50 protein-coding genes, 1 tRNA gene and 1 pseudogene (2 of these 52 only partly in view) are annotated in these 57,671 nt (G+C 60.0%); 38 read left to right on the plus strand and 14 right to left on the minus strand.

The window, feature by feature from the left end:
- Positions 1–725 carry the 3' portion of a dihydroneopterin aldolase gene (locus tag J3T93_RS01070; RefSeq protein WP_267430206.1) on the plus strand. 358 nt of this gene lie to the left of the window's left edge, so the window shows 725 of its 1,083 coding nt (coding positions 359–1,083); the start codon falls outside the window, past its left edge; the stop codon is at positions 723–725.
- A complete protein-coding gene (locus tag J3T93_RS01075; RefSeq protein WP_267430207.1) occupies positions 722–1,309 on the plus strand; it encodes a DUF3180 domain-containing protein in 588 nt (195 codons plus the stop codon). The genes J3T93_RS01070 and J3T93_RS01075 overlap by 4 nt, the downstream gene beginning before the upstream one ends.
- Before the next feature lie 73 nt (positions 1,310–1,382).
- Here the strand turns inward: J3T93_RS01075 and J3T93_RS01080 are convergent, their stop codons facing one another.
- Both J3T93_RS01080 and ettA read right to left on the minus strand, forming a co-directional pair.
- The gene (locus J3T93_RS01080) at positions 1,383–2,297 is read right to left on the minus strand and encodes an acyl-CoA thioesterase (RefSeq protein WP_267399534.1); all 915 of its coding nucleotides are present in this window, start codon (positions 2,295–2,297) and stop codon (positions 1,383–1,385) included.
- A 39-nt stretch (positions 2,298–2,336) separates the two neighbouring features.
- Entirely contained in the window at positions 2,337–4,013 is a 1,677-nt protein-coding gene (gene ettA, locus J3T93_RS01085; RefSeq protein ID WP_267430208.1) for an energy-dependent translational throttle protein EttA, read from the minus strand.
- 301 nt (positions 4,014–4,314) lie between these two features.
- On the opposite strand from ettA, the gene J3T93_RS01090 reads away from it, so the two are divergent.
- Both J3T93_RS01090 and J3T93_RS01095 read left to right on the plus strand, forming a co-directional pair.
- Positions 4,315–4,962 carry an ECF transporter S component gene (locus J3T93_RS01090; protein WP_267430209.1) on the plus strand — a complete coding sequence of 216 codons (648 nt, stop codon included), beginning with the start codon at positions 4,315–4,317 and terminating at the stop codon, positions 4,960–4,962.
- An 85-nt stretch (positions 4,963–5,047) separates the two neighbouring features.
- Positions 5,048–5,124, plus strand: a tRNA-Ile gene (locus tag J3T93_RS01095).
- Positions 5,125–5,715: 591 nt separating this feature from the next.
- Here J3T93_RS01095 and J3T93_RS01100 read toward each other — a convergent pair.
- Positions 5,716–6,540, minus strand: coding sequence for a helix-turn-helix transcriptional regulator (locus J3T93_RS01100; RefSeq protein WP_267430210.1), 825 nt, complete (start codon positions 6,538–6,540; stop codon positions 5,716–5,718).
- 143 nt (positions 6,541–6,683) lie between these two features.
- On the opposite strand from J3T93_RS01100, the gene J3T93_RS01105 reads away from it, so the two are divergent.
- Entirely contained in the window at positions 6,684–7,895 is a 1,212-nt protein-coding gene (locus J3T93_RS01105; protein ID WP_267430211.1) for a MalY/PatB family protein, read from the plus strand.
- A gap of 77 nt (positions 7,896–7,972) precedes the next feature.
- Here the strand turns inward: J3T93_RS01105 and J3T93_RS01110 are convergent, their stop codons facing one another.
- A complete protein-coding gene (locus J3T93_RS01110; RefSeq protein ID WP_220236181.1) occupies positions 7,973–8,746 on the minus strand; it encodes a (S)-acetoin forming diacetyl reductase in 774 nt (257 codons plus the stop codon).
- A gap of 207 nt (positions 8,747–8,953) precedes the next feature.
- Here J3T93_RS01110 and rpmE point away from each other — a divergent pair, with 207 nt between their 5' ends.
- From rpmE to J3T93_RS01150, 8 genes are all read left to right on the plus strand, one after another.
- A complete protein-coding gene (rpmE, locus tag J3T93_RS01115) occupies positions 8,954–9,166 on the plus strand; it encodes a 50S ribosomal protein L31 (RefSeq protein ID WP_015022244.1) in 213 nt (70 codons plus the stop codon).
- A gap of 103 nt (positions 9,167–9,269) precedes the next feature.
- On the plus strand, positions 9,270–10,358 hold the full coding sequence (gene prfA / locus J3T93_RS01120) for a peptide chain release factor 1 (RefSeq protein WP_267399543.1): 1,089 nt from the start codon (positions 9,270–9,272) through the stop codon (positions 10,356–10,358).
- Positions 10,355–11,338 carry a peptide chain release factor N(5)-glutamine methyltransferase gene (gene prmC / locus J3T93_RS01125; RefSeq protein ID WP_267430212.1) on the plus strand — a complete coding sequence of 328 codons (984 nt, stop codon included), beginning with the start codon at positions 10,355–10,357 and terminating at the stop codon, positions 11,336–11,338. The genes prfA and prmC overlap by 4 nt, the downstream gene beginning before the upstream one ends.
- Positions 11,339–11,390: 52 nt before the next feature.
- Entirely contained in the window at positions 11,391–12,050 is a 660-nt protein-coding gene (locus J3T93_RS01130; RefSeq protein ID WP_220237448.1) for an L-threonylcarbamoyladenylate synthase, read from the plus strand.
- The gene (locus J3T93_RS01135; protein WP_267430213.1) at positions 12,047–13,237 is read left to right on the plus strand and encodes an MraY family glycosyltransferase; all 1,191 of its coding nucleotides are present in this window, start codon (positions 12,047–12,049) and stop codon (positions 13,235–13,237) included. Before J3T93_RS01130 ends, J3T93_RS01135 begins: the two co-directional genes overlap by 4 nt.
- 66 nt (positions 13,238–13,303) lie before the next feature.
- On the plus strand, positions 13,304–14,851 hold the full coding sequence (gene guaB / locus J3T93_RS01140; protein WP_220236177.1) for an IMP dehydrogenase: 1,548 nt from the start codon (positions 13,304–13,306) through the stop codon (positions 14,849–14,851).
- 194 nt (positions 14,852–15,045) lie between these two features.
- Complete coding sequence (gene orn, locus J3T93_RS01145) at positions 15,046–15,747, plus strand: oligoribonuclease (protein ID WP_220236176.1); 702 nt, start codon at positions 15,046–15,048, stop codon at positions 15,745–15,747.
- Between the two features lie 40 nt (positions 15,748–15,787).
- Complete coding sequence (locus tag J3T93_RS01150; protein WP_267430214.1) at positions 15,788–17,194, plus strand: PIF1 family DEAD/DEAH box helicase; 1,407 nt, start codon at positions 15,788–15,790, stop codon at positions 17,192–17,194.
- Here the strand turns inward: J3T93_RS01150 and J3T93_RS01155 are convergent.
- Complete coding sequence (locus tag J3T93_RS01155; protein WP_267430215.1) at positions 17,152–17,685, minus strand: GNAT family N-acetyltransferase; 534 nt, start codon at positions 17,683–17,685, stop codon at positions 17,152–17,154. The two genes, J3T93_RS01150 and J3T93_RS01155, sit on opposite strands and share 43 nt — an antisense overlap.
- Positions 17,686–17,910: 225 nt before the next feature.
- Here J3T93_RS01155 and J3T93_RS01160 point away from each other — a divergent pair, with 225 nt between their 5' ends.
- On the plus strand, positions 17,911–19,725 hold the full coding sequence (locus J3T93_RS01160) for a proline--tRNA ligase (protein WP_267430216.1): 1,815 nt from the start codon (positions 17,911–17,913) through the stop codon (positions 19,723–19,725).
- Between the two features lie 115 nt (positions 19,726–19,840).
- Here J3T93_RS01160 and J3T93_RS01165 read toward each other — a convergent pair whose 3' ends face one another.
- Positions 19,841–20,695: an exodeoxyribonuclease III gene (locus tag J3T93_RS01165; protein ID WP_267430217.1), complete on the minus strand. Its 855-nt coding sequence runs from the start codon at positions 20,693–20,695 to the stop codon at positions 19,841–19,843.
- Positions 20,696–21,066: 371 nt separating this feature from the next.
- On the opposite strand from J3T93_RS01165, the gene J3T93_RS01170 reads away from it, so the two are divergent.
- Positions 21,067–21,576, plus strand: a complete 510-nt coding sequence (locus tag J3T93_RS01170) for a single-stranded DNA-binding protein (protein ID WP_267399553.1) — start codon at positions 21,067–21,069, stop codon at positions 21,574–21,576.
- A 119-nt stretch (positions 21,577–21,695) separates the two neighbouring features.
- Here the strand turns inward: J3T93_RS01170 and J3T93_RS01175 are convergent, their stop codons facing one another.
- Positions 21,696–23,789, minus strand: a complete 2,094-nt coding sequence (locus tag J3T93_RS01175; protein ID WP_267430218.1) for a M13 family metallopeptidase — start codon at positions 23,787–23,789, stop codon at positions 21,696–21,698.
- A 176-nt stretch (positions 23,790–23,965) separates the two neighbouring features.
- Between J3T93_RS01175 and J3T93_RS01180 the strand changes: the two genes are divergently transcribed.
- From J3T93_RS01180 to J3T93_RS01190, 3 genes are all read left to right on the plus strand, one after another.
- The gene (locus J3T93_RS01180) at positions 23,966–24,664 is read left to right on the plus strand and encodes an HdeD family acid-resistance protein (RefSeq protein WP_267399556.1); all 699 of its coding nucleotides are present in this window, start codon (positions 23,966–23,968) and stop codon (positions 24,662–24,664) included.
- Positions 24,665–24,767: 103 nt separating this feature from the next.
- Positions 24,768–25,544: a type I methionyl aminopeptidase gene (map, locus tag J3T93_RS01185; protein WP_267430219.1), complete on the plus strand. Its 777-nt coding sequence runs from the start codon at positions 24,768–24,770 to the stop codon at positions 25,542–25,544.
- A gap of 325 nt (positions 25,545–25,869) precedes the next feature.
- On the plus strand, positions 25,870–27,159 hold the full coding sequence (locus J3T93_RS01190; protein WP_267430220.1) for a citrate synthase: 1,290 nt from the start codon (positions 25,870–25,872) through the stop codon (positions 27,157–27,159).
- A 19-nt stretch (positions 27,160–27,178) separates the two neighbouring features.
- Here J3T93_RS01190 and dapD read toward each other — a convergent pair whose 3' ends face one another.
- Positions 27,179–28,138, minus strand: a complete 960-nt coding sequence (gene dapD, locus J3T93_RS01195; protein WP_267430221.1) for a 2,3,4,5-tetrahydropyridine-2,6-dicarboxylate N-succinyltransferase — start codon at positions 28,136–28,138, stop codon at positions 27,179–27,181.
- A gap of 146 nt (positions 28,139–28,284) precedes the next feature.
- Between dapD and J3T93_RS01200 the strand changes: the two genes are divergently transcribed.
- The 12 genes and pseudogenes from J3T93_RS01200 (at position 28,285) to J3T93_RS01255 (ending at position 42,671) form a co-directional block, all read left to right on the plus strand.
- Positions 28,285–28,416, plus strand: coding sequence for a hypothetical protein (locus tag J3T93_RS01200; protein ID WP_267399561.1), 132 nt, complete (start codon positions 28,285–28,287; stop codon positions 28,414–28,416).
- A gap of 107 nt (positions 28,417–28,523) precedes the next feature.
- Entirely contained in the window at positions 28,524–29,657 is a 1,134-nt protein-coding gene (prfB, locus tag J3T93_RS01205) for a peptide chain release factor 2 (RefSeq protein ID WP_267399562.1), read from the plus strand.
- A 97-nt stretch (positions 29,658–29,754) separates the two neighbouring features.
- A pseudogene (gene ftsE / locus J3T93_RS01210) lies at positions 29,755–30,786 on the plus strand (cell division ATP-binding protein FtsE); the annotation flags it as partial.
- Between the two features lie 824 nt (positions 30,787–31,610).
- The gene (gene ftsX / locus J3T93_RS01215; protein WP_024626676.1) at positions 31,611–32,534 is read left to right on the plus strand and encodes a permease-like cell division protein FtsX; all 924 of its coding nucleotides are present in this window, start codon (positions 31,611–31,613) and stop codon (positions 32,532–32,534) included.
- 87 nt (positions 32,535–32,621) lie between these two features.
- Positions 32,622–34,010, plus strand: a complete 1,389-nt coding sequence (locus J3T93_RS01220) for a CHAP domain-containing protein (RefSeq protein WP_267430222.1) — start codon at positions 32,622–32,624, stop codon at positions 34,008–34,010.
- 93 nt (positions 34,011–34,103) lie between these two features.
- A complete protein-coding gene (gene smpB / locus J3T93_RS01225) occupies positions 34,104–34,580 on the plus strand; it encodes an SsrA-binding protein SmpB (protein WP_267399564.1) in 477 nt (158 codons plus the stop codon).
- 288 nt (positions 34,581–34,868) lie between these two features.
- The gene (locus tag J3T93_RS01230; protein WP_267399565.1) at positions 34,869–35,807 is read left to right on the plus strand and encodes an ABC transporter substrate-binding protein; all 939 of its coding nucleotides are present in this window, start codon (positions 34,869–34,871) and stop codon (positions 35,805–35,807) included.
- A gap of 109 nt (positions 35,808–35,916) precedes the next feature.
- Positions 35,917–36,891, plus strand: a complete 975-nt coding sequence (locus J3T93_RS01235; RefSeq protein ID WP_267430223.1) for an amino acid ABC transporter permease — start codon at positions 35,917–35,919, stop codon at positions 36,889–36,891.
- 28 nt (positions 36,892–36,919) lie between these two features.
- The gene (locus J3T93_RS01240; protein ID WP_267430589.1) at positions 36,920–37,720 is read left to right on the plus strand and encodes an amino acid ABC transporter ATP-binding protein; all 801 of its coding nucleotides are present in this window, start codon (positions 36,920–36,922) and stop codon (positions 37,718–37,720) included.
- An 87-nt stretch (positions 37,721–37,807) separates the two neighbouring features.
- Positions 37,808–39,700, plus strand: a complete 1,893-nt coding sequence (gene glmS, locus J3T93_RS01245) for a glutamine--fructose-6-phosphate transaminase (isomerizing) (RefSeq protein WP_267430224.1) — start codon at positions 37,808–37,810, stop codon at positions 39,698–39,700.
- Positions 39,701–39,706: 6 nt separating this feature from the next.
- A complete protein-coding gene (locus J3T93_RS01250) occupies positions 39,707–40,459 on the plus strand; it encodes a pseudouridine synthase (RefSeq protein ID WP_267430225.1) in 753 nt (250 codons plus the stop codon).
- A 109-nt stretch (positions 40,460–40,568) separates the two neighbouring features.
- Complete coding sequence (locus tag J3T93_RS01255; RefSeq protein WP_267430226.1) at positions 40,569–42,671, plus strand: beta-galactosidase; 2,103 nt, start codon at positions 40,569–40,571, stop codon at positions 42,669–42,671.
- On the opposite strand, the gene J3T93_RS01260 is transcribed toward J3T93_RS01255, so the two are convergent.
- A complete protein-coding gene (locus tag J3T93_RS01260) occupies positions 42,628–43,425 on the minus strand; it encodes a type III pantothenate kinase (protein ID WP_267430227.1) in 798 nt (265 codons plus the stop codon). The genes J3T93_RS01255 and J3T93_RS01260 overlap by 44 nt on opposite strands.
- Before the next feature lie 145 nt (positions 43,426–43,570).
- Between J3T93_RS01260 and J3T93_RS01265 the strand changes: the two genes are divergently transcribed.
- From J3T93_RS01265 to J3T93_RS01295, 7 genes are all read left to right on the plus strand, one after another.
- On the plus strand, positions 43,571–45,217 hold the full coding sequence (locus tag J3T93_RS01265; RefSeq protein ID WP_267430228.1) for an ABC transporter substrate-binding protein: 1,647 nt from the start codon (positions 43,571–43,573) through the stop codon (positions 45,215–45,217).
- A gap of 2 nt (positions 45,218–45,219) precedes the next feature.
- Positions 45,220–46,200, plus strand: coding sequence for an ABC transporter permease (locus tag J3T93_RS01270; RefSeq protein WP_267430229.1), 981 nt, complete (start codon positions 45,220–45,222; stop codon positions 46,198–46,200).
- Positions 46,197–47,228 carry an ABC transporter permease gene (locus J3T93_RS01275; protein WP_416378807.1) on the plus strand — a complete coding sequence of 344 codons (1,032 nt, stop codon included), beginning with the start codon at positions 46,197–46,199 and terminating at the stop codon, positions 47,226–47,228. The genes J3T93_RS01270 and J3T93_RS01275 overlap by 4 nt, the downstream gene beginning before the upstream one ends.
- Positions 47,212–48,006: an ABC transporter ATP-binding protein gene (locus tag J3T93_RS01280; protein ID WP_267399574.1), complete on the plus strand. Its 795-nt coding sequence runs from the start codon at positions 47,212–47,214 to the stop codon at positions 48,004–48,006. Before J3T93_RS01275 ends, J3T93_RS01280 begins: the two co-directional genes overlap by 17 nt.
- Entirely contained in the window at positions 47,993–48,814 is an 822-nt protein-coding gene (locus J3T93_RS01285) for an ABC transporter ATP-binding protein (RefSeq protein ID WP_267430230.1), read from the plus strand. Before J3T93_RS01280 ends, J3T93_RS01285 begins: the two co-directional genes overlap by 14 nt.
- A gap of 79 nt (positions 48,815–48,893) precedes the next feature.
- Positions 48,894–50,897 (plus strand): RecQ family ATP-dependent DNA helicase, encoded by a 2,004-nt coding sequence (locus tag J3T93_RS01290; protein WP_267430231.1) that lies wholly within the window; start codon positions 48,894–48,896, stop codon positions 50,895–50,897.
- Between the two features lie 78 nt (positions 50,898–50,975).
- Complete coding sequence (locus J3T93_RS01295; RefSeq protein WP_024626660.1) at positions 50,976–51,458, plus strand: S-ribosylhomocysteine lyase; 483 nt, start codon at positions 50,976–50,978, stop codon at positions 51,456–51,458.
- Positions 51,459–51,537: 79 nt separating this feature from the next.
- Here the strand turns inward: J3T93_RS01295 and J3T93_RS01300 are convergent, their stop codons facing one another.
- From J3T93_RS01300 to J3T93_RS01320, 5 genes are all read right to left on the minus strand, one after another.
- Entirely contained in the window at positions 51,538–52,437 is a 900-nt protein-coding gene (locus J3T93_RS01300) for a dihydrodipicolinate synthase family protein (RefSeq protein WP_267399577.1), read from the minus strand.
- 2 nt (positions 52,438–52,439) lie between these two features.
- Positions 52,440–53,237, minus strand: a complete 798-nt coding sequence (locus J3T93_RS01305) for an amidohydrolase family protein (protein WP_267430232.1) — start codon at positions 53,235–53,237, stop codon at positions 52,440–52,442.
- A gap of 1 nt (position 53,238) precedes the next feature.
- On the minus strand, positions 53,239–54,507 hold the full coding sequence (locus tag J3T93_RS01310; RefSeq protein WP_267399579.1) for an MFS transporter: 1,269 nt from the start codon (positions 54,505–54,507) through the stop codon (positions 53,239–53,241).
- Positions 54,508–54,515: 8 nt separating this feature from the next.
- Positions 54,516–55,307: an SDR family oxidoreductase gene (locus J3T93_RS01315; protein WP_267430233.1), complete on the minus strand. Its 792-nt coding sequence runs from the start codon at positions 55,305–55,307 to the stop codon at positions 54,516–54,518.
- 80 nt (positions 55,308–55,387) lie between these two features.
- Positions 55,388–56,671, minus strand: coding sequence for an enolase C-terminal domain-like protein (locus tag J3T93_RS01320; RefSeq protein WP_267399581.1), 1,284 nt, complete (start codon positions 56,669–56,671; stop codon positions 55,388–55,390).
- A gap of 150 nt (positions 56,672–56,821) precedes the next feature.
- Here J3T93_RS01320 and J3T93_RS01325 point away from each other — a divergent pair, with 150 nt between their 5' ends.
- On the plus strand, positions 56,822–57,671 hold the 5' portion of the coding sequence (locus J3T93_RS01325) for a LacI family DNA-binding transcriptional regulator (protein ID WP_267399582.1). The gene runs 209 nt beyond the window's last position; only the first 850 of its 1,059 coding nucleotides appear in the window; the start codon lies at positions 56,822–56,824; its stop codon lies beyond the right edge, outside the window.

Consider the following 57,671-nt stretch of genomic DNA (forward strand, 5'->3'; position numbering starts at 1 on the left):
TGGAAGGCAACCCGGCCAGCATGGAATCTGGACGAGTTAGCGGCGGGGGGAATGCAGCTCTAGGGCATCCCTCATTCCTGCTGTCTGGTCAGGCCGATTCTGGCCATGCGGCGCAGGCCCGGCTGCGTCACCCCTTGACCTCCTCTACAGAGAACAGTCTGTCCTCGGGTCCGGAGAATGATAACGAAGCTTTCAGCCGGCCGACTGTTGAAAGAGCCAAGCCGCAGGGCCTTCCGATGCGTGATGTAATTGCGCTGGAGGGAGCATCGGGAACAGATCGGTTGGCCATGCTTCGTGCTCTTGCAGCTCTGGACGGAATCCCCGGCAGTCAGTTGGTCGGCATCTCGCCTCTATATGCCTACCGGGATGATCAGGGGGATCAGCGTCTGTCGGCTGTGGTTATCCTGCAGACGCCGCTGAATCTGGAGGAGCTGCAGTCGGCTCTAGACATGGTGGCCGCTCCTATCAGGCAGATGGGCGGCTTGGATGCCGATGTGGTGGAGGTGGAGACTCTGGATGGTTCTGTTCTGTCTTCCCAGGACCGTCCGCCTCTGCTGACCGCTGATGCTCCAGCGCGCGTTTTGATTCCCTGGGCCTATTTGGAGCCTGAATACTGCCTGCTTGGTGCTGGCGGATCCTGTCTGGCCAGCCTGGCCAACCGTGCTCCTGACCGTGATCGCATCAGCCTGGTCTCGGAGGACTGGATTCTGGACGGTCTGTCATGAGGGCCCGCCGCACACCGCTCGTGCACTACCTGGTCGCCCTGATCCTTGGGCTGATTGGAGGTGCCGGTATCTCGGAACTGGGCATGTCCACCAGGACGGACCTCATGGGGGTTCCCTGGCTGGTCAGCGTATTGCTCTTCCTGCTTGGGGTGGCCATCCTGATCATGGCCTTCCAGGTGCATCGCTACGCCAGGGGAGACCGCAAGGAGATGGATTTGCGCTTCGCGGTCAATGTGCTGATCATGAGCAAGGCCTTGGGCGTTGCCTGTGCCGCTCTGTTGGGCTGGTACGGCAGTCAGGCTCTGATCAGCATGGGCCATGCAGGCGCGCCCTATTACACACGGGTCATGCAGGAGTGCCTGGTAGCATCCCTGGTCTGTCTTATCAATGTGGTAGCCGGGGCCGTGGGGGAGTGGCTCTGTCAACTGCCGCCGAATGACGGACCTGAGAATACCGACCGGCGAAAGTCCTCACAAAGACCCATGGCCGATGCAGCCGATACTGTTGACAGGGCGGAGACAAAGGCCGATGCCAGTGAGAATCATGCTGATCAGCGTCTAAGGCCGTCGCTAAGAAATTCCTGAAGACGGTCGGTCGCTGCCGACCATGCTGCTAACCCTGTGCTTTTTGAAAAATACGCGATGACCTGGTGGCCGTTCAGTCTTTAGGCACCCTGATCATGGCCTCCTGAACCATGAAGGCAGCTAGGTCACCCTGGCGGTTGTAGACCTTGGCCATGCATAGGTTGCGTCCGTGGTCGGCTACTGGGGACTCCTGAATAAAGCAGTGCCAGTCGCAGGGATTCAGGTCCTGATACCACCACATGGCATGGTCGATGGAGGCGAAGGAAATCCCCGGGGTAGTCATGCTCAGCCCGGCACGGCGCAGGGCAGGCTCCATCATGATCTGATCGCATTCCATGGCCAGCAGCGCTCGGCGCATCAGCGGGTCCAGGTCGGCTCTTCCCTGGGTGCGGCTCCAAACGGCCTGACGACCCCTGTCGTCGTTCTTGGAATCCCCGGGTACTGCGTCATCTGCATCATCCAACAGGACCGTGCCGCCAACATGACGCATGTCGAAGGGGCTCCGATGGGCGTAGTAGTCCGCGAAGGGGGACTTGTCAGCATAGGGTTCCATCAGCTCTCGTGAACCAGGCAGGTCCTCCGGATCAGGCAGTCCCGTCGGCATGGGGTCGTCATAGCGGACGCCCTCCTGGCCGACCTGCTGATAGGAGAGCAGGGCGTTTAGGAGGGTCCGTTCCCCCTGGTGCAGATCAACTCGTCGGGAGGAGAAGGAACGGCCGTCACGGATGGTCTCCACTTCCGCCTGAACGTCTTCATTCAGGAGTCCGGTGCGCAGGTAATAGGCGTGCATCGAGTGAGGTAGTCGGCCCTGGGGCGCGGTCCGCCCACCGGCCATGATGGCCTGACCCAGCAGCTGGCCACCATAGAGGCGTCCCGTGGGAAAGTCCAACGATTTTCCAAGGAAACGGGAACGGCCATCGGCGGGCTGCTGCTTCTGCAGGTTCAGCCCAGCGATGGCCTGGGCCAGTGCTTCATCCTCGGTGCTCATGCTTCTCCTCGGCCCCCGATTCCCAGTGGCGTATTTCGTTCAGCGAGTCAGCTTGCGGTGGATTCGGTGGGGCCTGGAGGCCTCCTCGCCCAGACGCTTGACCTTGTTCTCCTGGTAGGCCTGGAAGTTGCCCGCGAACCAATACCAGGAGGCCGGATTCTCGTCCGTGCCCTCCCAGGCCAGGATATGGGTGGCGATACGGTCCAAGAACCAGCGGTCGTGGGAGATGACCACAGCGCAGCCGGGAAAGGCCAGCAGGGCGTTTTCCAGACTTTCCAGGGTCTCCACGTCCAGATCGTTGGTGGGCTCGTCCAGCAGGAGAAGGTTGCCGCCCTGCTTGAGGGTGAGTGCCAGATTCAGCCTGTTGCGCTCTCCGCCGGAAAGAACTCCGGCCGGCTTCTGCTGATCCGAGCCCTTGAAGCCGAAGGAGGCTACGTAGGCGCGGGTGGGCACCTCAACGCCTCCGACCTCGATGAAGTCCAGCCCCCCGGAGACTACCTCCCAGAGGTTCTTGCTGGGGTCGATGCCCTCGCGGTTCTGATCCACGTAGGAAATCTTGACCGTGTCGCCGACCTCCAAGGAGCCCGATGTCAGCGGCTCCAGTCCCACGATGGTCTTGAAGAGCGTGGACTTGCCCACTCCATTGGGGCCGATGACGCCCACAATGCCGTTTCGAGGCAGAGTGAAGCTCAGATCGTCGATCAGGACACGGTCGCCAAAGGCCTTGTGGATGTGCTCAGCCTCCAGCACCTTGGAGCCCAGACGAGGACCCGGCGGAATCTGGATCTCGGAGAAGTCCAGCTTCTTGTTGTTCCGGGCCTCGTTCTCCATCTGCTCGTAGCGCTCCAGGCGGGCTTTGTTCTTGGCCTGCCGGGCTTTGGGGGATGAGCGGACCCACTCCAGTTCGGTATTGAGCCGCTTGGCCAGCTTGGCATCCTTCTGTCCTTGGACTTCTAGACGCTTGGCTTTGGTCTCCAAATAGGTGGAGTAGTTGCCCTGGTAAGGGTAGAGGTGGCCACGGTCCACCTCGCAAATCCATTCGGCCACATTGTCAAGGAAGTACCGGTCGTGGGTCACGGCTAGGACGGCGCCCTTGTAGGTGTGCAGATACTGTTCCAGCCAGAGGATGGACTCGGCGTCCAAGTGGTTGGTGGGCTCGTCGAGCAGCAGTAGATCGGGGGCTTCCAGCAATAGCCGGCATAAAGCCACCCGGCGGCGTTCGCCTCCCGAGATGACCGAGACCGGGGTGTCCGGGTCGGGGCACTGCAGAGCATCCATGGCCTGGTCCAGCTGGGAGTCAAGGTCCCAGCCGTTGGCGGCATCAATTTGCTCCTGAAGCTGGCCCATCTCGGTCATGAGAGCGTCGTAATCAGCGTTGGGGTCGGCCATCTGCTCGCCGATCTGGTTGAAGCGGTCCACCTTGCTCATGATGTCGCCGAAGGCCATGCGAATGTTCTCGCCCACGGTCTTGTTCTCGTCCAGAGGCGGTTCCTGCTGCAGGATGCCTACCGTATAGCCGGGGGTGAGCTGAGCCTCGCCGTTGCTGACCGTGTCCAGGCCGGCCATGATCCGCAGCAGGGTGGACTTGCCCATGCCGTTGGGGCCCACCACGCCAATCTTGGCGCCGGGCAGGAAACTCAGGGTCACGTCGTCGAGGATGACGCGGTCGCCGAAGGACTTGCGCGCCTTGATCATCTGATAAATGAATTCGGCCAAGAAGCTACCTCACAGAACCATGAAAAGCCAATGCAAACTGTATTCATGGTAGTGGGAACTTCTGACTTATGCGCCGGGCTGATAGGCAGGGCCAGGCAGACGTATGGCCGCCTATAGGCAGGATCTATGGCCAGACCCTGGTCCCGCGCTCACAGTCGGGGTAGCCTTGAGTGGACGTTCCCGCCCGGCATGCGCAGGTCAAGGAACGCTGCGATCCGGCCTGTCTGCAGCACGACCGGGCGTTTTGCTGTGTGCATGAATCAGGAAGACCGGTCGATGTGCCGGCGGATCGGAGTTGACTATGACGACGCGAACAAGCGTTGGAGACAAAAGAGCACAGCGTGCGGGCCATGCCCTTGCTTGGAAGCCGCTGGATATCGCTGTTGGCGCTGGTCTGGGCGCGGTTGCCGGACTGATCTACTGGGCCGCCAGTCTGCTGGCCTCCTGGATATTTCCGCTGATGACCGCTCTTCTGCCGGGCATGGCAGCCCTTTTGCACGGCATTTTCTACTTTCCTTGCACGCTGTCTCTGCTGATAATCCGCAAACCCGGGGCCGCGGTCTACGTGGGGATCATCAGCGTACTGGTGGAGATCCTGCCAGGCAACGCCTACACTGGGCCCATGATTTTCGTGCAGGCCCTATTGGAGGCCCTTTGCGCCGAGCTTGCTTTCGGTATCTTTCGCTATCGGCGTTGGAGTCTGGGAACCACTCTGTTGGGCGGACTGCTGATCGCTCTGGTCTACAACGCCTTCCTCTTGGCCTTCTATTACCAGGGCGTCGCCTTCCTCAGCCCCCGAGGGCTGGTCGGCACGGCATGCGAGATCATCAGCGGTCTGTTCTTCGCTGGACTGGTCAGCTGGCTGCTCTTCAAGGCCATTGTCAGGACCGGAGCCTTGGATCGCCTGGCTTCCGGGCATGATTTGCATGTCGCCCGATCAGGTATCTGAGGGCTGGCGCAGTCGCAGTCCGACACAACCGGGAGGCGGTATGAGTCCTGGCATTTGCTAGGATGGAACAGCTGCTTGTCGGCTTGGGGCCTTAGCTCAGTCGGTTAGAGCAAACGACTCATAATCGTTCGGTCCAGGGTTCAAGCCCCTGAGGCCCCACCACCAAGCAACCCCCTGAAACCGGTCGGGTTCCAGGGGGTTGCATCAACGGCCGAATCCAGGCCATGACGTTTTTCTTCGTCCAATGACAATCTGGTGTCTTCAGATGCTTGTCTTTGCAGCTCGAGGGTTTTGTATCCCGAACTTTCTTGATAGTCTTAGGAGAAGGACAAGCCCCGAATCTTGTCGGGGCCGTCCTCTCGTCGCCTAGCTCTAGCATCCATGATTCACCGATGCAATAGTACGGCTTCACATGAAAGCCGGGGGAAAAGAGCTAGGCGCGTTTTCAAATCGGATCATGGAGCACTTGTGAATGGGCATCCATCCTTCAGTGTCAGCAGGCTGATATGCATACACAACCTGGGCTTAAGCGTGTCGCACTGATCCGGAAACGATTCCGCAGAACCGCTAAGTATGTGAATAGAGAATAGAAAAGAGTACGGGACGCGCTCGAGTTGGAGCCGTCAACATATGCCAGGAAACTATACGCATATACATCTCCTCTGGAGCTGCAATCAACTCAGCCCCTGTAGATCTCTCGTGTATACGTCCCCCGTATATCTGCTCCTAATGATACACCCTGACAGGGGTGTGTCAACGCTGGACCTGGCGCGCCGATCTGCTCTGATCGGGGCCTGCGCCAGCGTTGCGTATGGTATGCAAATAACGGTAGATGCTGGCGGAGGAGACCTCGAGAGCCTGGGCAACCGTGTCCACTGCGCCCTTGATCAAAAAGACCCCCGAGCCTTCAAGCCGTGTGATCAGCTGCAGTCGTTCCTGCCGGTTCACCCTCGCCGGAGGGACTTCCAGCTCAGCGGCGAAGTCGGCGATATTATGCGTTACCAGTTCGTTTGTATTCACCGAGAGCACCTCACGGGTCGATTGGTCGCCCACGGTCTTGTCGTTCAGTCGGACAGCGCCCGAAGTCGGCTGGGCGCGGCCAACTTGAGCATCCGATTTCTCCGACGCGGTCCCCCTGTCCTTCAGCTCCGCAGCAGGACCGGTCAGCCCCAGGGCATCCAGATAAGCGCTTGCCTGTCTTAGCTGCTGACTGGCCTGCCGGAAGGCGGAATTGTCAAAGTTGATACAGAGAAAGCCGATCACCCGTCCTCTCGCATCTCGTAGAAAGAAAGTAGAAGAAACCATGGGGTGTCCCTGGATGGTATAGCCGGTGTAATGGGTCAGGTAGTCGCGCTGTTCGTATTTGTGGTTCTGCCAGATGCGCAGGACTAGGTCGGTGGCGGGGCTGCCTATGGTGCGTCCGCTCAAGTGGCCGTTGGCGATGGCCACAACCGAATGCGAGAAATCCTTGACGCTTTGAAGAACCACTTCCGCGTTGGGCCCAAGAATCTCACCTAGGAAGTCCACTAGCGGGATGAAAGGACGCAGGGCCGGCGAAACGGGCTTTGAATCTCCCATTCTGGTCACCCCCCATCAGCTGGTTCAAGGCAGATAGTACCATCGTTGCTTTGCTATTGGCCGCGGACACTCGGATCCAGCCCACAGCTGTAGACTGACGGAAGGTCGCTGCGAGCGCGTCTGCACGGGATGAGAGGTTGACTATGGCATACGATTTCACCAGCATTATGGATAGGCACGGCAGGGACGCCATTGCGGTTGACGGGTTGGGTGCCGAGCCTGGATTTGCCCCCGAACCTCCCAAGGAAGGCTTCGATGTCATCCCCATGTGGGTGGCGGATATGAACTTCCCGACGGCACCTACTATCCCCGAGGCCATCATCGAGCGCGCCAAGCACCCGGCATTCGGCTACTTCAGCCCTACTGAGGAGTACTACAATGCCATCATCAACTGGCAGCGCACCCGCAATGGCGTGGAGGGCCTGATGGCCGAGGACATCGGCTATGAGAACGGGGTCCTGGGCGGAGTGGTCTCCACGTTGACCGCTTTTGCCGCGCCTGGCGATGCAGTATTGCTCCACAGCCCGACCTATGTCGGCTTCACGTCCTGCATCGAGAACAACGGCTACCACATCGTGCACAGCCCGCTGAAGAAGGACGAGCAGGGCGTCTGGCGGATGGACTTCGAGGACATGGACCGCAAGCTCAAGGAGAACAACATCCATGTGGCGGTCTTCTGCAGCCCGCACAACCCCTGTGGCCGCGTCTGGGAGAAGTGGGAGATCGAGAGGGCCATGGAAGTATATAAGGACAACGACTGCGTGGTCATCTCCGACGAAATCTGGTCAGACCTGACCCTGTCGGGCCACAAGCACATTCCCACCCAGTCGGTCAGCGAGGATGCCCGCAACAGGACGGCAGCCTTCTATGCGCCCAGCAAGACCTTCAACCTGGCCGGGCTGGTCGGCTCCTACCACATCATCTACAACAAGTATCTGCGCGACAGGATTGTGGCCAAGGGGTCCAAGGCCCACTACAACGACATGAACGTTCTGTCCATGCATGCCCTGATCGGGGCCTACAAGCCCCAGGGCCAGGAGTGGGTGGACGAACTCCGACAGGTCCTGACCGGGAATGTGGACTATGCCTTCGATTACATCCGGCAGCATTTCAAGGGAGTCGAGCTCTCCAAGCCCCAAGGCACCTACATGCTCTTCCTTGATTGCACGCAATGGTGCAAGAATCATGGTCTGAGCCTGGATCGGCTGCTGAAGCGTGCCTGGGATGTAGGCGTGGCCGTCCAGGACGGGCGGCAGTTCAAGGCTCCCTGCGCCATCCGCATGAACCTGGCCCTGCCTTTGAGCCGTGTCCAGGAGGCCATGGATCGTCTGGACAAGTACGTCTTCAACGCCTGAATGATCATGGACTCTCGCCGTCGGGCAGAACCGATCAGCGAGGGTCCATCATATGTGGGCGAATCCTGGCGGGAGGCTCACTGGAATTGCATACCGCCGTCCACGATCAGGGTCTGGCCGGTGATGTAGTCAGAGTCGTGCCCGGCCAGGAAGGCTACGGCATTGGCCACGTCCTCCGGCTCGGAAAGCCGTCCCAAGGCGATGCCGTCCGAGAAGGTGGACATGCCCCACTCGTCATCCTTGCCGGCGTTGACCCCCACCTGATGAGCGATGTCCATCATCATGGGCGTCTTGACAATGCCGGGGGCATAGGCGTTGGCGGTGATGCCCTCCTTGGCCAGATCACGCGCCGCCACCTGAGTCAGGCCGCGGATGGCGAACTTGGTGGAGGAATAGAGCATCAGGTTGGGGTTGCCCACCACGCCTGCCTGGCTGGTGGCGTTGATGATTTTGCCCCCGTGGCCCCGGTCGCGGAAGGCCTGAACGGCGGCCTGCATCCCCCAGATGGTTCCTGCCACGTTGACGTGGTACACCTTGTCAAACAGCTCTGGAGTGATGGACTCGATGGGGGTGGTCGGTCCGAGACCAGCGTTGTTGACGATCACGTTGAAGTCGCCCAACGTGGTTGCGGTCTTCTCAACGGCGGAACGTACCTGGACACGGTCGGTCACGTCCAGGGTGACGGCCACGGCCCGTCCGTCTGATTGGTTGATGGAGTCGGCCACTGACTGGGCTTTATCTGTATTCATATCCGCTACAGCCACGGCGAACCCGTCCTTGGCCAGACGGCGGGCAATAGCCTCGCCGATCCCCTGAGCCGCCCCTGTAACGAACGCCACTTCCTGCTGCATTGCTGCCCTCCTGTGTTGGCTTGCCGGGCCGTTCGGTCCGACTTTTCGATTCTAAAGGAAGCCCGACCGGCCACCCCGGTTGGCGGATTCGGCGTGTGGCGCAAGGGGATCGCGTTCTCCCGGGGATGCGCTAGACTATTACGCGGTTGCCGGTTCACGTCCGCCACAGGGGCGGTCGACCCGGGGCCCTTGGATCTAGGAGTAACCATGAAGCAGGGAATTCATCCCGATTATCATCCCGTTGAGGTCACGTGCTCGTGCGGCAATACCTTCATCACCCGTTCGACCGCTCCCGGCGATCATATGACGGTTGATGTCTGCTCGCACTGCCACCCCTTCTACACCGGCAAGCAGAAGATTCTGGACACCGGTGGTCGCGTGGCTCGGTTCGAAGCCCGTTACGGCAAGAGGACCAAGTAGCACTTCCAACGCCAGTCCCTTCCGGGTCGCTCTGCTATGCCCGGTGGGGACTGGCGTTTTTTATGACTTAAACCATGCGGATGAGCGAACGGGAAGAGTGCAGATGAGCGAGGAGCAGTTTCCGGCGGCGGTGGCTGCCGTCGAGGAGTATGGTCGCCTGGAAAAGCAGATGAGTCAGCCCGAAACGGCTTCAGACCCGGTGCAGATCCGCAAATTGGGTCGCAGACACGCCGAGCTCGCTCCCATTGTTGCTGCCTACCAGGCTTATCAAGGCGCCTTGGAAGACAGCCAGGCGGCCGAACAGATGGCACGGGAGGATCCTGGCTTTGCCGAAGAGGCTAAGGCTGTGGCAGACCGCATACCGGATCTGGAGCAGACCCTGCGCACCGCTCTTATTCCGCGTGACCCAGATGACGGCCGCGATACGATCATGGAGATCAAGGCTGGCAGCGGCGGCGAGGAGGCGGCCCTCTTCGCTGGCGATCTGATGCGCATGTATGTGCGTTATGCCGAAAAACGCGGTTGGACCATCGAAATCATGAGTGAGAACCGAACTCAGCTGGGCGGGGTCAAGGATGCCCAGATGGCCATTCGTGCTCGCGGTCAGGTGGCTCCTGCAGACGGCGTCTGGGCCTCGCTCAAGTATGAGGGCGGCGTTCATCGGGTCCAACGCATCCCCGTCACCGAGTCTCAGGGTCGCATTCAGACTTCAGCCGCTGGAGTCATTGTCTTTCCCGAGGCTGACGAAGACGACAATGAGATCGAGATTGACCCCAAGGACCTCAAGATTGACATCTTCATGAGCTCCGGACCAGGAGGACAGTCCGTCAACACCACATACTCCGCTGTGCGCATGACCCATATTCCCACCGGCATTGTGGTCTCCATGCAGGATGAGAAATCCCAGATACAGAATCGTCAGGCTGCCCTACGGGTGCTCAAGTCGCGTCTGCTGGCCATGAAGCATGAGGAGGAGGCCGCCCAAGCCGCCGACATGCGCCATTCCCAGGTCCGTTCTCTGGATCGGTCTGAGCGTATCAGGACCTACAATTTCCCCGAGAGCCGGATCGTGGATCACCGCACCGGCTACAAGGCCTATAACCTGGAACAGGTGTTGGACGGCGACCTGCAGGCCGTTATCGACTCTGATATTCAGGCCGACGAGGCCCGCAGAATGGCTTCGCAGGGGTGAATCAACAGGGGCATGGGACCAGTCTGGCTGGGCTGGTTGATAGCGGCCACCGCCTGCTGGCCCAGGCCGGCGTGCCTACCCCGCTCAATGATGCCAGGCTGCTGCTGGCCGATGCCCTTGGGTGCGATCTGCACCAGCTGGATCAGGCTCTGCTTTTGAAGCGGACTGCTGAGGAACTGCTGACGGATGAAGGCGGGCGCAGACAGGCTGATGGTTTTCGGAGGGCGACCCTGGACCGTTATCAGTCCTATCTGCAGCGGCGAGCCGGACGTGAACCCCTGCAGTACATTCTTGGCCACGCCTACTTCCGTTATTTGGATCTTCGCCTGGGGCCGGGGGTCTTTATCCCACGTCCTGAGACCGAAACGGTGGTCCAGGCGGGAGTGGAGGCCTTGACCGGAGTGAATCATCCACTGGCAGTGGACCTGTGTTCTGGCAGCGGGGCCATCGGCCTGTCCTTGGCTATCGAGGTTCCAGGATCGCAGGTTAAGGCCGTGGAAGTGGACAAGGAGGCATATCGGTGGGGTGCGCTGAACGCCACCGATCAGGAGGCTGCCATCCGGGAGTCTGGGTCCGATTATCAGCTGCTGCTGGCTGATGCCACGGACCCCGCCACCCTGTCTGATCTGGATGCCAAGGTGGATCTGGTCATCAGCAACCCTCCCTACGTCCCCATGGATGCGATTTCTAGCCAACCCGAGGTGCGTGACTGGGATCCTGACCCGGCCCTCTATGGTGGTTCACCTGACGGGTGTCTTTTGCCCTTCCGCATTCTGGACAAGGCCATGGTTTTGCTGGCCCCCGGTGGTCTGCTGGTCATGGAGCATGATGCCTCCCAGGGGCCGGCCATGGTTGCTGCTGCACTGGAGCGGGGATTTGTTCAGGCACGCACTCATCAGGACCTGGCTGGTCGAGACCGCTACCTGACAGCCCGACGGCCAGTCCATGCATCCTGGCGACCTGCCTTGGTCCTGGGATAGATTAGTAGCTGGTCACATGAACATGTCGAACCGAGAGGTCGTGATGCAGGGTATGAGCCGGGTGATGACCTATGACAGCCGGTCGCCGCAGTTGCTGGCCCAGGTGGTGGCTGCCGGAGGGCTGGCGGTCATTCCTACCGACACGGTCTATGGCATCGTCTGTGATCCATGCAATGATGCGGCCATCGATAGGCTCTTCCAGGCCAAGCATCGTCCCAGAACCAAGTCCATTCAGGTGTTGCTGGATGGGGTCGAGGCCATGGACCGGTTGGATCTTAGCCTGCCTGCCCCTCTTGATCGCCTGGCTGACGCCTTGTTGCCGGGTCCTTTTTCGCCTATTGCCCAAGTGGGGCAATCCTGCCCTCTGCGCACCCCTAGAATGGAGCCCGATGGCTCCACCCAGGCCGTCAGAGTACCCGATTCTCCTATCTGTCGGGCGCTCCTGCAGGTGACTGGACCTTTGGCCGCTTCTAGCGCCAACCGATCGGGGAATCCCAGCGTGGAGACCGTGCAGCAGGCCAGAGCCGAGCTTGGTGATAGCGTCGACCTTTACCTGGACGGGGGACCGACCCCTGGCTCAGTGGCCAGCACAGTGGTGGAAGCCGACAAGACTGATCCTGATGGGATGCATGTGTTGCGGCAGGGCGTAATCGGCGAGGCCCGGGTCCGTGCTCTTCTGTCGGGCCGGTCCAGCGGAGGGGAGGGCCAGTGAGGGTATATTTGTTCATTGCTGCCATCGCTGGCGGGGCCACCTGGCTGGTCATGCCCATGATTCGTCATCTCGCCATCCGGGTTGGCGCCGTAGGCGTGGTCCGCGCTCGCGACGTACATAAGGTGCCCACCCCTCGGATGGGCGGCTTGGGCATGCTGATCGGATTTGCCGTAGCCATGTGCTTTGCCTCCCGCATCCCATTCATCACGGGCCTCTTCCAGTCCGGGCATCAGGCTTGGGTTATCCTGGCTGGGGCCGTAGCCATCTGCCTGCTGGGCATAGCCGACGATCTTTGGGACCTGGACTGGATGCTTAAGCTGGCCGGCCAGCTGCTGATTTCGGTCTTCGTCTCCTGGGGCGGTATCCAGATCATCTCCCTGCCTCTGGGATCCTTGGTGGCGGCATCGCCCAGCCTGTCCATGGCCATAACGGCATTCCTGATCGTGGCCTCCATCAATGCGGTCAACTTTGTGGATGGACTGGACGGCCTGGCTGCAGGCATCGTGGCCATCGGGGGCATCGCCTTCGCCATCTACTCCTATATAATCGCCCGCATCTCGCCCGACTACGCCTCTTTGGCCACCCTGATCGACGTGGCAATGGTGGGCATTTGCGTGGGATTCCTCCTGCACAACTGGCATCCAGCCAAGCTTTTCATGGGAGACTCAGGATCCATGCTGCTGGGATACCTGATTACCTGCGCCTCCATCGTGGTCACCGGTCGGCTGGATCCGGCAACTATTCATGCCAGCATCTATCTGCCGGCATTCATGCCCATTCTTCTGCCCATCCTGGTGCTTTTCCTGCCTGTTCTGGACATGTGTCTGGCCATCATCCGAAGGCTCAGCCATGGGCAATCACCCATGCACCCCGACCGCATGCACCTGCACCATCGCATGTTGCGCATAGGTCACACGGTTCGTTCCGCGGTCCTTATTCTCTGGGGCTGGGCCGCACTGATCGCCTTCGGTTCGCTCTTTATTCTATTCTTCCGTCTGCGATATGTCCTGATTGGTCTGGTCCTGGCCGCCATACTGCTGACCTTCGCCACCCTCTACCCCTACTACCGTCGTCGACTTCCCGAAATCAGGCGCGAGAACGCACTTCTCGCTGACCAAGGCTCGCAGCATGTGGCCAGACCGCCCTGGCATCGCAAGAGCCGCCATGATAAAGATGAGGGCGATTAATTCACTGGATGAAATAGTGCGAACACGGTACCGTTAACGGTCAAGAAGCACTTGTAGCATGGTGCTATGGCTAAGGAAAACCCACAAAGCGAACCCTCCTCCTACACTCAACTGCCCGACGCCTTCCAGAAAATTGGTCTGGCCTATGATGACGTCCTCCTGCTGCCCAACGAATCCGATGTCATTCCCTCCGAGGTGGATACCACCACCCGGCTGACTCGGAACATCACCATGAAGTCCCCGGTCCTCTCGGCTGCCATGGACACGGTCACCGAGGCTACCATGGCCGTGGCTATGGCCCGCAACGGCGGCATCGGCGTCCTCCACCGCAATCTCAGCATCGAAGATCAGGCCAATCAGGTCGACATCGTCAAGCGGTCCGAGTCCGGCATGATCTCCGACCCCCTGACTGTCACGCCAGATGCCACACTGACCGACCTGGACAAGCTTTGCTCCACCTACAAGGTCTCCGGTCTGCCCGTGGTGGATCGTCGGCAGCGGCTGGTGGGCATCATCACCAACCGTGATATGCGTTTTGTCAATCCTGCTGACTTCGACCGGCTTAAGGTCAGCGACATTATGACCAAGGACCATCTGATCACCGGTCCGTCCGACATCACCAAGGAAGATGCCCACCAGCTTCTGGCCAAGTACAAGGTGGAGAAGCTTCCCCTGGTTGATGACGAGGGCAAGCTGACCGGGCTGATCACCGTCAAGGACTTCGTCAAGACCGAGCAGTACCCCGAGGCGACCAAGGACGAGCGTGGCCGGTTGCGTGTGGCTGCGGCCGTCGGTTTCTTCGGTGATGCCTGGCAGCGCATCACCGCTCTAGCCGATGCCGGGGTTGACGTTCTGGTCGTGGACACCGCGCATGGTCATGCCAAGCTCATGCTGGACATGATTCGCAGGATCAAGGCTGATCATGCCTTCGACCATGTGGATGTGATCGGCGGCAACGTGGCCACCCGCGAAGGTGCCCAGGCTCTGATCGATGCTGGTGTTGACGCGGTCAAGGTCGGCGTGGGCCCCGGCTCCATCTGCACCACTCGCGTGGTTGCTGGCGTGGGCGTGCCCCAGCTGACTGCCGTCTACGATGCCGCGCTGGCCTGCCGTCCTGCCGGCATCCCTCTGGTGGCCGATGGCGGAATTCATTACTCGGGAGACATCGCCAAGGCCGTCGTGGCGGGAGCCGATTCGGTCATGCTGGGGGGTCTGCTGGCAGGTACCGAGGAAGCCCCTGGCGAGAAGGTCCTCCTGCATGGCAAGCAGTACAAGGTCTATCGGGGTATGGGATCGCTCGGCGCTATGGCCCCGCGCGGCAAGAAGAGCTACTCCAAGGACCGCTACTTCCAGGCCGACGTGACAAGCTCCGACAAGGTTGTGCCAGAGGGTGTCGAGGGCGAGGTGCCCTATCGCGGTCCGCTCAACTATGTGCTCTACGAGCTGGTCGGCGGCCTGCACCAGACCATGTTCTACACCGGTGCCCGCACCATCCCCGAGCTGCAGCGCAAGGGCAGGTTCATTCGGATCACCGATGCTGGTCTGCGTGAATCGCATCCCCATGACATCGTCATGACCAAGGAGGCCCCCAACTACTCAGGCTTCCACAACTGAGCCTACATAGGCAGGTGATCGGCGCAGGGTCTCATCATGACCTGCGCCGATTGCTTATCTCAAGTCAGTCATGGTCCGGTCGGTTGTGCTGGCGAGCACTCCGCCGGTCACGTGCTGGCGGTATCTTGTAACGTTCCGCCCAAGGCGGCGGAAGGAACGACCCGGGCAGCAACCCGGATCTGAAAGGCATACAGATGAGCGATAAGAATGAACTGACCTTCACTGCGGAGGAATCCCGCATGATCTGGATAGACTGCGAGATGACCGGTCTGGATATCTTCCATGACGAGCTGTGCGAGGTCTCCGTGGTTCCCACCGACTTCAACATGAAGGTCCTGGACAAGGGCATCGATCTGGTCATCAAGCCCTCCCAGGCGGCCCTGGACCATATGGGGGATTTCGTCAGGAAGATGCATACCTCCTCCGGCCTGATCGAGGAGATGAAGACCGGCCTTGACCTGGAGGATGCCCAGCGTCAGGTGATCGAGTACGTCAAGCCCTTCTTGCCCAAGAACGGCAAGGCTCATCTGGCAGGCAACTCGGTGGGTTCTGATAAGAAGTTCCTTGACAGGTACATGCCCGACTTGATGAATCTTCTGCACTACCGGGTCATTGACGTGAGCACCCTCAAGGAGCTGTCGCGCCGCTGGTACCCGGACGTCTACAAGAACAAGCCGGCCAAGCATGGCGGTCACAGGGCCCTGGCCGACATCATCGAGTCCATGGACGAACTGCGCTACTACCGCTCCATGTTCTTTGTTCCTGCCCCCGGACCTGATCAGGCCCAGTCCAAGGCCGGAGCGGAACAGATCGAGCAGACCAGTCTTCTGCGCCATTACGAAGAGTCCGGCAATCCTGTCGAGGATGCCAATAAGCCTGAGAAGACCGACTACTGACAGGCGTGGCCATGTACCTCTGACGTGGCACCATGGAAGCATGCAACAATCCGAAGCCTTGACCATATTGAGTGCGGGGGCCAATGCCTTCATCACAGGTGCCCCAGGGTCAGGCAAGACTTTTGTGCTCAACGAGTTCGTCCACCAGGCCCGGCAGGCCGGAGCGGTTGTGGCGGTGACAGCCTCGACCGGAATTGCCGCTACGCACATCAACGGCCAGACTATCCACTCCTGGAGCGGTGTGGGAATCGCCACCTGTATGACGGAATCGCTCTTGAAGCGGATCAAGACCCGTCGTCGCAGGCAGATTGAAGGCACCGACATCCTGGTCATCGACGAGGTCTCCATGATGCACGCCTGGCTCTTCGACATGGTGGACCAGGCCTGTCAGGCTGTTCGCCACAGCCCCGAGCCTTTCGGAGGGATCCAAGTGGTCCTTTCCGGGGATTTCTTCCAGCTGCCGCCGGTGACCCGGTCCAACCGAGCTGCAGGGATACTGCCCAGCCCCGAATTCCAGGCTGCCCGGGAACGCTATGCTCAGGTTGGCAAGGATCCGGACGGGTTCGTTACCGAATCACTGGTCTGGCGGGAACTGGACCCCGTCATCTGTTATCTGACTGAGCAGCATCGCCAGGACGATGGTCAGCTGTTGACCGTCCTGACTGATATCAGGGAGGGCGGCGTCACCCAGGAGGACCATGAGGTCCTGGCTGCCCGAGTCGGCGCAGTGCCTGCTCCTGGACAGGTCGCAGTCCACCTCTTCCCGGTCAACAAGCAGGCCGACACGTTGAATGACCAGCGCCTGGCCTCCATCGACGAAGAGGCCCACCATTACCAGGCCACATCCCGGGGCGAGACAAGGCTGGTTGAGCGGCTGAAGAAGAACATGCTGGCCCCCGAGGATCTGGCCCTGAAGACCGGAGCGGCGGTCATGGCTCTGCGCAACGACCAGGATCATCAATATGTCAACGGCTCCATAGGCACAGTCAGCGGATTCACCAGCTCGGCCAAGGGGGGATGGCCGATTGTCTCCTTCCAGAATGGCAATCTGGTCACTATGAAGCCGGCCGCCTGGGAGACTATGGATGGGGATACGGTCTTGGCCGCCGTCAATCAGGTTCCCCTTCGCTGCGCATGGGGGATCACTATCCACAAGTCCCAGGGGATGACCTTGGACAGGGCAGTCATGGACCTGAGACGGACCTTCGCGCCAGGGATGGGCTACGTGGCCCTCTCCCGTGTGGAAAGTCTGGATGGGCTCTACCTGACGGGCATCAATGAGCACGCCTTCCTGGTCTCTCCCGATGCCGTCGTTCTGGATACTGGTTTGAGGGCCGAGTCCAGGGCGGCTTGTGCCCGTCTGAAGGATGAGGGTTCTGAGTCCTTCACCAAGCGGGCCGTCGGTCAGGAACCAGAAGACGAATTCAGCCAGGACCAGCTTTTCTGATAGGTCGTCCTTATCGGTCTTGGCCCGGTATGGTTATTTGGGTAGTTCGAGACGCCATGACAGGCGAACCATGTCTCTAAGGTTGATTCCGTTCTCGCAAAATAATTCCGTTCAATGCGGTCCATGCGAAACCCGCATGTCTGGTAGAAGCAAAGGGCCCCAAAACTGGTGGATCCGGTGCCGACTTCCAGTCTTCTCAGGCCCAGCCTGACAGTCTCCATCTTGGCTCGGTCTATTAATCTACTTCCAAGCCCCTGTCTGCGATAAGCGCGGTCCACACTGATATCGGCAATTTCCACGGTATCCGTGTTTGGTCTGACAAGCAGCATGACACCGGTCAGAGCTTGTCCCGTATGGATTTCATAGGCGCGGGAATGGGTGAAAACGTCACGAATTATCCGTTCTGAGGGATCGGCCTCCAGGAGTAGCGTCAAGTGCTCTGCGTCGAGGTTGGTAAAGGTCTGGATGGTCACACCCGGCTCTGAAGACATAGGTGCCCGCCTTATCCTAGTAAATCAGAAAACCTGTTTGTACAACTATCATATCTTGGCTGTCCTTATGGAGGAGGGATAGAGCTAGATAGATGCCAGATGTCAGGCTGCGGATTTACCGACCTTTCCTGTATGTGCTGTCTGGCTTTTGTTTCGGTTTTTGCGAATTGTCATGTGGCATCCTCAATGGCTGCTTGTCCCTTTGCGCGCATATCTTTGGGAGGTATGAGAACCAAAGCCATGCGCATGTCAACCCTCTTTCTGCGGACCCTCAGGGAGGATCCGGCCGACGCCGATGTGGACTCGGCCAAACTCCTGCAGCGGGCCGGATACGTCCGCAAGGTGGCTCCTGGCATTTTCACCTGGCTGCCCTTGGGTCTGAAGGTCCTTGACAAGGTCCAGGCTGTGGTCCAGGAGGAGATTAATGGCATTGGTGCCCAGGAGGTCCACTTCCCGGCCCTGCTGCCTCGTGAGCCCTACGAGGCCACCCACCGCTGGGAGGAGTACGGCGAGAATCTCTTCCGCCTACAGGACAGGCACGGCGCTGATTATTTGCTGGCTCCCACCCACGAGGAAATGTTCACCCTTTTGGTCAAGGACATGTACTCCTCATACAAGGACCTACCGGTTGTTCTCTACCAGATCCAGACCAAGTACCGCGACGAGTTCCGTCCCCGCGCCGGGCTGATCAGGGGTCGCGAGTTCATCATGAAGGACGCTTATTCCTTCACCGTGGACGAGGAGGGGCTGAAGAAGGCCTACCAGGATGAGCGCGGCGCCTATGAGCGAATTTTCAAGCGTCTGGGAGTCAATTACGTGATCGTCCACGCGGTTTCCGGGCCTATGGGGGGATCCGAGTCCGAGGAATTCCTGGCTCCGCTGCCCATAGGCGAGGACACCTTTGCTCTGGCGCCCTCGGGGAAGGCATGGAACGTGGAGGCGCTGACCACACCGCGTCCCGATTCCGTCGACTACGCTGAGACCCCGGTTATGCAGGAGCTGGAAACTCCCGACTCGACTACTATCGACACTCTGGTGGAGCGGTTCAACCAGCTGCATCCTCGTGAGGACGGCCGTGACTGGACCGCTGCCGATACTCTGAAGAACCTGATTGTGGCCGTCAATCACCCTGCGGATGATGACCATCCCGATGGCTGGCGGGAGCTGGTGGCCGTTGGCCTGCCGGGCGACCGTCAGGTGGATATGAAGCGGCTGGAGGCCCAGTTCGCCCCGGCCGAGATCGAGGAAGCCAGTGAGGCTGACCTGGCTGCTCACCACGAGCTGGTCAAGGGATACATTGGTCCTCGTGTTCTGGGCCCTCAGCGTTCGGACACCGAGTCCGCAGCCCATATCCGCTACTTCCTCGACGCCCATGTGGCCCCTGGCTCAGCCTGGGTGACCGGGGCTGATGCCCAAGGCGTGCATCTGGCCAATGCGGTCTATGGGCGCGACTTCCGAGCTGACGGAGTGGTGGAGGCAGCCGAGGTCCGTCACGGGGACATGAGCCCTGACGGATCAGGGCCGCTCAGCTTCGAGCGTGGCGTGGAGATAGGCCAGGTCTTCCAGCTCGGACTGAAATACTCTGACGCGCTGGGGTTGAAGGTCCTGGACCGCAACGGCAAAGCGGTGCCGGTCTGGATGGGCTGCTACGGCATCGGCATCTCCCGCGTGCTGGCCTGCATCGCCGAGATGCATCACGACGATAAAGGTCTGGCCTGGCCCAAGGCTGTAGCTCCTGCCGCGGTTCATGTGGTGGCCACCGGCAAGAAGCAGGAGGCCTTCGATGCTGCTGAGAAGCTGGTTGCCGGCCTGGAGGACCGTGGCGTTGAAGTTCTCTACGATGACCGGCCCAAGGTGTCTCCGGGGGTCAAGTTCAAGGATGCAGAGTTGATTGGGGTGCCCTTGGTCGCTATTGCCGGTCGCGACACCATCGCCAACGGCACTATTGAGATCCGCAACCGCGACGGCTCGGATGCGCAAGCTGTTCCTGCTGATGAGGCCGCTCAGACGATCGTGGATCGGATTGCAGCCCTGCAGTAGGGTATGCATGCCGCACTCATAGTGCACTATAGAGAGGTGGAGCCTTGGTCACACCATGATGTGACCAAGGCTCCACCTCTTGGTTGTATTGCTTTGGGGTCAGGAATCTATCCGGTCAGATGCGGAGCAGAATGGGCAGGTGATCCTGGCGCTCGCCGGTGTCCACGGGTTCGCTGGTACTGACCTGGTCAGCGATCCGGTTGGAGGTCAGCCAGTAGTCGATGCGCCAGCCGGAGTTGTTGATCTTGCTCTTCGGGGCCCGCTGGGCGAACCAGGTGTAGACGCTGCGGTGGTCGTTGTAGAAGCCTGCGGCATCGCCATGAATCTTACGGAAGGTGTCGGTGAAGCCTGCATCCAGCAGAAGGCCGAACTTCTCGCGCTCCTGGTCGGTGAAGCCGGCGGAATGGTGGTTGGAGGCCGGGTTGGCGATGTCGATCTCCTCGTGGGCCACATTGAAGTCGCCACAGGCCAGGACCGGCTTGCGGGCATCCAGTTCCTTCAGGTAGTGACGATAGCAATCGTCCCAGATGCCGCGCGGCTTGAGCCTGACCAGTCCCGATCCGGAATTGGGAGTGTAGACCGTGGTGACGAAGCAGTCCGGGAACTCCAGGGTGAGCATGCGGCCCTCGTCGTCCATGGTGTCTGGAGCTCCGATGCGGGGGCGGGTCACGGTAGGTTCTGGCAGGCTCTTGCGGTAGAGCATGAGCGTGCCTGCGTAGCCTGTGCGGGCCGGAGCCTCGGAGCGACGGTCCACCTCATGGTAATCGGGGAAGTGGCGCATGAGCGCCTTAAGGATGCCCGCGGATTTCTTCTGGTCACCGTTGAGTTTGGTCTCCTGAATGGCTACGACATCGGGGTCCAGATCCCGGATGGTCTCCACCACCTTCAGGGAGAGGGCGCTGCGGCTGCTCTTGCCCAACAGGGCGGCGTTGAGCGAATCGATGTTCCAACTGACCAGCGTGTGAACCATGACTGCGGGTCCTTCCAAACCGTGCCGATATATCTGCTCTCACAGTTTAGCCCAGGACCAATGTTTCGATGCCCTTGCGCAGTGAAAGAGGTATTGCCAAACCAGCCATGGGCAGGGTTGTCCACCACGCGAAACAGACCGAGCTCATTCGGCCACAATGACTTTCGGGTCAGGTGCGGGGACGTGCGCGGAGGCAGGATGGATTCACCGTTCGACGGAGGGTCCCTGGCCGGGGCCAGTCCCTTCCCCCGCTCCGATTATCCGCGCTCTGGCTAGGGATTCTCCGTCGGACGGCTTCACCGCCACGCAATGAGCAATCGACCGGTGGGTTTACAGCGCCGGATTCATGACATCGACAGAGAGGTTCCGATATGTCCATCAACGAAATAAAAACGACCGTCTTCGGCTTTATGGGAACCCAGCCAGCCCGTCTGGGACAGCCGGGAACCACACCAGTCTGTTCCTTCAGGCTTGGCTCTACGCCGGCTTATTACGATGCTGCGGCTGGCGTATGGAAACGAAAATCCACCACCTGGCTGACAGTCAAGGCTTTCAGGACCCTGGCGGTTAATGCTCTGGCCTGTCTGCACAAGGGCGATCCGGTCATGGTGACGGGATCCTTGGTTACGGAGGAGTGGACCAGCGACGGCCAGCCGCATAGCAGTCTGGTCTTGGTAGCGGATGGCATCGGTCACGACCTGGCCAGGGGACAGGATACCTTCACCAGGATCCGATCGGGTACTGCGCCCATCGATGAGGGGGCCGCCGGTGCGAATCCTTGGACCACTCCGCTGACATCTTCACCCTCTGAAACCGCCCCAGCATCATCGGTGTCATCTGCAGCCAAGCGGACACCAGTGGGGGCTTCCAATGCTGGATGAGCAAAGGTTGTTTCGGCCGAGCAGGACGAAGGCGGGAGGCCGGCTGATTCCAGTCGACATCCCGCCTTGGTCAACAGGCTGATTGAAACCGTCAACCGATGATTTCAATCAGAACAGGCTTACCAAATCTTGACCCTTGCCTCGGGTTCCAGCCACATGCCGTCGTCAGCGGTGATGCCGAAGGCCTGATAGAAGCGATCCACATTCCTGACGATGCCGTTGGTGCGGAATTCAGCAGGGGAGTGGGGATCAATCTGCAAATACTGTTCAGCCAGCTGATCCCTGTTCTTGGTCCTCCAGATGGAGGCATAGGACAGGAAGAACCGCTGCAGGCCGGTGTAGCCGTCCATGACCGGAGCCGAGGCCAGCGCCTGGTCCATGGCCACATCGTCTGTCCCTGCTGTGCCGCCCTGCCGCTTCTGCAAGGAGAGGGCGTAGGCCTTGATGGCGATGTTGACGCCTCCCAGGTCTCCGATGTTCTCGCCGATGGTCAGCGCCCCATTGACATGAGGTGCTTGCTCGGGCTTGTCGGCGTACTTCTCGGCAAGTTGTTGGGGCACGAACCCGTTGTACTGTTCGATGAGCGCCTTGGTCCGCTGCTCGAAGTTCTCACGGTCCTGCGGGGTCCACCAGTCTTGCAGACGTCCGTCGCCGTCGTACTTGGAACCCTGGTCGTCGAATCCATGGCCGATCTCGTGGCCGATGACCGACCCGATGCCTCCGTAGTTGACGGCATCATCGGCTTCGGGGTTGAAGAAGGGCGGCTGCAGGATAGCTGCGGGGAAGACGATGACGTTCAGAGTGGGCTCGTAGTAGGCGTTGACCGTCTGAGGGTTCATTAGCCACTCTTCCTTGTCCACAGGCTGCCCGGCCTTGCCGAACTGGTAGCCGGACTCGTAGAGGTTGGCCCGCCGCACGTTGTCGACCAGACCCAGCTTTTCGTCCACAGCCAGGGCCGTATAGTCGCGCCAGTGTTCGGTGTAGCCGATCTTGGGCGAGAATTTGTCCAGCTTGGCCAGAGCCTTGACCTTGGTCTGTTCGCCCAGCCAGTCACTGGATGTGATGGAGACCCGGTAGGCGTCGATCAGATCTGAGACCAATGCCTCCATGCGGGCCTTGCTGGAGGCAGGGAAGTGCCGGCGCACATATTCGCGTCCGACCTCCTCGCCGCAAATGCCGTTGACCAGGGAGACGGCTCGTTTCCAGCGGTCCCGCATCTTGGTCGTGCCTGAAAGGACCTTGCCGTAGAAGTCGAACCTAGCCTGATCGAAGTCGCTGCTGAGCAGACCTGCCCACTCGATCAGGGTGTGCACGCGGGCCCAAAGTTTCAGATCCTCCAGGTCGCTGGTCTTCCATAGCTCGTTCAAACCCTGCAGGAAGGAGGGTTCGTGCACGATGGTCCTGGACAGGGCCGTGCTCAGATCGACCGGCTGCATATTGGCGACAGGGCTGGAGGCATAGGCTCTCTGCCAGGATTCGATCCAGGTGTGCAGATCGAAATCGGCGAGCGTTGACTCCAGGTCAGCCAGGGTGGTGGGATTGTAGGTGCGATCCTCATCTCGGGTGGATACGTTGTCCCAGTGGCGTGCCGCTATGCGCGTCTCGACCTCAAGGAAGGACTCCGCCTGTTTGTGAGCATCCTCCTGGTCGTCGGCGTAGCCGGAGAGCCTGAGCAATGAGGCGACCATGTCGGTGTAGGCCTGGCGGACTGGAGCGTAGCTCTTGTCCCGGTAGTAGGCCTCGTCGGGGAGTCCCAGCCCGGCCTGCTCCATATGAGCTACGTTGACGCCGGCGTTGCCTGGATCGCCATAGATGGCGATACCGAACAGATCGGGGCCGCCAGTCGGATTGAGTCGGCCGAGCAGGCTGGTCAACGCCTTCTTGTCGGGCACAGCATCAATGGCCTGCAGGTCGGGGCGGATGGGTTCCATTCCCGCCGCCTCGATGGCGTCGGTGTCCAGGAAGCTGCGATAGAGCAGGGCCGACTTGACGGCCGTGGATTCCGGATCCTCAAGGATTTCGTGGATCTGTGCCTCGGCATCCTCGGCAAGCTTGTCGAAGGAGCCGAACCGGGAGCGGTCCTCGGGCAGACTGTAGGTGTCGATCCAGGGGCCGTTGACAAAGCGAAAAAGGTCGTCTTGTGGCCGAATGACCGAAGAGAAGGAGGCCGGATCGAGTCCGGAGGAGGTCGTGGATTCAGTAGATTGTGCCATGCCACAAGCCTAGCCATCTTTGGTGACATGCCATGCCCTGTGGTCACCGGAGATCGGCGGACCGGCGAATCATCCGCCGAAGGGAAAAGCCGCGATTGCCTCCGTTGGTGATTTACACTTGAAAGACGGTAACGGGGCGGGCCATAGGCTGCCCTGAGCGAGAGAAAGAGGACGGTATGACGGATCCCATGCAGGGCGGTCAGCCCAACCAGTACGGTGGTCAGGATTCTGGGCAGAATGGCGGCCAATACCAGAATAATTATGGTCAGTATGGGCAGTACCCCGGCTATCAGGGGCGCCCGCCACGGATGGATCCTTTCTCCATGATTGCCGAGGATCTGGGATTCAGAACCCTGAGGGCCATCCGCGTCATCATGGGTGTCATGGGCGTGATTGGAGTCATCCTGGGCCTGGCCCTTCTGCTCAGGCCGGACAAGACCCTGATCGCCGTGACTGTGGTGCTGGGCATCTACTTCATCATCTCCGGCGTGGTCCGTCTGGCTACCTCCATCGTGACCAAGGGACTTCCAGGCGGTTGGCGTGTGCTAGGCGTCCTCTTTGGCGCTCTGATCGCTGTCGGCGGCATCGTGATTGTGAGGAACACGGCCCTGTCCGCTTCAGCGCTGACCCTGCTGGTCACCATCATCGTGGGCATCAGCTGGATCATGGAGGGCGTAATGAGTCTGGCCGCCTCCTGGGGGCTCCCGCATTCAGGCTGGGCCATTTTCTCGGGCATCGTCTCCATCATTGCCGGGATCATCGTCATGGTCTACCCGTTGAGCTCCGTCATCTTCCTGGTTATTTTCAGCGGGTGCGCTCTTCTGGTGCTGGGAGTCGTCTCTATTATCAGGGCCTTCACCTTCGGCCGGAACTGAGAGCCGGACTCGTCCGACTGACCCGATAATACTGAGAGGTAGTACTTGGGCAGGATCCCAAGGGATGGCACCTGCGGGCACCAATCATGAAAGGACGCAGAGGATGATCGAGCTCAAAACCAAGCAGGAGATCGAACAGATGAAGCCGGCGGGTAGGTTAGTCGGCAGCATCCTCAAGGAGCTCAAGGCCATGAGCAAACCTGGGGTCAACCTCCTGGAGCTGGACGACTACGTCAAGGACAGGATCAACTCCCGCAAGGGAGCCACCTCCTGTTACGTGGATTATGCGCCTGATTTCGGTACTGGACCCTTCGCCCACTACATCTGCCTATCCGTCAACGATGCCGTTCTGCATGGGGTGCCTCATGACTACAACCTTAAGGACGGCGACCTGCTTTCCCTGGATCTGGCCATCAACGTGGACGGATGGGTGGGCGACTCAGCCATTAGCTTCGTGGTGGGCGAGCATGCCGATCCAGAGGATCTGCGGCTGATTCGGACCACTGAAGAGGCTTTGAAAGCGGGCATCGCCCAGGCTCAGCCTGGCAACCGCCTGGGTGACATCTCCGCTGCGGTCGGTCAGGTTGCCCACGAAAACGGATACAGCGTCAACCTGGAGTTCGGCGGCCACGGGGTAGGGCGGATCATGCATGGCGATCCCCATGTGCCCAACGATGGCACTCCTCATCACGGTTACAAGCTGCGCCCCGGTCTGGTCATCGCCATTGAGCCTTGGTTCCTGGCGACCACCGATCAGATTTATCAGGATCCCAAGGATGGATGGACCCTGCGTTCTGCAGATGGATCGCGCGGTGCCCACAGCGAGCACACCATTGCCATCACCGAGCAGGGACCTGTCATTCTGACGACCAGGGACTGATTCGAGGGCTGTCAGGACTATATAAGGGGCCGAGGAATGTCCACAATGTGGATGTTCCTCGGTCCCTTGTCTGATGCCGTCCTTTCTTCCTTGGAATTGTTACTTGCAGGCTGGTGCGGGAAGGCAGACGGCCCTGCCTTAGGCTCGCAGGTCGTGACCAGGGACGGACGGATTCCTGCTTGCGGTTACAAGCCGGTAATCGAAGTCGTGATTGTTTCTGTTAGCATATCGGCAATTCCACGCCGGTACAGGTGCCGGTAGCCAGATCTGGCATGGCCGTCGACTCTCATTGGCACCTCACTGGTTGATTGACAGGAGGTGCGTGGTGTCTACAGCACGGTTGTCCATCGGTTCCGACCAGGTTGATCTGCCATTGGTTCGCGCCACCGAGGGGCCCGACGGCATTCTGGTCTCCTCCCTGCGCAATGACGGCTGGGTCACGCTCGATCCCGGCTTCCAGACCACGGCTCAATGCGTTTCAGGAATAACCTTCATTGACGGCAAGCGGTCCATACTGCGCTACAGGGGCTATGCCATAGAGGACTTGTGCGCCCAGTCCAATTTCCTCGAAGTGGCCTGGCTGCTGTCCCATGGCGAACTGCCTGATGCCGAGCAGTACAAGCGGTTCCGCAGCCATGTTCTGGGTCACACGGTCGTAGGGGAGGACTTCCGTCATCTGCTCTCGTCCTTCCCTCGCCAGGCTCATCCCATGAGTGTGCTGGCTGCGGCGGTCAACGCTCTTGCTGGCTTTCATCCGGACACTTGTGACGTAGACGATCCCGAGCAGTTGGATGAGGCCAGCGCCATCATCATGGCTAAGGTGCGTACTATCGTCTCCCTGATCCACCGTCGTCGTCGCGACCAGCCCCTGCTCTACCCGGACAGGAACTGGGGCTATGTGGAGGACTTCCTGAGAATGAGCTTCGCCATGCCTTACCAGCCTTATCAGGCCGATTCTCTCAAGGTGCAGGCCCTCGACAAGCTTCTGATTATCCATGCCGACCATGAGCAGAACTGCTCCACCTCTGTGGTCAGGATTGCCGGATCGGCCAGGGCCAATCTGTATTCGGCAGTGGCTGCCGGCATCAATACACTTTCAGGCCCCCTGCACGGCGGCGCCAACGAGGCTGTGCTGCGCCAGCTGAAGAGCATACGGGATTCCGGTCTGGGTGTGCGAGGCTATGTGGACCAGGCCAAGAGCGAGGGGCGGAAAATTGCAGGTCTGGGCCACCGGGTCTATAAGTCCTATGACCCGCGCGCGGCAATAGCCAAGCAGTGGCTATACAAGCTCATGGACGAGCCCGACCAGGATAGGAATGCTGAGGATGCAGAACTCTTCGACGTGGCCTTGGAGCTTGAGGACCTGGCCCTGCATGACGACTACTTCGTCGAGCGGCACCTCTATCCCAATGTGGATTTTTACACCGGGCTTATCTACCGCGCCATCGGCTTCGACCCGGAGATGTTCACCACGCTCTTCGCCTTGGGTCGCATCCCCGGATGGATCGCCCAGTACCGGGAGATGCTGGACGATCCCGACACGAAAATAGGTCGACCCAGGCAGGTCTATACCGGTCAGGGACCACGTGACTACCTGCCTATAGGAGAGCGCTGAGTCCTATGTCCGCCTGGGCTCAGTTGGCGTGCAGCCGCTCGTTCAGCTCGATCCCCTTCTTGCGGGGCAGGGCTCTGACCTGGCCCGTGCGGGAGTCGCGGATGAAGAGCAGATGATCCCTTCCGCTGAGTTCCGCCCCCTTGACCTCCTGGTCGCCCAGGCCGATCTTGGTACCGGCGGTGACATAGAGTCCGGCTTCAACCACGCAGTCGTCGCCTAGGGAGATGCCGATGCCGGCGTTGGCCCCCAGCAAGGAGTGCTGACCAATGGAGACCCGGTGGCGGCCTCCGCCGGACAGGGTGCCCATGATGGAGGCACCGCCACCGATGTCTGAACCGTCGCCGACTACGACTCCCTGGGAGATCCGGCCTTCGACCATGGAGTGGCCCAGAGTTCCAGCGTTGAAGTTGACGAAGCCCTCATGCATGACCGTCGTTCCCGGAGCCAGATGGGCGCCGAGCCGAATCCGGTCGGCGTTGCCGATGCGGACCCCCTCGGGAACCACGTAATCCACCATGCGGGGGAACTTGTCCACGCTCAGCACCGTTACCTGTGTCACCGGGATGCCCGGCATGGACCGGCTGGTTGTAGCCATGACCGCTGACCTGCGCAGGGCGAAGTCCTCCACGGCGAAGGGTCCGTAGTTGGTCCAGACCACCGTGTTGAGCTGTTCGAAGATCCCGTCCAGGTTCATGCTGTTGGGAGGGGTCAGGCGCATGCTGAGCAGATGAAGCCGCAGATAGGCGTCGGCTGCATTGGTTATTGGGCCATCCAAATCGGCCACAGTGAAGACCGGAACCTTTCGGATGCCGCGGGCGTCGGGCTGGTTGTTGACTTGGTCGCCAAAGTCGTGGTTGGGACGGTTCGCCGGGGTCGGCGGTGTCGAGATCTCGGCCTTGGGGTACCAGACGTCCAGGATCCGGCCCTGCTCATCCTGGCTGGCCAGGCCCCAACCCCATGCGGTGCGTGCTGTGCTCATCGTTCCTCCTTCTGGCTGTGCAGTCATATTGACATAGGTTGTCTTACAGGATAAACCGCTCGACGCTCAAACACAGACGGTCCGTCCGACAGTCGGCTCTGGGTGGTCGCCAGCCAGGTCGCAGCCGATAGGTAAAATTATCAACTATGAGTGCCTACAGTCATGAGCGTGAGCGCCGGGAGCGTCGGCGCCGCAATACAGCCAGGGCGGTCTGCCTGGTCATTGCCGTGGCTTTGCTGGCCAGTCTTATCATCCCCGCCATTTTCAGCGGCCTTTGACCCGATCCGTCCGGTCGGCGGGAATCCGGCCGTCACAGGCACAGGCAAATGGCAATGAAGACGGCGGCTGACTCGTAAGGAGCCGGTCTGGAAAGCGGTGAGACGGTATGGCAGAGATGGATTTTGCTCAAGCATTGGAGCAGGCCAAGGCCAAGTACGAGATGATTTCCAAGGCGCTGGACCCGGAGGGTTTGCGCTCGCGGATTGCGGATCTGGAGCGTCAGGCCAGTGCGCCCGGACTCTGGGATGATCAGGAGAATGCTCAGAAGGTGACCAGCAGGCTCTCAGCCCTGCAATCCCAGCTCAAGCATCTGGAGTCCGCATCCTCCCGGCTGGAGGATGTCCAGGCTCTGGAGGAGTTGGGTCAGGAGGAGCATGACCAGGACACCCTGGTGGAGGCCCGCAAGGAGATCGACTCGTTGAGGTCCGACCTGGCTGACATGGAGATCCAGACCCTGCTGGACGGGGAGTACGACGAGCGCGCCGCCGTGGTCACCATTCGTTCTGGTGCCGGTGGGGTGGACGCGGCCGACTGGGCCCAGATGCTCCTGCGCATGTATATAAGGTGGGCTGAGCGGCACGGCTTCTCCACCAAGGTCATGGACACCTCCTATGCAGAGGAGGCCGGCATCAAGTCGGCCACCTTCCAGGTGGATGCCCCCTATGCTTACGGTCGGCTGTCTGTGGAGGGCGGCACTCACCGTCTGGTGAGGATTTCGCCCTTTGACAACCAGGGCAGGCGGCAGACTTCTTTCGCCGCTGTCGAGGTCATCCCTCTGGTGGAACCCACTGACCACATCGACATCCCCGACTCGGATATCCGAGTGGACACCTACTGCTCCTCCGGTCCCGGCGGTCAGGGTGTCAATACCACCTATTCGGCCGTGCGTATCACCCATTTGCCGACCAACATCGTGGTCACCATGCAGGATGAGCGCAGCCAGATCCAGAACCGTGCGGCTGCTATGGCCGTTTTGCAGTCCCGCCTACTGGTTCTGCGGCACGAAGAAGAGGCCAAGAAGAAGAAGGAGCTGGCCGGCGACATCAAGGCCAGCTGGGGGGATCAGATGCGCTCATATGTGCTGCATCCCTACCAGATGGTCAAGGACCTGCGCACCGGATACGAGACTTCGGATACCCAGGGTGTTTTCGACGGCAACATCGATGCCTTCATAGAGGCCGGTATCCGTTGGCGGCATCAGCAGCGGGTTCAGGCCCGTGAGGAGGAAGCCAGCAAATAAACCTGTGCTCGGCCTCATCCGGGTCGGTGTTTCATGAGTGTGTAGTGTCGGTCTTGTTGATAGCCTCTGTAGGGGAATACCGAGGAACGGAGAGTCAATGGCGTTGATTTCGCTCAAGGACGTGACCAAGATCTACCCCAAGGGGTCCCGTCCCGCCTTGGATGACATCAGCCTGGATGTCGATCGTGGGGATTTTGTCTTCCTTGTGGGCGCCAGCGGGTCGGGCAAGACCACCCTGCTCCGCCTGCTTCTGCGTGAGGAGGAGGCCACCGAGGGGGAGATTCGCGTGGCCGGCAACGACCTGCGACGTCTGCGCAATCGTGAAATTCCCGGATATCGGCGCTCCATTGGCTTTGTGTTCCAGGATTACAAGCTGCTCAATAACAAGACCGTATGGCAGAACGTGGCCTTCACGCTGGAAGTCATCGGCGCTCGTCGGTCCACCATCAAAACCCTGGTTCCTCAGGTACTCAAGACTGTGGGGCTGACGGGCAAGGAGCAAAACTACCCCCATGAGCTTTCCGGCGGCGAAGCTCAAAGGGTGGCTTTGGCCCGCGCCTACGTCAATAATCCGGAAATCCTACTGGCTGACGAGCCCACCGGCAATCTTGATCCCACAACCTCCCTGGGCATTATGGAGGTTCTGGATGCCATCAACAGGACCGGTACCACCGTGGTCATGGCCACCCACAACGAGGAGATCGTCAATTCCATGCGCAAGCGGGTGGTGGAGCTGCATACGGGCCGGATCATGCGCGACGAGGCCCACGGCTCCTACGATTCTTCGCGCTTCTTCCCCGATGCCGAGGTTGCGGCGCGCGCTCATCATGCCATCGGGGATCCCGCTGACGGCGATGCCCTGGATCGTGCTCGTGAGGTTGGAGTTGGAGGGCGCCGTCCGGTGCAGGTTGTCGTCCAGGATGGGAATAGCCCGGCTACCGAGCCCATCGCGGATGGAACCAAGGGAGCCAAGCAGGTGGTCCAGGCGGCGGCACAGGCCGTCGACCAGGGCCAGTATGGCGACGAGGGAATCGCACGGCTGGCCAAGTCCATGCATTCGGGGAGAACAGGACGTTATGGGCAGGTCTTCACCTCGGTGGAGGACACCCTGACCTGGGGAAAGGGCCTGGGCAGCCTTGAGTCTGCGCAGGAAGATTCCAGTCAGCATGAAGGCGCCTCTGCGGGGCAGTCCGAGGGGAAGACCGACTCTGACCCTGACGAACGATTCCGCAGACCTGTGCCGGTGCCCCAGGGCGGCCAGGATTCACCCGGTCAGTCGCATGAAGGTTCCAGTGACCAAGACCAGGGCAAGGCAGGAACCGATCGGGCCGAATCCGGGGATCGTCCCCAGGCAGAACCAGCAGAACCTGCAGCCTCCCGGAAATCTCGGAAGTCCGCTCGTGGTTCGGATACTGTTCGGCCCAAGTCGACCCCAGAAAGCAGGTCCCAGGATCGGCGGCCCGAGGATTCGAGCAGTCATGAGCAGGGTAGGAAACCAAATAGCGACCGCAAGGGTCTTGCGCATGATGATCACAATCATGACCGTGATCAGAGGGGATCCAAGCAAAATGACAAGGTCAAGGACCGCCAACCGTTGAAGGAAACCTCCGCTGAGGCTGCTGATCGTGAACAACAGTTCAAGAAGCCCGATCAGCCTCCGCGGCCCGATGTTTCCAGATCGGCGGAACCGACCGGCAAATCCGGTCAGGCTACGGCCCAAATGAAGCAGGACGACGCGCAATCCTCAAAGCAAGTCTCCAGCAAGAGCAAGACCAGTAAAAAGGACTCGACCAGCGAAATCGATCATGATGTCGAGCCTTACGATGCTGAGTCCATGGGGGCCCCGCCGGCCCCGCCCGCTCCCCCTGAAGCCCCCAAGGCGGCCAGGAAGTCCCAACAAAAGAGCGACGCAAAGGCTCGGGATGAGCATCATGACAAGAAGAAGGCGGCACGATGAGACTGCGGTTCATCCTTTCCAGCACCTGGGACAACCTGCGGCGCAACGGGTCCATGATCCTCTCGGTCATGCTGGTCACTTTCATCTCCTTCCTCTTCATCGGCGCATCGGGCCTTATGCAGGCGCAGATCAGCAAGGCCAAGGGGGACTGGTACGACCAAGTGGAGGTGGTGGTCTGGCTGTGCCCGGACGGCGCCAGCCAGGCGGCATCCTGCGCGACCGGCAAGGCGCCCACCAACGACGAGATCGTCAAGCTGGAGAACACCATCAATACCGAGCTGCGCGACTCTGTGGCAAAAATCACCTACCAGAGCCGGGAGGACTTCTTCAAGAACACCTTTCTCAAGCAGTACCCCAACGGCACATACGAGGGAAGGACCATGACCGCAGCGGACATGCAGGCCTCCCTGCGTCTCAAACTCAAGGATCCCACCAAGTATCAGGTGGTCTCCGAGGTGCTGTCAGGACGTGACGGCGTGGAGGAGGTGTCCGACCAGCGCCAGATATTCGACCCGGTCTTCAAGATCCTCAACAGGGCTACGGCAGTCACCCTGGTTCTGGCCGTCGTCATGGTGATCGTGGCCATCCTGCTGACTGGCACCACCATCAGGATGAGTGCCGCCTCGCGTCGCAACGAGACCGAGATCATGAGACTGGTAGGAGCCTCCAACTGGACAATACGACTGCCCTTCATCCTGGAGGGCGTGGTGGCATCCTTGCTGGGATCTCTTCTGGCTGTCGGCGCTCTGAGCGCCATCGTCAAGCTCTTCATCACGGACTGGCTGGCCCGTACGGTCCAGTGGATGCCCTACGTGGATCAGTCCACGGTCCTGCTGATGGCACCGGCGCTGATCCTGGGGGCCATGCTCTTGTCCGCATTGGCCTCTTCCATCTCCCTGCGGCGGTATCTGAGGACCTGATCCGCGGCGACGGGCCGATCGATCTTATGGGTACGAGCTCTGCCATAATGATGACTAGCATGGATAAGTGATAGTGAGGACTTGACCATGAATCGTACGAAACACTTGGAAGCCATCTGCGGCCTGGTGGGGTCGTTGGCCATGATGCTGGGCGGTGGGATCCTGGGGTTGACAGTGGCCCCCGCACCGGCCCGGGCCGATTGGAGTAGCTATCAGCAGAAGGTACAGAGCCATGAGGCTCTGAAGAGCAAGCTGGCGGGTGTCAACAGCGAGCTGGCCAACCAGATTCTCAGTCTCAGCGATCTGACTGCCAACCAGATCCCGGCGGCTCAGCAGAGTGCAGTCGAAGCTCAGCAGCAGGCCGAGCAGGCCGACAGTCTGGTTCAGGCCACCAACGACCGACTGCAGGCGGCCCGCAAGGATCGTGCCGACCTGGAGGCTAAGATCCGTCAGACCGGCATCGACTATGACGACGCCAAGGCCGGTGTAGCGCAGATGGCGAGAAAGAGTTTCCACGGCTCTGAGGTTTCCCAGGTCATGAACGTGGTGACCAAGTCCTCCAGCACCAAGGATTTTGTGGACAAGATGCAGTCCGATGCAGCCGTGACCCGATCCGAGGCCAATACGGCCAATGATGCCGCCAACACCCTCAATTCGTCCATGAATCGCAAGCAGCGTCTCGAGGCCATTGAGGAGCAGATCAGCACCTTGAAGGCCAAGGCCGACCAGCAGCAGGCAGCGGCACAGCAGGCGGCAGCTGCGGCGCAGGCCAAGCAGGACAGTCTGCAGGCCTTGCGCGACCAGGGAACCGCAGCACGCAAGCAGCTGGAGGGGCAGAAGGCTGCCCTGACCACTCAGTCAGCCCGTGAGGCCGCTGATATCGTGGCCACCGAGTCTATGATCGATTCCCTCAACACGGGCAATGCCGGCGGCGGGGCCGATCCCCATGCCGGTGGCGCCCAGCAGGTCGGCGGTGGCGGCCCTGCACCATCGCCGGCTCCGCGCCCGTCTCCGCCGAGCAACGGAGGTGGTGGAGGTGCCTCCGGTATGAATTACGGGGTACCTGGCAGCTGTCCTGAGGGCTCTGGGTTCTGCTACGGCCATCCTACCGGCAATTCGGTGGGCGGCAGTGCTTACCCCGCCCGTCAGTGCACGCTCTGGGCTTACATCCGGCGCTCGCAGCTGTCCCTGCCTGTGGGATCCTATATGGGTAACGGAGCTGAATGGGCCAATACTGCACGTGGTCTGGGCTACCTGGTCAACAACACTCCGCACGTCGGAGCCGCCATGGTCTTCGCCCGTGGTCAGCGGGTCGGTTACTGGAACGCCGACTGGACCTATGGCCATGTGGCCGTGGTCGAGCGGGTCAATGGAGACGGGTCTGTGCTCATCTCCGAAGGAGGCACTGGATTTGCCTCATTCCCTGCCTATGAGACGGTTTACGGGGCTGGCAACTACCAGTACATTCATTACTGACATCGAAGCGGACCAGGTCCGCCACCTGGGACGCCACTCCTAGCCGTCCGGCCTACCAGGCGACATGATCGGCATGGTCCGGAGGAGGACATCATGGCTAAGGAGACTGGCACGTCGATGATTGCCCAGAATCGCAGGGCCCGGCATGACTACCAGATCGAGGATCGGTATGAGGCCGGCATCGCCCTGACCGGGACTGAGGTCAAGTCCTTGCGCGAAGGGCGGGCCTCCCTGGCTGAGTCATTCGTCAGCATCGACCCTCGGCACGAGGTCTGGCTCGAGAACGCGAATATCCCCGAATATCTCAACGGCACCTGGAACAACCATGCCCCCAAGCGCAAGCGCAAGCTGCTTCTGCATGCCAAGCAGATCATTCGCCTGGAGCGGCAGATTCAGGCCAAGGGCTACACCATTGTCCCCCTGAGTCTGTATTTCAAGGATGGCAGAGTCAAGGTGGAGATCGCTGTGGCAAGGGGCAAGCGCGAGTATGACAAGCGTCAGTCCCTGCGGGAGGAGCAGGACCGCCGTGAGGCCCAAAGGGCCATGCGCTACCGGAACCGTCGGGGCTGAAACACGTGCTGATGTGCTTTCCGATTCTCAGATGATTCTTGGATAGGGACGACTGACTCCTGATATTGCCTTGCACTATGCAGGTCGACACGCCCGGAGCTAAGGCGTCCGGCGGTGTTCTATAAGCCTCTGAAGCTCGTGTTAGAGCCAAAATCCGCCCTGAAGAGCAAACCATGATTGATGATCATCAGTCAGTCGGATGCATAAAAATACAAATGTGTGCATAATAGTGCATGTCAATCAAGGGATACGGAGGGTCGCCTCGGGCGGTCCGGAAGAGGAGAAGACATGGGCAAGATCAAGGCGATGCTGACGGCGGCTCTGAGTGTCGCCCTGCTGGCCTCCATCGGGGCCTGCGGAACCACCGACGAGGCGGACAACAACAGTGCGTCGGGTAAGGCCACAACAAGTTCCCATCCTGCGGCTTTTGACGTCAGTGGCATCAAGAAGGATCCGGCCATCGCGGCCAAGGTGCCTGAGTCGGTTTCCAAGGACGGCAAGTTGACCGTGGGCATGGAGACCTCGTATGCTCCGGGTGAATTCATGAATGAGGACGGAAAGACACCGATTGGCTATGACGTGGACTTGTCGAACGCCATTGCCAAGGTGATGGGGCTCAAGGGGGAGATGGTCAGTGCCTCCTTCGATACCATCATCCCCGCCATCGGCAGCAAGTACGACGCGGGTATCTCCAGCTTCACCATCACCAAGGAGCGGATGCAGTCGGTCGACTTCGTCACCACCTTCAAGGCGGGCACGGCCTTTGCCGTCAAGAAGGGCAACCCCTCCAAGATCAATCCTGACGACATCTGCGGCGTCAAGGTCGGTGTGCAGACGGGCACTATCGAAGAGCAACAGGCTGCTGACAAGATCTCGGCAGAGTGCAAGGCCAAGGGCAAGAAGCCGGTTGATGTGCAGTCCTACAAGCAGCAGACCGATGCCGCCACGGCAGTGGTCAACGGCAAGATCGACGTCTTCTACGCCGACTCCCAGGTGACCGGGTATGCCATTAAACAGACCGACGGCCAGTTGGAGAAGCTGGGCAAGGATACCGACATCGTCCTGCAAGGTGCTGCCCTCAAGAAGGGCAGCGGCATGGCCGAGGCCACCCAGGCGGCTCTTCAGAAGTTGATCGACGATGGCACCTATGCCAAGATCCTCAAGAACTGGGGCGTTCAGAGCGGTGCTGTTGAGAAGGCGGAGATCAACCCTGCGGTCTCTGACTGAGGCAAGCCTCCAGGCGCGGGTCGGTTCAACAACCGGTCTGCGCCTAGCGGTTGGCCTGGCTGGATAGGCTAGGCCTGAATAAGTTCAGCGGTGCGGAAGGAAGCAGGAGATGCATACCAAGAAGGGGACGGACCAGATTCAGATCCCCGGCAGAATAGAGGCCAGGCCGGTGCGCAAGCCGGGGCCGATTGTGGCTGCCGTCATCGTGGCCATTTTCGTGGCCATGCTGATCCACGGCATGGTGACCAATCCCAACTTTGATTGGCCTACGGTCTGGAAGTACCTCTTCAACGAGCATGTCCTGGATGGCATCAAGTGGACTCTTCTGCTGACTGTCTACGCCATGGTTCTGGCCACAATTCTGGCCATCATCCTGGCAGTGATGCGCAAGTCGTCCAATCCGGTCCTGCGCTGGGTCAGCTGGTTCTTCATCTGGTTCTTCCGTGGCACTCCTGTATATACCCAGCTGGTCTTCTGGGGTCTGCTTTCCGTGCTGATTCCCAAGCTGGCCATCGGCATCCCCTTCGGGCCCGAGTTCTGGAGCGTCGACACCAAGACCGTGCTCAACGCCACCGTGGCCACGGTTCTGGGCCTGGGACTGAACGAGGCTGCCTACCTTTCCGAAATCGTCCGTGCCGGCATCGAGGCCGTAGATCCTGGTCAGGAGGAGGCCGCCAAGGCTCTGGGCATGCCGCCCGCCATGATCATGAGGCGGATCGTCCTGCCTCAGGCCATGCGCATCATCGTGCCGCCTACCGGCAATGAAACCATCGGCATGCTCAAGACCACATCCCTGGCTCTTGCCGTGCCCTTCACCCTGGAGCTCCAGTTCGCCACCAACGCCATCGCCAACCGCATCTACAAGACCATCCCGCTGCTGATTGTGGCCTGCATCTGGTACCTGGTCATCACCTCTATTCTGATGGTTATCCAGGCCCAGCTGGAGAAGCACTACGGCAAGGGCTTCGACTCGCGGCCGCTAGCCGGGTCGGGGGCCAAGGACGGCAAGGATGGCGAGGATCCTCAGACTCGTCAGGAGACCGACAAGGTCAACAAGGTCATGATGGCCGGGCTGAACGCCTGAGCGCAGGAGGAGAATCATGGACGAGGATATGCAGACCAAGAAAGACGGTCAAGGCGGCAAGGATCCGGCCATCGTCATCAGGAATGTGCACAAGGTATTCGGCGATCAGCATGTGCTGCGGGGAATCAACCTAGAGGTCATGCCCGGCACGGTAACGGCCGTCCTGGGGCCTTCCGGTTCGGGCAAGTCAACGCTGTTGCGGCTGATCAACCAGCTGGAGACCCGCACAGCCGGCGAGATCTATGTGGATGGCGAGCTGACTGGATACCGGAAGATCGATACGGGTAAGGGCCCTGTGCTGCAGACCTTGGATGACAAGGCCATTGCCAAGCAGCGTTCCAAAATCGGCATGGTCTTTCAGCGCTTCAATCTCTTCCCCCACATGACCGCCTTGGAGAACGTCATGGAGGCGCCGGTTCATGTGGGCCGGGTTCCCAAGACCGATGCCCGCCAGGAGGCTCAGGCCCAGCTGAAACGTGTAGGGCTCGAGGACAGGATGGACTACTACCCTGCCCAGCTCTCCGGCGGTCAGCAGCAGCGTGTGGCCATTGCGCGAGCCTTGGCTATGCACCCCGACATCATGCTCTTCGATGAGCCCACCTCAGCCCTGGATCCGGAGCTGGTGGGGGAGGTTCTGGGGGTTATGCGGCAGGTTGCCCAACAGGGCATGACCATGGTGGTGGTCACCCACGAGATGGGCTTCGCCCGCGAGGTGGCCGAGCAGATCGTCTTCATGGACCAAGGCGTTGTGGTGGAACAGGGAGGCCCTGACATCATCGACCATCCTCGCACCGAGAGGTTCGCCGAATTCCTGCACACTGTGCTCTAGCCTCAGGCTCTGTTCAGGTTGTAGAAATTCCGGCAAGAAGCCCCGTGGGCGGGCAGCGGCGAAACTCCCAAGGTTAGACTGGGGCCCATGTGTGGAATCGTCGGTTATGCGGGATCAGTACGGACGGCCTGCGGCAGGCCCTTGGAGGTCTGCCTCAAGGGTTTGGAGCGTTTGGAGTACCGAGGGTATGACTCGGCCGGAGTGGCCCTGGCTGCCCCTGTGATGACGCGGGTGGCCGTACGCAAGAAGGCAGGACGCCTGGGCAATCTGGTCGCCGATCTGAAGGCCAAGCCCATGCCCGAGGCCACCGTAGGCATCGGCCACACCCGTTGGGCCACCAACGGAGAACCCACTGATGTCAACGCTCATCCCCACATCAGCCGTGACGGCAAGGTCGCGCTTATCCACAACGGGATCATCGAGAACGCCTCCAGGCTGCGGCTGGACCTGGAGACCGAGGGATACACTTTTGTGTCCTCTACGGATACCGAAGTGGCTGCCAAGCTCCTGGGCAAGATCGCCCAGGAGATCGTCGACGCCACCGGCCAGCCCGATATCTTCGAGGCCATCAGGCGGCTGGCCCGCATGCTCAAGGGAGCTTTCACCATCCTGGCAGTGGACTCGAGGCAACCTGATCTGGTAGTGGGTATCCGACACGATTCGCCGCTGGTGGTCGGTCTGGGAGACGGAGAGAACTACCTGGGTTCCGATGTGGCCGCCTTCGTAGCCTATACCCGCCAGGCCATGGAGCTGGGGCAGGACCAGGCCGTCTGCATCAGCGCGGACCAGGTCAAGGTCACCGACTTCCAAGGGCATCCGGTGGAGCACCCGCGCCGTTACACCATCGACTGGGATGCCTCAGCCGCCGAAAAAGGCGGATGGGATTCCTTCATGGACAAGGAGATCCACGAGGACCCTGCGGCGGTCTCCAACACCCTGCTGGGCCGGTACGACGAGTCGGGCGACCTGGATTTGGACGAGGTTCATATCGACGAGGAGGTCTTCCGCCAGATTGACAAGATCATTGTCGTGGCCTGCGGGACGGCCTCCTACGCGGGGCTGGTGGCCAAGTACGCCATCGAGCATTGGGTTCGTATTCCGGTGGAGGTCGAGCTGGCCCATGAGTTCCGCTACCGTGATCCCATCCTGACCCCACGCACCCTGGTCGTGGCCATTTCCCAATCAGGGGAGACCATGGACACGTTGATGGCGCTTCGGCATGCACGGGAGCAGGGTTCAAGGGTACTGGCCATCTGTAACACCCAGGGGTCCACCATCCCCAGGGAGTCTGATGCCGTGCTCTACACCCACGCCGGCCCCGAGGTGGCTGTGGCCTCCACCAAGGCCTTCCTGGCTCAGATCGTGGCGGCCTACCTGCTGGGGCTGTACCTGGCCCAGGTCAAGGGGACCATGTATCGAGACGAAATCCACCAGACCATCGACAGCCTCAAAGCCATGCCAGCCAAAATCCAGAAGGTGCTGGACGGGCAGGCCGAGGTCATCAGCCAGACGGCTCAGCGCATGTCCAAGGCCCGCTCCTTCCTCTTCCTGGGTCGGCATGTGGGCTATCCGGTGGCCCTGGAAGGGGCGCTCAAGCTCAAGGAGATCGCCTACATCTTTACCGAGGGGTTCGCCGCTGGTGAGCTCAAGCACGGGCCCATCGCCCTGGTGGAGCCGGGGGAGCCTGTGGTGGTCATCGTCCCCAGTGCACGGGGTCGCAATGTGCTGCACGACAAGGTCATCTCGGCCATTGAGGAGGTCAAGGCCCGTGGTGCCTTCACCATCGTCGTGGCCGAGGAGGGCGACCCGGATGCCGACCGCTATGCTGACGTGGTCTTTTGGCGGCCGCCCTGCCCGACCCTGCTCAGCCCCCTGGTTGATGTGGTTCCCCTGCAGCTGTTCGCCCTGGACATGGCACGGCTCAAGGGTCTGGACGTGGACAAGCCCCGCAATCTGGCCAAGTCGGTCACGGTGGAATAGGGTCCCATGGCTGTCGGGTCCGAGCAGCAGGGACACCGGATGGTTCTGGAGGAGCCGCAGATTCCCTTCGAACCCAGAATCATATACGAGGATCAACGCATCATTGTGGTCGACAAGCCCCATTTTCTGGCCACTATGCCGAGAGGGATGTGGTATGCCAGTACCGTGCTGATCCGGATGCGTCGGCTCTACGGGGAGCCCGACATCATCCCTGCCCACCGGCTGGACAGGGCCACAGCAGGTGTGCTGGTTCTGGTACGAGATCCGTCTGCCAGGCGGTCCTATCAGATGCTCTTCCAGGAGCATCGCGTGCGCAAGATCTACCAGTGTCTGGCGCCGGTACGACCCATAGCTCGCCCGCGGACCGGCACCGTGCGACACCTGGATCCGCCCCGGGTCTTCCCGCTAGAGTGCCGCTCCAGGGTGATCAAACGCCGAGGGGTTCTCCAGGCCTGGGAAGAGCGCGGGCCGGTCAATGCCGTTACTCAAGTCGAGCTGACAGCGGGCCATGGATGTCTGGCCACCTACACCCTCTACCCAAAGACCGGCAAGACCCACCAGCTACGTGTGCACATGAACGCTCTGGGTCTGCCCATAGTGGGCGACGACCTGTACCCACGAATCCAGACCCGGGCCTATGACGACTTCTCCCGACCACTGCAATTGGTGGCCCGTGGCGTGGAATTCACCGACCCCTTCACCGGGGGTAAGCGTGCCTTTGTCTCCTCAGTCCCCTTGGATCCTCAAGGCGAGGACTAAACAGTCAGCCTGGTGGGACATAATGGTCAGGGGGTCCCGGAGCCGCGGGACGACGTGGACGCGGCAGGTATCCCGTCCGAGGTTTGAGACGGACCAGGAGGTTCTACCCATGAGCAAACCGACACGGCGGCCTTATCGATGGCCCAAGCATTTCAAGGGTCAGCAGTCCCTCTGGTACGGCTGCGACTACAACCCCGACCAGTGGCCTGAGGATACATGGGATGAGGACATCAGGCTGATGACCAAGGCAGGGGTCAACGTGGTGGCCTTGGCGGTCTTCTCCTGGTCGCGCATAGAGCCCAGCCAGGGGGTTTTCGATTTCGATTGGTTGGATCGGATCATTGACAAGCTTGGTCGGGCCGGCATCGGGGTCAATCTGGCCTCGGCCACGGCTTCGCCGCCGCTTTGGCTGACTCAGGCCCATCCTGAGGTTCTGCTCAGGGACGGGCGTGGCGACACGGTTTGGCCCGGGGCCCGGCAGCATTGGCGGCCTACCTCGCCGGTCTTCCGTTCCTACGCCTTGAAACTCTGCCGGGCCATGGCCGAGCACTACCGGGACAACCCCTATCTGGTGGCCTGGCATGTGGGCAATGAGTATGGCTGCCACAATCGCTTCGACTATTCCGATGATGCTATGCGGGCCTTCCAGCGCTGGTGCCGCCGCCGTTACAAGGACATTGAGGCCGTCAATCGCGCCTGGGGCACGGATTTCTGGTCACAGAGGCTGAGCGATTTCTCGCAGATTCTGCCGCCGCGTTTCATTGGCCAGGGGAATTTCCAGAATCCGGGCCGCATGCTGGACTTTGAGCGGTTCAGCTCTGACGCCCTCAAGGATTTCTACATGGCCGAGCGTGACACCTTGGCTGAGATCACCCCGGATATACCTTTGACCACCAACTTCATGGTCAGTGCCGGCGGATTCGCCCTGGACTACGACGACTGGGGCAACCAGGTGGACTTTGTGGCCAACGACCACTATGTGACGCCGGGCAGGGATCATCTGGAAGAGTTGGCCTATTCCTCCAGCCTGGTGGATGCCATCGCCCGTAGGCGCCCCTGGTGGCTTATGGAGCAGGCCACTTCGGCGGTCAACTGGCGGCCGGTCAACCCCCGCAAGGAGCCCGGACAGCTGGAGCTCGACTCCCTGGCCCACCTGGCACTCGGGGCTGATGCCATCTGCTACTTCCAGTGGAGGCAGTCTCGGGCTGGGGCGGAAAAGTTCCACTCGGCCATGCTGCCTCATGCAGGTGAAGACACGGCAGTCTTCCGCGACGTCTGCCAGCTGGGAGGGGACCTGCAGGGTCTCTCGCAGGCTGGTTTGGCTGGTACCATGCTGGCCAAGGCCCCGGTGGCCCTGGTATTCGACTATGCAAGCCAGTGGGCCAGCTCCCACGCAGCCTCACCCAGCGACCGGGTCGAGCATGGCCAGGAGCCGCCGGTCTGGTACCGGGCCTTCCTTGACAACACCATCCGACCTGATGTCCTGCCAGTCAGGGCCGACTGGGAGGAGTATCCGTTGGTGGTACTGCCAGCCCTCTACCTGATCGACGCTGATCTTTCCAAGAGGCTGCACAAGTATGTGCATGGTGGAGGGCGGCTGATCGTCACCTGGGGCAGCGGCATCGCCGACGAGCAGGACCGCGTCTGGACCGGCGGCTATCCAGGGCCGCTTCGGGACCTGCTGGGTCTGTCGGTCGAGGAGTTCGCACCCATGGCTCCCGGCACGCCTGGTGTGCTGGACCATCTGGATCTGACCGACGGGGTTACGGCGCACGACTGGGCCGATGTCATCGGTCACCTGGACAAGGACACCGAGGTCCTAGCTAACTACCGGGCGGATCCCTGGACAGGGATGGATGGCATGCCGGCCATGACCGTCCATGATTGGGGTCATGGCAAGGCCGCCTACCTGGGTTGCCGTCTGGATGCCCAGGGTCTGGCCAAGGTTCTTCCTGCCCTGTTGGAGGCCCTGGATGTCGCTGATATGCGGTCGGCCCATGCAGACTCTGATCTGTTGAGAGTTGAGCGAGTCAGCAAGGATGATCGGACGCGCTTCGTCTTTCTGTTCAACCGGACCAGGCATCCAGTGCAGGTTCAGCTGGAGGGCCAGATCTTGGTGGGTTCACTGGCCGGCATTGACGGGGATGGCAAGCAGGCCAGTCTGCAGGTCAATGGCGCGTTGGTGCAGCGTGTGGTCGGCCATCGGCATTGAGCTGGTGAATCCTGTACATGCCGGCGAAGATCAACTCGGGATCGTAGACCTCGATCAGATCGGTGTCTTCTGAGAAGGTACGGCCCATGCCACCCGTGGCCACCACGTGGAAGTCCCGGCCTATCTCGCTGCGGTATTGGCGGATGATCCGCTCCAGGCCGCCGAGGAAGTTGTAATAGAGCCCGGCCTGCATGGCCGTCCTGGTACCAGTTGCCATGATGGTCTGAGGGCGGGTGATCTCCACCTGGGGAAGTTGGGCGGTCTGGCCGGCAAGGGCCTGGGCTCCCGAGCGGATGCCCGGCACGATCAGGCCTGAGCGAATGGCGCCCCTGTCATCCACATAGTTGAAGGTGGTGGCCGTGCCGAAGTCGATAACCAGTACAGGCCCTCCGTAGCGGTGGAAGGCGCCCACGCAGTCAGCCAGGCAGTCGGCGCCCAGGGAGCGCGGGTCGTCCAGACGGATGTTCATGCCCGTCTTCACGCCAGGGCCCACCACCATGGGGTCGATGGAAAAGAAGCGGATCAGGCAGGACCTGACGGCGTGCATGACCGCAGGGGCCACTGAAGAGATGATGGCGTCCTGCACATCCGCAGTCTTGTAGCCTGCCAGGGCCATGAGCTGCCCTAGCAGAAGCCCGAACTCATCGGCCGTGTGATCGATCCTTGTGGTCAGCCTGTAGGAGGCGGCGACCTGGTCGCCCTCCATGAATCCGACCTCGATGTTGGTGTTGCCGATGTCGATGGCCAGCAGCATGTCTCTTCCTCCCTGCCGTCGTCCGGGCGCGTGGCGCTTTCCGAATCCATCCTAAGCGCATAAGCCTGTGTAATGGCTTCGGGGAGTATGCTGGTGGGCGGTGATCGACCAGAATGGCGGTCAACCACAGCATAAGGATTCGTCAATGAACGCAGATCGACACGGCACGCATGCCCATGACAGCGTGACCGCAGCAGATACAGACGTGGCCCAGGAACCAGGCCCAAGCACTGACCCTGAACTCAACGCCAGGATCAGACCCATGAAGTCGGGCGGCAACACCCTGCCCTGGAAGCTGCTCAGTCTCCTGCTGGCACTGGCCTTGGCTATCTCCCTGTGGATAGGGCATCGTGGAGTCGCTGGTCAGGCCGAGGGCGGGAGCGTGGCGGATACGGTCACTGTGGGCCTCAAGCTGGCTCCCACCAATCTGGACATCCGCAACCAGTCGGGTACGGCGCTGGATCAGCTCCTGATCGGCAATGTCTATCAGGGTCTGGTGTCACGAGATTCTAGGAATCGGGTGCGCCCAGGGCTGGCAAAAAGCTGGAATATCTCCGAGGATGGCCTGGTCTACACCTTCCATCTGCATGAGGGCATCCGCTTCTCCAACGGCCATGCTCTTCGGGCCCAGGACGTGGTCGACTCCATTCGCGGACTTATGGCAGGTCACTATCAGGGCAGCGAGATGTTGGAGGGTTTCCAGGGTGTGGAGGCCACAGATCCGCTGACGGTGCGCCTGACGTTGTCCAGACCCTATCAGGATCTGCTCTGGCAACTGAGCGGGCGGGCCGGTCTGGTCTTTGACCGGCGGGCTCATTACGACATGAAGACCCAGGCCGTGGGATCCGGCCCATACATGCTGGCAAGCTTCCGTCCAAACGACTCGGTCACACTCAAGGCCGATCCACACTACTGGGGCAGCGACAAGCCTAAGACGCCAACCATCGTCATCCGTTACCTCAATGATGACAACGCCGCCGTCAACGCCCTGCGTAGCGGGGATGTGCAGGTGCTGGCTCCGGTCACCGAGAACCTGGCCAGTCCCTTCCGCAAGAGCCCCGACTTCCAGGTCAAAGCGGGCGACGATACCGACAAGTACGTCCTGGCCATGAACGGCAAGGGTGGTGCCACATCCGATCCACGGGTGCGTCAGGCCATCCGCCATGCCATCGACCATCGGCAGCTGATCGCATCCCGGGGCGGATCGGATAGGGCTCTGGGTGGACCCATACCCTCCTTGGATCCCGGCTATCAGGATCTGACCAGGCTCTATCCCCACGATCCGGAGCAGGCGCAGCGGCTTCTGGCCCAGGCCGGGTATGGTCCCGAACACCGGCTCAAGCTACGACTGACCTATGCCAACACCTATGGCAGCGAACTGGGCGATCAGCTGCGCTCGCAGCTGCGTCAGGTGGGCATCGACCTGGATGTGCGGGTGGTGGAATTTTCAGTCTGGCTCCAGGACGTGCATGCCAACAAGGACTATGACCTGTCTTTGGTGGATCATGGCGAGAGCCACGACTTCCACCAGTGGGCCAACCCCGGCTACTACTACAACTATGACAATCGTCAGGTCCAGGAGCTTTACCGTCAGGCCATGGCCACGACCTCTGCCGATGACTCCGACAGGCTCCTAGCCCAGGCTGCCTGGATCGTCAGCAAGGACGCAGCGGCGGACTGGCTCTTCAACTACCGGGTGACCACGGCCTGGCGGAAGGGGTTGGAGGGCTTCCCGGTCGATCTGAACCAGTCTCTCATGCCCTTATCTGACGTGATTTATAGGCGGGGGTGACCATGGCCAGATTCCTGATGCGGCGCTTGGTGCTCTTCATCTTGGCGCTGATAGGCATTTCGCTGCTCATCTTCTTGGCTCTGCGCATTCTGCCCGGTGACGTGGCCGCCATTATGGCCGGGCTGGATGCCCCACCCGAACGCGTCGATCGGTTGCGTCGGCAGATGGGCCTGGATCGCTCCTACCCAAGGCAGTATCTGGATTGGATCGGCGACTTTCTGCAGGGGGACCTGGGCAGGTCCATTCTTACCAACCGTTCCATCGCTTCTCAGGTAGGTGTCCGAGCCCAGATCACCTTTCCGCTGATCCTTTTGGGGCTGGCCGTGGCTCTGCTGCTGGGCATTCCCCTGGGCTGTGCGGCCGCTCTGGCTCGCTCGCCACGGATGCAGTCATTCAGCCACATGGTAGCCATTGTGGGCGGATCAGTACCGGCCCTCTGGTCAGGACTGCTGCTGATCATGCTCTTCGTCAAGGGCAGTGGCCTGATCGGTCTGTTGCCCTCTCAGGGCTTTCCTGCACTCGGCTGGGCTCAGCCGGGTCAGGCCTTGGCGGCATTGATTCTGCCCGCGCTGTCTACCGGCATCATCGTGGGTGCCGGCATCATGCGGTACACCCGCTCCTTGTTGGGCGACATGCTCTCTTCGGGGTATGTGGACATGGGCATGGCCTGCGGGATGACCCGGACCCAGGCTGCTCTGCGCATCGGTCTGCGGCTGGCTTCCCCCCAGCTGGTTTCGGTGATTGGACTGACCATGGCCGAGATGATCACCGGGGTCATGGTCAGCGAGAACCTGTTCGCCCTGCCGGGACTGGGCTCCATGCTGATCACCGATGTGGGCAACCGGGATCTCCCAGCTGTTCAGTCCGAGCTGCTTCTGCTGGCGGCCTTCTTCCTCTTCCTGGGACTCCTGGTGGACGTTATCCATAGGCTGATCGATCCGCGTTTTCGAGGTGCGGCCAGACAGGAGGTGGTTGCCTTATGAATTGGGGACACGAAGACAGGCCCCACCTGGGATTGAGGGCCACATTCCCAGGCCAACTGGGATTCTTCGGACGGACGCGGGTGGTGTTGTCTAGCATGTGGCGCAAGGCCTCGGGGCGATACTCGCTTATTGTTCTGGCCATATGGATCCTGGTCTCCCTGGTCTCCAGGTTCTGGACCCCGGTTCCGATTTGGGTCACTGACGGGTACCGGATTTGGCAGGCCCCTAGCCGTGCCCATCTGCTGGGAACAGATGGCACCGGGGCAGACATTCTTTCCTGGCTGCTGGCGGGATCGGCCACCAACCTGGTCATCAGCCTTCTGGCGGTTCTCCTATCAGGCGTACTTGGACTTCTTCTGGTCATGGCCATGGTCTCGCGCCGTTCAGGAGTATCACAGACGGTCGTGGTCCTGGTAGATGCCCTGATTTCCCTGCCTACAGTTCTGCTGGCCCTGATCCTGGCTGTCCCCCTAGGCCCCAGCATCGCCGTGGTCGTCGTGGCCTGTGGGTTCGGTTACGGACTCAACCTGGCCCGGATCGTACGGCCCCAAGCGCTTCTGGCAGCAGAGTCGGACTACGTGCGATCCGCCCGACACAGCGGGGTCGGATCCTTCAGAATCTTCTGTACCCATCTGGTGCCCAACGTCATTCCGGTCCTGTGCGTCCAGCTTTCCATGTCGGCGGGGACCTCCGTGCTGGCTGAGGCAGGGTTGACCTACCTGGGGGTGGGCGTTCCCTCTGGCCTGCCCTCCTGGGGGCACTCGCTGACCACCTCGGTCAAGTTCATCAATGTCTTTCCACTTACTGTGCTCTGGCCTGGCCTGGTGGTCACCATGGTGGTGGTTGCTCTGAACCTGTTCGGTGACGCCCTGCGTGATGCCATCGATCCGGTTACCAACCCCAGGCTCAGGGCTGCCGTAGCTGCCGCCGGACGGTCCACTCTTCAATCTGTGCGTCAGGAAACGTCTGCGTGCTTAGAAGCTTCGGGCCATGCAAGCGAGGGAGACAATCATGTCGCTGAATATTGACGGCCTGAGCCTGTCCATCAATGGCCGCACCATTCTCGACCAGGTGGATCTCCAGGTGAAGGACGGCCAGCGGGTAGGTCTGATCGGCTCCTCAGGCTCCGGAAAGTCGATGATCGCCCGCAGCGTTTTGGGCACCACGCCACTGACGGCCTCTCTGTCGGGATCCATTCTGGTGGACGGGCTCCAGATTCTCGGTTCGGATGACCGGTCCCTGGCGGACCTGCGCGGTTCCCGGATGGGCATGATCTTTCAGAATCCTTCCACGGCCCTGAACCCGGTCAAGAAGATCTACAGTCAGGTTGAGCTTCCCCTCCGTCGCCACTATCGTCTGAGCGCCCAGGAACGGCGCAGACGGGTTATGGAGATATTGGCCCAGGTCGGGTTAGATGCGGATCTGGCTGGATCCTACCCGCATGAGCTGTCCGGGGGGCAGCAGCAGCGGGCGGCCATAGCCACGGCCCTGGTCACCAAGCCCAGACTGATTCTGGCAGACGAGCCGACCACGGCCCTGGATGCCATAACCCAGCGGCAGATTGTGGACCTGCTGGTCTCCCTGGTCGACCAGAACGGGGCCTCCCTGCTGTTCATCACCCATGATTTCTCAGTCCTGGCCCAGGTTGCCGATTACTGCTACATCCTTGACGCTGGGCGAGTGGTGGAAAGCGGACAGACGCAGAGCATTCTGCGTAGCCCATCCAGTCCGCAGGGCAGGACCCTGGTGCGGGCGGCCAGAGAGTTGACGCTGAGCACAGATGGAGGCAAGCATGAGGCTGACTGATGGTGCACATGCCGATCCGATCCTGATCGGGGAGGGCCTGACCAAGATCTATGCCTCCACCGGCAGTGGAACGGCTCGAGAAGCTGCAGTTGACGGCATCGATGTTTCCCTCCTGTCGGGGGAGTGCCTGGCGATCATAGGGGAGTCCGGCTCGGGGAAAACCACGCTTTCCCGTCTGCTTCTGGGCCAGCTGAGGCCTGATGCCGGGCAGGTGGCATATTTGGGCAGATCAGTTCTCCATGGTTCCACGGCAGCCAAGTCGCTTGCCCATGACTCCGCTCTGGTCTTCCAGAACCCCTTTGCTTCCCTGGATCCCCGGTGGACCATCGGCCGGTCGGTAGCCGAACCTCTGCTGGCTGTCAGGCGCAGGGAGAGGGGACGAGACCTGGCCGATCGGGTGGCCCAGGTGCTGTCAGAGGTCCAGCTTGATCCGGACAGGATCATGACGGCTTATCCCTCCGATCTGTCAGGTGGTCAGGCCCAGCGGGCGGCCATAGCCCGCGCACTGATCGTCAAGCCCAGGATACTCTTGGCCGATGAGCCCATGAGTGCCATCGACGTTTCAGCACGCGTAGGGATTCTCCATACCCTTCAATCAATCATGGCCCAGTCCAAACAGCAGAGCGATTCGTCAAATGGTATGTCCATGATTATCATCTCCCATGATCTGGGTGTGGTCCAGCACATAGCAGACAGGGTCATGGTGCTCAGGCAGGGGAAGGTTGTGGAGGAGGGGCCGGTGAAGGCCATCCTCAATCATCCTGAGCAGTCCTATACCCGCCAGCTTCTGGCTGCTGCAACCCTGTAGGTGTTCGTTTTCCCGACGATTGACCACATGGTCGTTCGCCCACTGCTTGACTCCTGCCGTGGCAATAGACTGGGGAATCATGGTGGACATCCAGGATGCAGGGCAGGCGCTGAAGCGGTATTTCGGATATGAGTCCTTTCGCCCAGGTCAAGAGGATTTGGTCAAGGCTATCCTGAATGGGCGGGACTGCCTGGGTGTTATGCCGACCGGGGCCGGCAAATCCATTTGCTATCAGATTCCTGCCACTCTTCTGGACGGTCTGACCATCGTCATCTCTCCCTTGGTTTCCCTGATGAAGGACCAGGTGGACGGGCTGGAGGACGCAGGCATCCAGGCCTCATTCGTCAATTCCACCCAGGACATGGATGAGCAGTCCCTGGCCCTGGCTCAGGCTGCACAAGGGCGCAGCAAGATCCTCTACGTGGCTCCCGAGCGGCTGGATGCCCCCAGATTCAGGGAATTCGCCCAGCATACAAAAATTTCCCTGCTGGCTGTGGACGAAGCCCACTGCGTATCCCAGTGGGGTCAGGACTTCCGCCCTGCCTATCTAGGCATCGGCGATTTCATCAGGTCCCTGCCCGACCGACCTACGGTGGCAGCCTTCACTGCTACGGCGACCGAGAAGGTTCGGCGCGACATCGTATACATGCTGGGCCTTGACGATCCCTACGTGGCGGTGACGGGTTTCGACAGGCCCAACCTCTTCTTCGACGTGATCAAGTTGGAGAGCAAATACAAGAATCGCTGGGTGGTCCAGTACGCACTGAAGCATGGCGATGATTCTGGCATCGTCTACTGCGCCACCCGCAAGGAGACCGAGGCTCTGGCTGATGACCTGACCAAGGCCGGTGTCAGTGCTGTCAGCTACCACGCTGGCATGGATGCTCAGAACAGGGAGCAGGCGCAACGGGACTTCGTCAACGACAAGGTGCAGGTGGTTGTGGCCACCAATGCCTTCGGCATGGGCATCGACAAGTCCAACGTACGCTATGTCATTCATCACAATATGCCTGAGAGCATCGAGGCCTATTACCAGGAGGCCGGCAGAGCGGGACGTGACGGCGAGCCAGCCCGTTGCTCCCTGCTGTGGAACGAGAGCGACATCGTCACCCGCAGACGCCTGCTGGACATGGACAACGGCAACGACAGACTGACCGGTGAGCAGGCCGAAGCAGTCAGGGCCGAACACCGGCGTCTGCTCAACGTCATGATCGGTTACTGTCGAACCACCGGCTGCCTTCACCAGTACATGCTGCGGTATTTTGGCGAGGAGGTGGACCAGGCTGCCGCAGGTCTTTCGCCTGCCGAAGCCGACAAGGGCAAATCTGTCCCGGTCGGGCATCCTGACACCGGTAGCGGCGGCTGCCAGAACTGTTCCAACTGCCTGAGCACCTTCACGACCATCGACGTCAGCGATGTGGCCCGTGCCATCAGCAGGTGCGTTCATGATGTGAACCAGGGATTCGGCTCCGGCAAGATCGCGCAAATTCTTCGGGGATCGCGCTCGCAGGACCTTCTTCGGCGAGGGTTGGATCGGTGCCCTAGCTATGGTGCTCTGGACCAGGTTCCAGAGGCGCGAATCCGTGACGTGCTCAACCAGATGGCCTCGGACGGGTATCTGTATATCACCGAAGGGCGGCTGCCCATGGTTCATTTCGGACCCAAGGCCGCGCAGACGGTCAGTCCGGACTTCCATTACGAGATCAAGCGGACGGAACGCCCGCGTGCCTCGGGCAAGGTCTACGGCGGCAGGTCTTCTTCGACTGTCGACGATGACGGTCTCGATCAGGCCGCTGCTAGCGATGCCAGCCCAGAGGATGAGGAACTTTTCCAGAAGTTGCGCGATCTGCGGACCAGCATAGCTCGCAAGATTGGCAAGCCTCCCTACATTGTCTTCTCCGACAAGGCACTGCGCGATATGTGCCGTCTTCGTCCGGCTGATGATTCAACCTTCTTGGCCGTCAATGGTGTGGGGCAGCACAAGCTGGAGCAGTATGGACCCCAGTTCATGGGTGTCATCTCCGAGTTTTCGGCCAGAGGAGGGGTGGATGTGGTCAGGGGCACTGCCGAATCTGATAGGTAGGTCGGCCTACCATGAGACATACATGACTTCATCAAGGTTGCCTTTCATACCGGGCGCCCGACAGGAAAGGAAATAACAATGGCTGACAAACCTATTGTAGAGAGCTTCCAGCTGGATCACACCAAGGTCAAGGCGCCCTACGTTCGACTGATCGACGAGGAGAAAGGGCCCCAAGGAGACATCATCTCCAACTATGATCTCCGTCTGGTCCAGCCCAACCAGAACGCCATTCCAACTGCCGGGCTGCATACCATCGAGCACACCATCGCCGTGCTCCTGCGCGAGCGCATCCCCGGTTACATCGACTGCTCGCCCTTCGGCTGCCGGACGGGCTTCCACCTGCTTGCCTGGGGCCGTCATTCGACCGAGGATGTGGCCAAGGCCCTGAAGGAGTCACTGGAGTTCATCGCCGAAAAGGCCACCTGGGACGATGTGCCCGGCACCGAGATCACCTCCTGCGGCAACTACCGTGACCATTCGCTCTTCTCGGCCAAGCAGTGGAGCCGCGACATCGTGGCCGCCGGCATCAGCTCCGATCCCTTTGAACGCAAGCTGGTCTGATCGCTGACAGGCAAACAATTGGGCCTGAGGAAGGGTATGTTCCTTTCCTCAGGCCCAGTTCGATGCAACAGACGAAAGCTCAACTACGCAATATGGTTTCGATCTGTTTCATCTGATCGTCATCAATCTGCATGGCTGGTTCGCGGATTCGTGTGCTGATGGGCAGACCCTGCAGTCGCACAGCTCCCTTGATGGCCGACACGAACAAATCCGCAGTGTCGTAAATCGCCATCAGGTGGTTGATGCGTTGGGCCTTGTCTAGCGCAGTCCGGTAATCGCCCTCTTGATAGGCCTGATGCATGGCTACGAAGGTTTCCGGCTCCACGTTGGTCAGGCCCGATAAAACACCGTTGCCTCCGCAGATGCGATTGACCATATAGTATTCGTCGAATCCGGAGAACACCGAGAACTCAGGGCTGACACGTCTGACTGCCGATACGACTCGACGTGTGTGGCTGATTGTGTCCACGGTGTCTTTGATGCCAACGATGTTTGGACATTCCTGGGCCAGTTTAGCGACCAACTCCGGGGAGCAGTCGTTGCCTGTACGAGCAGGGAAGTTGTAGAGGATCACCGGCACAGTCGAGGCGTGAGCGATGCTGGTGAAATACCTGTAAGCAGTCGGTTCCGAAGGGCCGAAATAATAGGGGCTGACAGCCACCACGGCATCGGCGCCGATTTGTCCGGCAAACTTGGTCAGATCCATAACCCGGTCCATGTCAGTGTCGCCTACTCCGACGAATACCTTCATGCGCCCCCGTATATGGTCGACGGCGAATTGCAGGGCTGAGCGCTTCTCTTGGAGATCATAGGCATAGAACTCGCCGATGCTTCCGAACAGAAGCACTCCATCAATGCCAGCCTGGATCAGATGGTCCAGATGTCGTCCCCACAGGTCGGTGTCGATGACTCCTTGATCGTCGCTGATGGTAATCGACGGGCAGAATATTCCCTCAAATGTGGCTGATGATGTGCTCATGTTCACCCTTCCACAGTAAGCATATCGGCATTGATCCCATAGGCCCTCATGGCGTTGTGCTTGAAGAAGTCCTCATCAGGGCCAAAGGTATCCAGCATCAGTTGCCAGTGTTCCTGGAGTGAGGAGTGCACGGTGACGACCGGCCAGTTGGAGGCGTAAAGGACCCTGTCCGGGGGAAATGTGTCCCTGACGAAGGCGACGATGTCGCGATCGACCGGCAAGTCCCCTGATACCTTGATATAACAGTGCGGCAGGGCCGCCATGGCCTCTATGGCCTTTCTGGAGGTCGACGACAAGTCGGTCATATTGCCCAGATGGTCCATGATGACAGTCAGGGAAGGAACTTGAGAAAATGCCTGAGCCATGTCCGGCAGTTCCGCCCCCCTGTTGCACAGCTCAAAGGGCAGGCCCTTATCAGCCATGGCGCAGAGCCCAGCGATGAAGGAGGGTTCCATGCAACGGCCGCGAGGGGCAGAGTCAGTGTGCAGTGGCTCTCTGATACCCGTAGCATTGATGGGCACCCTCATATAGGGCCCTACCTGGACTCGGAGCATTCGGGCAAGAATCTTGGGGTCATTGTTCTCATAGACCAAGCGGTCCTCTAATAGGGGGTCGTCCGAGTCTACTTCCACATAGACTCCGCCCAGAAATTCCACTCCCAGCTGCTCGTACTCGCTTTCCAGCTCATGAAGGGGAAAGCTCCGGTTCAGTGAGGGCATTCCGTCCAGCCACGGCAGATGCTGCCGTTCAAGATCCCACATATGGAAGTGAGCATCGATGACCTGTAGTTGTCGTGTCATTTTAGGCTCCTTGCTTAAGACCTATGCGGCACCCGCGGAAGGCATACCAGGCGATGTAGAGGAATCCGGGTACGGTCACCAGCATGGCGATTTCGATGCCCATGGCATCCTGGATGGCACCCAACAGCAGTGGAATCAGGGCCGCTCCGACGATGCTCATAACCAGCGCAGAAGAGCCGGTCTTGGCGTCGTTGCCCCTGATGCCCTTGAGCGTCAGCGAGAAGATCGTGGGGTAGCCGATCGATATGAACAGATAGGCAACCAGGAAGCATATGACCGAGAATCGTCCCAGACCCAGGAATACCAGAAGCATCAGCACGGCTGTGATGCACATGTAGACGCCCAGTATCTTACCGGCATCGAATTTGGTCATCAACGGAGTGGTCAGGAACCGGCCAAGGGTGAACAGCAGCGACAGCAATGCCAACAATGTGGCAGCCAGACCGGCGGTGATGCCAGCGCCCCAGTGTTTGAGGGCATAAGCGGAGAACATGGCCATGCCCGCCACCTGCAAGCCAATAAAGATGAACTCGGCTATCACGCCCAGTACGAAGTAAGGGCGTTTCAGCAGGCTTGAGGTGCCGGAGCCGTTACCAGTTTTCCCTTCCTGCTCGTCATCGCCAGGTGGTGTTGGCAGTTTGAAGACGATGAATACAGCCAACACCAACAGCAGAACGATGCCGATGACGATATAGATCATCCTGGTGTCAGACAGGAACTTGACCTTGGCTTGCTCAAAGCCTGGCTCTTTTGGGGTCAGGGTTTTGGATAGCACTCTGCCCAAAATCAGAGGCCCCACCACGTTGCCGACGCCGTTGAAGCTCTGTGCCAGATTGAGTCTGAAGGATTCGCCTTTTTCATCGCCCAGCTTGGTGACGTAGGGATTGCAGTTGGTCTCCAGAGATGAGGCTCCAAGCGCTACCACGAACATGGCGAACAGAAAGAGTCCGTAGCTGGCCATATTTGTGGCCGGCACCACGATGAATGCTCCGACTGCGAACAGTATCAGTCCGGAGATGACCCCGCCCTTGTAACCGAAGCGCTTGGAGATGATTCCGGCTGGGATGGCCATGACGAAGTAGGCTCCGTAGTAGGCCACCTGCAGCAGTGATGCCTGGGTGCTGTTCAGCTCCATGTAGTTGCTGAATGGGCTGTTGAGGGCGTTGACCAGGTTCATGGTCAATCCCCAAATGAAGAAGAGTCCGATGACCAGGGTTATGGCGACGGTTGCCTTGGACCCGCCCTTGTTTCGCGTATTTGTATTATCCATGTCAGAGCTCAATTCAGTGCCCGGTCCAGGTGGACGTATCCGCCATCGACGAACACCCATTGGCCGGTGGTGTGTGATGCGCGATCAGAGAGCAGGAAGGTGGCGGTATTTCCGATTTCTTCGGGTGTGGTCATGCGATGCTCCAGAGGAATCTTGTCTGTGATGACCGACAGGCGTGCCTGCTGGGCCTCTTCATCGCCAAAGGTCTTGATCCAGTCAGCATAGAGCGGGGTCCAGCATTCCGAGACCACGATGGCATTCACTCGTACGTCATCATGGACCAAGGCCGCAGCCCATTCTCTGGTCAGGCCCAGAATCCCGCCCTTGGCTGCTGCATAGGCGCTGGTCTTGCCCTGACCGGTCACAGCGGTTTTGGAGGTGATGTTGATGACTGATCCGTGGCTTTCCTTGAGGTAGGCACAAGAGGCGTGCATGAGTTCGTAGTAGTGGGTGAGATTGCCGTGTACGGAACGCTCGAACTCGCGCCAGTCAGTAGTTTCCAAAGCCTTGTTGTCGTTAACTCCAGCGTTGTTGACTATGCCATCGATATGACCGAATTCCTTGTGTACCTGCTCTACAATGGGTGCTATGCTGTCGGTGTCATTCAGATCCAAAATGAAGGTCCGGTAGGTATCGGTATAGGCCTCGATGTCCTTGCAGAACTGGTCCCTGGCTGACTCGTCACGATCTATGACTGCGGTTATGGCACCCTCCTGGGCCAGTTGTAGGGTGATGCCCCTGCCGATGCCCTTAAAGCCACCGGTGATGATGAATACCTTGTTCTTGAGATGCAGATCCATGAGAACTCCTTTGTCTATATGGATGATGATTTGTTTGAGGTTCAGTGATTGGACCGGATTTTGATTGAGGTGGGCCGCTCTCACTCCTGGTGCAGGTAGCGCTGTGCGGTTTCCACGGTCATTTCGGCTCCATTGCCGGGAGCGGTCGGTGCCTTATACATGCCTTGGCTGATATGCACGGGGTTCACGAAATATTCGTGCTGGTTGTCCACGTACTCGATCATTCGGCCCTGTGTGGTGCATGAGACGGCTGCGTAGTCGAACATGGCGAAGTGGCAGACCATCTCGCACAATCCGACCCCGCCGGCGTGGGGGCAGACTATCTTGTGGAACTTGCGAGCTAGCAGGTATTCCAGAACTATCTCCTGGGGGCCCGCCACTCTGGTGGCGTCGATCTGCATGATGCCGAAGGCGTTAGCCTGCAGGAACTGCTTGAACATGATGCGGTTCTGCATCTGTTCGCCGGTTGCCACGGGTATGGGATTAATGGCTCTGGCAATGGTTGCGTGGCCGATGATGTCGTCGGGGCTGGTAGGCTCTTCGACCCATGCCAGGTCGAAGTCATGGAAATGGTTGATCCAATCAATGGCTTGCGGGACATCCCAGACCTGATTGGCGTCGACGGCCAGGCGGACGTCGGGACCGATGGCATCCCTGGCCAGTCCCAGACGGCGTATGTCATCATCGAGGTTCTGGCCTACCTTGAGCTTGATTTGCTTAAAGCCCTTTTCCTGAGTCTCTCGTTTGGCGATCTCCACCATCTTTTCGTCGCTGTAGCCAAGCCAGCCGGGTGCTGTCGAATAACCGGGGTATCCGTGCTGGCGAATTTCTTCGATGCGCTCCTGCTTGCCGGATTGCCCATCCTTGAGGATATCTATGGCTTCCTCGGGGCGCAGGGCATCGGAGAGGTATCTAAAGTCCAATGTGCTGACAAGATCCTCTGGATCCATTTCAGCCAGCAGCAGCCACAAGGGTTTTCTCGCCCTTTTGGCTTTCATGTCCCAAAGAGCGCTCAGCAGTGCGCCGATGGCCATGTGCTCGACTCCCTTTTCGGGCCCCAACCAGCGCAGCTGTGAGTCATGGACCAATAGGTCCCAGGCCAGGCCCATGCTGTCCAGTAGACGTTCAACCTCCAGGCCGCGCAGAGTCTCTCCTATGGAATCTATAGCTCTGCAAACGACATCGTTGCCTCGTCCGATGGTGAAGACCAGGCCACAACCTTTGATGCCGTCGTCAGCCGAGGTGTGTATTTCCACATAGGCGGCCGAATAGTCGGGGTCCTTGTTCATGGCATCCGACCCTGACAGGGTCAGAGAAGTGGGAAAACGAAAGTCATACGTTTTCACCGCAGTGATAGTACTCATCGTGGCTCCTTTGCCAATCTTGTGAACGTATACCTCAGTATAGGCGTAGAAATAGAAATTTGAAAATTAGAAATGTAAAAATTCTAAATCCGACATGGATGCTTTTGGTGCTTCGTTGGTTACGATTGGTGGGTAATGGAAAGGACGCACATGGCCAGACAGGAACCAGGCAATCCCCACGTTGGCGCCATAGCCGAGCAGCTCGGCATCTCTGCTTCGACCGTCTCCAAGGTGATCAACGGTCGACCGGGCGTGGCGGCAAAAACCCGTCGAAGGGTCGAAAAAGCTTTGGCAGACGAGGGCTATGCGCATCCGCTTGTCAGCACGAAAATTGCTCAGACAATTGAGCTGGTTGTGGATTATATTGCCAACAATGGCACCATCGAGATGATACGTTATGCCTCGAAATGGGCCTTGGATGCCGGTCTGGCTTTGACGGTGACACAGACTGATCACCAGCGACGTGCTGAGGAATGTCTGAGGGGGATCATTGATCGTAACCCGCTGGGGGTGATCACCCAGATGTCCTCCATAGACCAAGAGGGCAAGAATGTGCTCAAAGCAAGGGGCATTCCCCTGGTGGCGGTCGATCCAGTGGATTTGGTCAGCGACGAGGATATGAGCATAACGCTAGACAATTGGACTGGAGGATACCAAGCGGCCAAATGCCTTCTTGACGCTGGGCACCGGAGCATTGGCGTTATCGCCGGACCGGCGACTGTGCAATCCGCGCAAGCCAGACTGGCTGGATACCGAGCAGCATTGGCAGCCATTGGTGCCAGCCTGCCGTCGAGCATGGTTCAGCAGGGGGACTATTTGCCTGACAGGGGATACCAAGCCGCCTGTGATCTGTTGGACCGCGATCAGCGTCCGACTGCGATTCTGGCCTGCAACGACTTGACAGCTGTCAATATCTATAGAGCGGCTCGCGAACGTGGGCTGGAGCCCGGGCAGGACCTGTCCGTGGTCGGATTCGACAACGTCTATCCGTCCTCTTATC

Source organism: Bifidobacterium sp. B4111 (genome assembly GCF_026537235.1).
GTDB lineage: Bacteria > Actinomycetota > Actinomycetes > Actinomycetales > Bifidobacteriaceae > Bombiscardovia.

Bases quoted from the DNA above. Each gene is read 5' to 3' on its own strand.
- J3T93_RS01110 (WP_220236181.1), bottom strand. From the start codon at position 8,746: ATGCAGCAGGAAGTGGCGTTCGTTACAGGGGCGGCTCAGGGGATCGGC.
- J3T93_RS01235 (WP_267430223.1), top strand. From the start codon at position 35,917: ATGCATACCAAGAAGGGGACGGACCAGATTCAGATCCCCGGCAGAATA.
- J3T93_RS01165 (WP_267430217.1), bottom strand. From the start codon at position 20,695: ATGGTTCACACGCTGGTCAGTTGGAACATCGATTCGCTCAACGCCGCC.
- J3T93_RS01240 (WP_267430589.1), top strand. From the start codon at position 36,920: ATGCAGACCAAGAAAGACGGTCAAGGCGGCAAGGATCCGGCCATCGTC.
- J3T93_RS01090 (WP_267430209.1), top strand. From the start codon at position 4,315: ATGACGACGCGAACAAGCGTTGGAGACAAAAGAGCACAGCGTGCGGGC.
- J3T93_RS01285 (WP_267430230.1), top strand. From the start codon at position 47,993: ATGAGGCTGACTGATGGTGCACATGCCGATCCGATCCTGATCGGGGAG.
- J3T93_RS01300 (WP_267399577.1), bottom strand. From the start codon at position 52,437: ATGAGCACATCATCAGCCACATTTGAGGGAATATTCTGCCCGTCGATT.
- J3T93_RS01270 (WP_267430229.1), top strand. From the start codon at position 45,220: ATGGCCAGATTCCTGATGCGGCGCTTGGTGCTCTTCATCTTGGCGCTG.
- J3T93_RS01080 (WP_267399534.1), bottom strand. From the start codon at position 2,297: ATGAGCACCGAGGATGAAGCACTGGCCCAGGCCATCGCTGGGCTGAAC.
- glmS (WP_267430224.1), top strand. From the start codon at position 37,808: ATGTGTGGAATCGTCGGTTATGCGGGATCAGTACGGACGGCCTGCGGC.
- J3T93_RS01290 (WP_267430231.1), top strand. From the start codon at position 48,894: ATGGTGGACATCCAGGATGCAGGGCAGGCGCTGAAGCGGTATTTCGGA.
- J3T93_RS01310 (WP_267399579.1), bottom strand. From the start codon at position 54,507: ATGGATAATACAAATACGCGAAACAAGGGCGGGTCCAAGGCAACCGTC.
- J3T93_RS01150 (WP_267430214.1), top strand. From the start codon at position 15,788: ATGCAACAATCCGAAGCCTTGACCATATTGAGTGCGGGGGCCAATGCC.
- J3T93_RS01075 (WP_267430207.1), top strand. From the start codon at position 722: ATGAGGGCCCGCCGCACACCGCTCGTGCACTACCTGGTCGCCCTGATC.
- J3T93_RS01200 (WP_267399561.1), top strand. From the start codon at position 28,285: ATGAGTGCCTACAGTCATGAGCGTGAGCGCCGGGAGCGTCGGCGCCGC.
- smpB (WP_267399564.1), top strand. From the start codon at position 34,104: ATGGCTAAGGAGACTGGCACGTCGATGATTGCCCAGAATCGCAGGGCC.
- J3T93_RS01260 (WP_267430227.1), bottom strand. From the start codon at position 43,425: ATGCTGCTGGCCATCGACATCGGCAACACCAACATCGAGGTCGGATTC.
- J3T93_RS01305 (WP_267430232.1), bottom strand. From the start codon at position 53,237: ATGACACGACAACTACAGGTCATCGATGCTCACTTCCATATGTGGGAT.
- map (WP_267430219.1), top strand. From the start codon at position 24,768: ATGATCGAGCTCAAAACCAAGCAGGAGATCGAACAGATGAAGCCGGCG.
- J3T93_RS01250 (WP_267430225.1), top strand. From the start codon at position 39,707: ATGGCTGTCGGGTCCGAGCAGCAGGGACACCGGATGGTTCTGGAGGAG.
- J3T93_RS01100 (WP_267430210.1), bottom strand. From the start codon at position 6,540: ATGGGAGATTCAAAGCCCGTTTCGCCGGCCCTGCGTCCTTTCATCCCG.
- J3T93_RS01255 (WP_267430226.1), top strand. From the start codon at position 40,569: ATGAGCAAACCGACACGGCGGCCTTATCGATGGCCCAAGCATTTCAAG.
- guaB (WP_220236177.1), top strand. From the start codon at position 13,304: ATGGCTAAGGAAAACCCACAAAGCGAACCCTCCTCCTACACTCAACTG.
- dapD (WP_267430221.1), bottom strand. From the start codon at position 28,138: ATGAGCACAGCACGCACCGCATGGGGTTGGGGCCTGGCCAGCCAGGAT.
- J3T93_RS01315 (WP_267430233.1), bottom strand. From the start codon at position 55,307: ATGGATCTGCATCTCAAGAACAAGGTATTCATCATCACCGGTGGCTTT.
- J3T93_RS01220 (WP_267430222.1), top strand. From the start codon at position 32,622: ATGAATCGTACGAAACACTTGGAAGCCATCTGCGGCCTGGTGGGGTCG.
- prfA (WP_267399543.1), top strand. From the start codon at position 9,270: ATGAGCGAGGAGCAGTTTCCGGCGGCGGTGGCTGCCGTCGAGGAGTAT.
- J3T93_RS01175 (WP_267430218.1), bottom strand. From the start codon at position 23,789: ATGGCACAATCTACTGAATCCACGACCTCCTCCGGACTCGATCCGGCC.
- J3T93_RS01320 (WP_267399581.1), bottom strand. From the start codon at position 56,671: ATGAGTACTATCACTGCGGTGAAAACGTATGACTTTCGTTTTCCCACT.
- J3T93_RS01155 (WP_267430215.1), bottom strand. From the start codon at position 17,685: ATGTCTTCAGAGCCGGGTGTGACCATCCAGACCTTTACCAACCTCGAC.
- ftsX (WP_024626676.1), top strand. From the start codon at position 31,611: ATGAGACTGCGGTTCATCCTTTCCAGCACCTGGGACAACCTGCGGCGC.
- orn (WP_220236176.1), top strand. From the start codon at position 15,046: ATGAGCGATAAGAATGAACTGACCTTCACTGCGGAGGAATCCCGCATG.
- J3T93_RS01130 (WP_220237448.1), top strand. From the start codon at position 11,391: ATGAGCCGGGTGATGACCTATGACAGCCGGTCGCCGCAGTTGCTGGCC.
- J3T93_RS01170 (WP_267399553.1), top strand. From the start codon at position 21,067: ATGTCCATCAACGAAATAAAAACGACCGTCTTCGGCTTTATGGGAACC.
- J3T93_RS01295 (WP_024626660.1), top strand. From the start codon at position 50,976: ATGGCTGACAAACCTATTGTAGAGAGCTTCCAGCTGGATCACACCAAG.
- J3T93_RS01230 (WP_267399565.1), top strand. From the start codon at position 34,869: ATGGGCAAGATCAAGGCGATGCTGACGGCGGCTCTGAGTGTCGCCCTG.
- J3T93_RS01280 (WP_267399574.1), top strand. From the start codon at position 47,212: ATGTCGCTGAATATTGACGGCCTGAGCCTGTCCATCAATGGCCGCACC.
- J3T93_RS01105 (WP_267430211.1), top strand. From the start codon at position 6,684: ATGGCATACGATTTCACCAGCATTATGGATAGGCACGGCAGGGACGCC.
- prfB (WP_267399562.1), top strand. From the start codon at position 28,524: ATGGCAGAGATGGATTTTGCTCAAGCATTGGAGCAGGCCAAGGCCAAG.
- J3T93_RS01275 (WP_416378807.1), top strand. From the start codon at position 46,197: ATGAATTGGGGACACGAAGACAGGCCCCACCTGGGATTGAGGGCCACA.
- J3T93_RS01265 (WP_267430228.1), top strand. From the start codon at position 43,571: ATGAACGCAGATCGACACGGCACGCATGCCCATGACAGCGTGACCGCA.
- rpmE (WP_015022244.1), top strand. From the start codon at position 8,954: ATGAAGCAGGGAATTCATCCCGATTATCATCCCGTTGAGGTCACGTGC.
- J3T93_RS01160 (WP_267430216.1), top strand. From the start codon at position 17,911: ATGAGAACCAAAGCCATGCGCATGTCAACCCTCTTTCTGCGGACCCTC.
- J3T93_RS01180 (WP_267399556.1), top strand. From the start codon at position 23,966: ATGACGGATCCCATGCAGGGCGGTCAGCCCAACCAGTACGGTGGTCAG.